The 55,909-nt window shown below is 61.1% G+C and carries 59 protein-coding genes (2 of these 59 cut by a window edge); 27 read left to right on the top strand and 32 right to left on the bottom strand.

Features of this window, described 5'->3' with window-relative positions:
- The 3 genes in view from flaF to PXK01_RS02275 are tightly spaced (at most 3 nt apart) and all read left to right on the top strand, a layout consistent with a single transcriptional unit that may run on beyond the window.
- Positions 1–45: the 3' portion of a flagellar biosynthesis regulator FlaF gene (flaF, locus tag PXK01_RS02285; RefSeq protein ID WP_274858704.1), read on the top strand. 327 nt of this gene lie to the left of the window's left edge; only the last 45 of its 372 coding nucleotides appear in the window; the start codon falls outside the window, past its left edge; it ends in the stop codon at positions 43–45.
- Between the two features lie 3 nt (positions 46–48).
- Positions 49–453, top strand: coding sequence for a flagellar biosynthesis repressor FlbT (gene flbT, locus PXK01_RS02280; protein ID WP_274858703.1), 405 nt, complete (start codon positions 49–51; stop codon positions 451–453).
- On the top strand, positions 450–1,265 hold the full coding sequence (locus PXK01_RS02275; RefSeq protein ID WP_342456172.1) for a DUF1217 domain-containing protein: 816 nt from the start codon (positions 450–452) through the stop codon (positions 1,263–1,265). The genes flbT and PXK01_RS02275 overlap by 4 nt, the downstream gene beginning before the upstream one ends.
- A gap of 109 nt (positions 1,266–1,374) precedes the next feature.
- On the opposite strand, the gene PXK01_RS02270 is transcribed toward PXK01_RS02275, so the two are convergent.
- Positions 1,375–2,706 (bottom strand): FliI/YscN family ATPase, encoded by a 1,332-nt coding sequence (locus PXK01_RS02270; RefSeq protein WP_274858702.1) that lies wholly within the window; start codon positions 2,704–2,706, stop codon positions 1,375–1,377.
- Positions 2,707–2,794: 88 nt separating this feature from the next.
- On the opposite strand from PXK01_RS02270, the gene PXK01_RS02265 reads away from it, so the two are divergent.
- Genes PXK01_RS02265 through PXK01_RS02225 form a run of 9 tightly spaced genes read left to right on the top strand, consistent with a single transcriptional unit; the run spans position 2,795 to position 7,348 of the window.
- Entirely contained in the window at positions 2,795–3,184 is a 390-nt protein-coding gene (locus tag PXK01_RS02265; protein WP_274858701.1) for a FlgB family protein, read from the top strand.
- 14 nt (positions 3,185–3,198) lie between these two features.
- Positions 3,199–3,591, top strand: a complete 393-nt coding sequence (gene flgC, locus PXK01_RS02260; RefSeq protein WP_274858700.1) for a flagellar basal body rod protein FlgC — start codon at positions 3,199–3,201, stop codon at positions 3,589–3,591.
- 25 nt (positions 3,592–3,616) lie between these two features.
- Positions 3,617–3,913 carry a flagellar hook-basal body complex protein FliE gene (gene fliE / locus PXK01_RS02255; protein ID WP_274858699.1) on the top strand — a complete coding sequence of 99 codons (297 nt, stop codon included), beginning with the start codon at positions 3,617–3,619 and terminating at the stop codon, positions 3,911–3,913.
- A gap of 3 nt (positions 3,914–3,916) precedes the next feature.
- Positions 3,917–4,189: a flagellar biosynthetic protein FliQ gene (locus PXK01_RS02250; protein WP_274858698.1), complete on the top strand. Its 273-nt coding sequence runs from the start codon at positions 3,917–3,919 to the stop codon at positions 4,187–4,189.
- On the top strand, positions 4,189–4,902 hold the full coding sequence (locus PXK01_RS02245) for a flagellar hook-basal body complex protein (RefSeq protein WP_274858697.1): 714 nt from the start codon (positions 4,189–4,191) through the stop codon (positions 4,900–4,902). Before PXK01_RS02250 ends, PXK01_RS02245 begins: the two co-directional genes overlap by 1 nt.
- Before the next feature lie 10 nt (positions 4,903–4,912).
- Entirely contained in the window at positions 4,913–5,698 is a 786-nt protein-coding gene (gene flgG, locus PXK01_RS02240) for a flagellar basal-body rod protein FlgG (protein ID WP_274858696.1), read from the top strand.
- Entirely contained in the window at positions 5,698–6,114 is a 417-nt protein-coding gene (flgA, locus tag PXK01_RS02235) for a flagellar basal body P-ring formation chaperone FlgA (RefSeq protein ID WP_274858695.1), read from the top strand. The genes flgG and flgA overlap by 1 nt, the downstream gene beginning before the upstream one ends.
- Positions 6,114–6,854, top strand: coding sequence for a flagellar basal body L-ring protein FlgH (flgH, locus tag PXK01_RS02230; protein ID WP_274858694.1), 741 nt, complete (start codon positions 6,114–6,116; stop codon positions 6,852–6,854). Before flgA ends, flgH begins: the two co-directional genes overlap by 1 nt.
- 8 nt (positions 6,855–6,862) lie before the next feature.
- Positions 6,863–7,348, top strand: coding sequence for a flagellar basal body-associated FliL family protein (locus PXK01_RS02225; protein ID WP_274858693.1), 486 nt, complete (start codon positions 6,863–6,865; stop codon positions 7,346–7,348).
- A gap of 208 nt (positions 7,349–7,556) precedes the next feature.
- Here the strand turns inward: PXK01_RS02225 and PXK01_RS02220 are convergent, their stop codons facing one another.
- The 9 genes from PXK01_RS02220 to PXK01_RS02180 all read right to left on the bottom strand — a co-directional run bounded on the left by PXK01_RS02220 (position 7,557) and on the right by PXK01_RS02180 (position 17,427).
- On the bottom strand, positions 7,557–7,952 hold the full coding sequence (locus PXK01_RS02220; protein WP_274858692.1) for a hypothetical protein: 396 nt from the start codon (positions 7,950–7,952) through the stop codon (positions 7,557–7,559).
- The gene (gene flhB / locus PXK01_RS02215; RefSeq protein WP_274858690.1) at positions 7,952–9,040 is read right to left on the bottom strand and encodes a flagellar type III secretion system protein FlhB; all 1,089 of its coding nucleotides are present in this window, start codon (positions 9,038–9,040) and stop codon (positions 7,952–7,954) included. Before flhB ends, PXK01_RS02220 begins: the two co-directional genes overlap by 1 nt.
- Positions 9,037–9,816, bottom strand: a complete 780-nt coding sequence (locus PXK01_RS02210; RefSeq protein ID WP_274858689.1) for a flagellar biosynthetic protein FliR — start codon at positions 9,814–9,816, stop codon at positions 9,037–9,039. Before PXK01_RS02210 ends, flhB begins: the two co-directional genes overlap by 4 nt.
- Positions 9,813–11,846 carry a flagellar biosynthesis protein FlhA gene (gene flhA / locus PXK01_RS02205; RefSeq protein ID WP_446728415.1) on the bottom strand — a complete coding sequence of 678 codons (2,034 nt, stop codon included), beginning with the start codon at positions 11,844–11,846 and terminating at the stop codon, positions 9,813–9,815. The genes PXK01_RS02210 and flhA overlap by 4 nt, the downstream gene beginning before the upstream one ends.
- 557 nt (positions 11,847–12,403) lie before the next feature.
- Entirely contained in the window at positions 12,404–14,875 is a 2,472-nt protein-coding gene (locus PXK01_RS02200) for a hypothetical protein (RefSeq protein WP_274858687.1), read from the bottom strand.
- Positions 14,872–15,741, bottom strand: a complete 870-nt coding sequence (gene motA / locus PXK01_RS02195) for a flagellar motor stator protein MotA (RefSeq protein WP_274858686.1) — start codon at positions 15,739–15,741, stop codon at positions 14,872–14,874. Before motA ends, PXK01_RS02200 begins: the two co-directional genes overlap by 4 nt.
- Before the next feature lie 88 nt (positions 15,742–15,829).
- On the bottom strand, positions 15,830–16,447 hold the full coding sequence (locus PXK01_RS02190) for a MotE family protein (RefSeq protein WP_274858685.1): 618 nt from the start codon (positions 16,445–16,447) through the stop codon (positions 15,830–15,832).
- Complete coding sequence (locus PXK01_RS02185) at positions 16,447–16,899, bottom strand: hypothetical protein (RefSeq protein WP_274858684.1); 453 nt, start codon at positions 16,897–16,899, stop codon at positions 16,447–16,449. Before PXK01_RS02185 ends, PXK01_RS02190 begins: the two co-directional genes overlap by 1 nt.
- A gap of 9 nt (positions 16,900–16,908) precedes the next feature.
- On the bottom strand, positions 16,909–17,427 hold the full coding sequence (locus PXK01_RS02180; protein WP_274858683.1) for a flagellar basal body-associated FliL family protein: 519 nt from the start codon (positions 17,425–17,427) through the stop codon (positions 16,909–16,911).
- 119 nt (positions 17,428–17,546) lie between these two features.
- On the opposite strand from PXK01_RS02180, the gene fliF reads away from it, so the two are divergent.
- Genes fliF through fliP form a run of 4 tightly spaced genes read left to right on the top strand, consistent with a single transcriptional unit; the run spans position 17,547 to position 20,854 of the window.
- On the top strand, positions 17,547–19,220 hold the full coding sequence (gene fliF, locus PXK01_RS02175; protein WP_274858682.1) for a flagellar basal-body MS-ring/collar protein FliF: 1,674 nt from the start codon (positions 17,547–17,549) through the stop codon (positions 19,218–19,220).
- Positions 19,220–19,819 carry an ABC transporter ATP-binding protein gene (locus PXK01_RS02170; RefSeq protein WP_274858681.1) on the top strand — a complete coding sequence of 200 codons (600 nt, stop codon included), beginning with the start codon at positions 19,220–19,222 and terminating at the stop codon, positions 19,817–19,819. The genes fliF and PXK01_RS02170 overlap by 1 nt, the downstream gene beginning before the upstream one ends.
- Complete coding sequence (locus PXK01_RS02165; protein WP_274858680.1) at positions 19,812–20,108, top strand: FliM/FliN family flagellar motor C-terminal domain-containing protein; 297 nt, start codon at positions 19,812–19,814, stop codon at positions 20,106–20,108. The genes PXK01_RS02170 and PXK01_RS02165 overlap by 8 nt, the downstream gene beginning before the upstream one ends.
- Positions 20,105–20,854, top strand: coding sequence for a flagellar type III secretion system pore protein FliP (fliP, locus tag PXK01_RS02160; RefSeq protein WP_274858679.1), 750 nt, complete (start codon positions 20,105–20,107; stop codon positions 20,852–20,854). Before PXK01_RS02165 ends, fliP begins: the two co-directional genes overlap by 4 nt.
- Before the next feature lie 133 nt (positions 20,855–20,987).
- On the opposite strand, the gene PXK01_RS02155 is transcribed toward fliP, so the two are convergent.
- The 14 genes from PXK01_RS02155 to PXK01_RS02090 all read right to left on the bottom strand — a co-directional run bounded on the left by PXK01_RS02155 (position 20,988) and on the right by PXK01_RS02090 (position 37,572).
- Positions 20,988–21,941 (bottom strand): calcium/sodium antiporter, encoded by a 954-nt coding sequence (locus tag PXK01_RS02155; RefSeq protein WP_274858678.1) that lies wholly within the window; start codon positions 21,939–21,941, stop codon positions 20,988–20,990.
- A 203-nt stretch (positions 21,942–22,144) separates the two neighbouring features.
- Positions 22,145–23,248: a flagellar basal body P-ring protein FlgI gene (locus PXK01_RS02150; protein WP_274858676.1), complete on the bottom strand. Its 1,104-nt coding sequence runs from the start codon at positions 23,246–23,248 to the stop codon at positions 22,145–22,147.
- Positions 23,248–24,252 carry a flagellin gene (locus PXK01_RS02145; protein WP_274858675.1) on the bottom strand — a complete coding sequence of 335 codons (1,005 nt, stop codon included), beginning with the start codon at positions 24,250–24,252 and terminating at the stop codon, positions 23,248–23,250. Before PXK01_RS02145 ends, PXK01_RS02150 begins: the two co-directional genes overlap by 1 nt.
- Positions 24,253–24,255: 3 nt before the next feature.
- Positions 24,256–25,701, bottom strand: coding sequence for a flagellar hook-associated protein FlgK (flgK, locus tag PXK01_RS02140; RefSeq protein ID WP_274858674.1), 1,446 nt, complete (start codon positions 25,699–25,701; stop codon positions 24,256–24,258).
- 45 nt (positions 25,702–25,746) lie between these two features.
- A complete protein-coding gene (locus tag PXK01_RS02135; RefSeq protein ID WP_274858673.1) occupies positions 25,747–27,048 on the bottom strand; it encodes a flagellar hook protein FlgE in 1,302 nt (433 codons plus the stop codon).
- A 121-nt stretch (positions 27,049–27,169) separates the two neighbouring features.
- On the bottom strand, positions 27,170–27,997 hold the full coding sequence (locus tag PXK01_RS02130) for a flagellar motor protein MotB (protein ID WP_274858672.1): 828 nt from the start codon (positions 27,995–27,997) through the stop codon (positions 27,170–27,172).
- 219 nt (positions 27,998–28,216) lie between these two features.
- Positions 28,217–29,836, bottom strand: a complete 1,620-nt coding sequence (locus PXK01_RS02125) for a long-chain-fatty-acid--CoA ligase (protein ID WP_274858671.1) — start codon at positions 29,834–29,836, stop codon at positions 28,217–28,219.
- Positions 29,837–29,857: 21 nt separating this feature from the next.
- Complete coding sequence (locus PXK01_RS02120; protein ID WP_274858670.1) at positions 29,858–31,480, bottom strand: GMC family oxidoreductase; 1,623 nt, start codon at positions 31,478–31,480, stop codon at positions 29,858–29,860.
- A gap of 110 nt (positions 31,481–31,590) precedes the next feature.
- A complete protein-coding gene (locus PXK01_RS02115; protein WP_274858669.1) occupies positions 31,591–32,484 on the bottom strand; it encodes an isocitrate lyase/PEP mutase family protein in 894 nt (297 codons plus the stop codon).
- A gap of 5 nt (positions 32,485–32,489) precedes the next feature.
- On the bottom strand, positions 32,490–33,761 hold the full coding sequence (locus PXK01_RS02110) for a TRAP transporter large permease (RefSeq protein WP_274848734.1): 1,272 nt from the start codon (positions 33,759–33,761) through the stop codon (positions 32,490–32,492).
- Positions 33,761–34,255: a TRAP transporter small permease gene (locus PXK01_RS02105; RefSeq protein WP_274848735.1), complete on the bottom strand. Its 495-nt coding sequence runs from the start codon at positions 34,253–34,255 to the stop codon at positions 33,761–33,763. The genes PXK01_RS02110 and PXK01_RS02105 overlap by 1 nt, the downstream gene beginning before the upstream one ends.
- A gap of 66 nt (positions 34,256–34,321) precedes the next feature.
- Complete coding sequence (locus tag PXK01_RS02100) at positions 34,322–35,311, bottom strand: TRAP transporter substrate-binding protein (protein WP_274848736.1); 990 nt, start codon at positions 35,309–35,311, stop codon at positions 34,322–34,324.
- 305 nt (positions 35,312–35,616) lie between these two features.
- On the bottom strand, positions 35,617–36,990 hold the full coding sequence (locus tag PXK01_RS02095) for an aspartate aminotransferase family protein (RefSeq protein WP_274858668.1): 1,374 nt from the start codon (positions 36,988–36,990) through the stop codon (positions 35,617–35,619).
- A gap of 105 nt (positions 36,991–37,095) precedes the next feature.
- The gene (locus PXK01_RS02090) at positions 37,096–37,572 is read right to left on the bottom strand and encodes an Lrp/AsnC family transcriptional regulator (RefSeq protein ID WP_274848834.1); all 477 of its coding nucleotides are present in this window, start codon (positions 37,570–37,572) and stop codon (positions 37,096–37,098) included.
- A gap of 275 nt (positions 37,573–37,847) precedes the next feature.
- On the opposite strand from PXK01_RS02090, the gene PXK01_RS02085 reads away from it, so the two are divergent.
- The 10 genes from PXK01_RS02085 to PXK01_RS02040 all read left to right on the top strand — a co-directional run bounded on the left by PXK01_RS02085 (position 37,848) and on the right by PXK01_RS02040 (position 45,912).
- Positions 37,848–39,038 (top strand): M24 family metallopeptidase, encoded by a 1,191-nt coding sequence (locus PXK01_RS02085; RefSeq protein WP_274848738.1) that lies wholly within the window; start codon positions 37,848–37,850, stop codon positions 39,036–39,038.
- Positions 39,039–40,196 carry an acetylornithine deacetylase gene (gene argE / locus PXK01_RS02080; protein ID WP_274848739.1) on the top strand — a complete coding sequence of 386 codons (1,158 nt, stop codon included), beginning with the start codon at positions 39,039–39,041 and terminating at the stop codon, positions 40,194–40,196.
- A gap of 65 nt (positions 40,197–40,261) precedes the next feature.
- Entirely contained in the window at positions 40,262–40,927 is a 666-nt protein-coding gene (locus PXK01_RS02075) for a GntR family transcriptional regulator (RefSeq protein WP_274858667.1), read from the top strand.
- 152 nt (positions 40,928–41,079) lie between these two features.
- Positions 41,080–41,694 carry a ribonuclease D gene (locus tag PXK01_RS02070; RefSeq protein WP_274858666.1) on the top strand — a complete coding sequence of 205 codons (615 nt, stop codon included), beginning with the start codon at positions 41,080–41,082 and terminating at the stop codon, positions 41,692–41,694.
- On the top strand, positions 41,691–42,659 hold the full coding sequence (locus PXK01_RS02065; protein ID WP_274858665.1) for a KpsF/GutQ family sugar-phosphate isomerase: 969 nt from the start codon (positions 41,691–41,693) through the stop codon (positions 42,657–42,659). The genes PXK01_RS02070 and PXK01_RS02065 overlap by 4 nt, the downstream gene beginning before the upstream one ends.
- Before the next feature lie 19 nt (positions 42,660–42,678).
- Entirely contained in the window at positions 42,679–43,281 is a 603-nt protein-coding gene (gene lptC / locus PXK01_RS02060) for an LPS export ABC transporter periplasmic protein LptC (RefSeq protein WP_274848743.1), read from the top strand.
- A gap of 24 nt (positions 43,282–43,305) precedes the next feature.
- Positions 43,306–43,794, top strand: a complete 489-nt coding sequence (locus PXK01_RS02055) for an LptA/OstA family protein (protein WP_274848835.1) — start codon at positions 43,306–43,308, stop codon at positions 43,792–43,794.
- On the top strand, positions 43,794–44,555 hold the full coding sequence (gene lptB / locus PXK01_RS02050; protein WP_274848744.1) for an LPS export ABC transporter ATP-binding protein: 762 nt from the start codon (positions 43,794–43,796) through the stop codon (positions 44,553–44,555). Before PXK01_RS02055 ends, lptB begins: the two co-directional genes overlap by 1 nt.
- A 273-nt stretch (positions 44,556–44,828) precedes the next feature.
- On the top strand, positions 44,829–45,392 hold the full coding sequence (gene hpf / locus PXK01_RS02045; RefSeq protein ID WP_274848745.1) for a ribosome hibernation-promoting factor, HPF/YfiA family: 564 nt from the start codon (positions 44,829–44,831) through the stop codon (positions 45,390–45,392).
- Positions 45,393–45,447: 55 nt separating this feature from the next.
- On the top strand, positions 45,448–45,912 hold the full coding sequence (locus PXK01_RS02040; protein WP_274848836.1) for a PTS sugar transporter subunit IIA: 465 nt from the start codon (positions 45,448–45,450) through the stop codon (positions 45,910–45,912).
- A 9-nt stretch (positions 45,913–45,921) separates the two neighbouring features.
- On the opposite strand, the gene PXK01_RS02035 is transcribed toward PXK01_RS02040, so the two are convergent.
- From PXK01_RS02035 to cysQ, 8 genes are all read right to left on the bottom strand, one after another.
- A complete protein-coding gene (locus PXK01_RS02035) occupies positions 45,922–47,361 on the bottom strand; it encodes a sulfotransferase family 2 domain-containing protein (protein WP_274858664.1) in 1,440 nt (479 codons plus the stop codon).
- Between the two features lie 6 nt (positions 47,362–47,367).
- Positions 47,368–49,107, bottom strand: a complete 1,740-nt coding sequence (locus tag PXK01_RS02030) for a DUF5927 domain-containing protein (protein ID WP_274858663.1) — start codon at positions 49,105–49,107, stop codon at positions 47,368–47,370.
- Complete coding sequence (locus tag PXK01_RS02025; RefSeq protein WP_274858661.1) at positions 49,104–50,090, bottom strand: glycosyltransferase family 2 protein; 987 nt, start codon at positions 50,088–50,090, stop codon at positions 49,104–49,106. Before PXK01_RS02025 ends, PXK01_RS02030 begins: the two co-directional genes overlap by 4 nt.
- 173 nt (positions 50,091–50,263) lie before the next feature.
- The gene (locus PXK01_RS02020) at positions 50,264–51,307 is read right to left on the bottom strand and encodes a glycosyltransferase family 2 protein (RefSeq protein WP_274858660.1); all 1,044 of its coding nucleotides are present in this window, start codon (positions 51,305–51,307) and stop codon (positions 50,264–50,266) included.
- Position 51,308: 1 nt separating this feature from the next.
- Positions 51,309–52,292, bottom strand: coding sequence for a UDP-glucose 4-epimerase GalE (gene galE, locus PXK01_RS02015; protein WP_274848837.1), 984 nt, complete (start codon positions 52,290–52,292; stop codon positions 51,309–51,311).
- Positions 52,293–52,356: 64 nt separating this feature from the next.
- Positions 52,357–53,250, bottom strand: a complete 894-nt coding sequence (gene galU, locus PXK01_RS02010; protein ID WP_274848750.1) for a UTP--glucose-1-phosphate uridylyltransferase GalU — start codon at positions 53,248–53,250, stop codon at positions 52,357–52,359.
- Positions 53,251–53,403: 153 nt separating this feature from the next.
- On the bottom strand, positions 53,404–54,204 hold the full coding sequence (locus PXK01_RS02005) for a 3-deoxy-manno-octulosonate cytidylyltransferase (RefSeq protein WP_274848751.1): 801 nt from the start codon (positions 54,202–54,204) through the stop codon (positions 53,404–53,406).
- Positions 54,204–55,001 carry a 3'(2'),5'-bisphosphate nucleotidase CysQ gene (cysQ, locus tag PXK01_RS02000; RefSeq protein WP_274848752.1) on the bottom strand — a complete coding sequence of 266 codons (798 nt, stop codon included), beginning with the start codon at positions 54,999–55,001 and terminating at the stop codon, positions 54,204–54,206. Before cysQ ends, PXK01_RS02005 begins: the two co-directional genes overlap by 1 nt.
- Positions 55,002–55,142: 141 nt before the next feature.
- On the opposite strand from cysQ, the gene PXK01_RS01995 reads away from it, so the two are divergent.
- Positions 55,143–55,909 carry the 5' portion of an ABC transporter permease gene (locus PXK01_RS01995; protein ID WP_274848753.1) on the top strand. The gene runs 55 nt beyond the window's last position, so 767 of the gene's 822 nt are visible here — the first part of the coding sequence; the start codon lies at positions 55,143–55,145; its stop codon lies beyond the right edge, outside the window.

Genomic DNA, 55,909 nt, shown 5'->3' with positions numbered 1-55,909 from the left:
ATCAATACGGCCATCATGCGTGGCCTCCGCAGTGGAGCATCCTGAAGAATGAGTGGTCTGGTCCTTAAACTCGCCCCAAAAGAACGCGTCCTCGTGAATGGCGCTGTCATTGAAAACGGAGATCGGCGCAGCCGTCTCTCCATTGTAACGCCTGACGCGAACATCCTGCGTCTGCGCGATGCCATCAACCCCGAAGAAGCCAACACGCCGGTTCGTCGTGTCTGCTACGCGGCTCAGCTTGTGCTCTCGGGCGATATCGATCCCGAAGCAGATCGCCTGCCGATGCTGCGCCGTATCGAAGAACTGAGCCAGGTCTTCACCGACCCCGACAGCCGCGCCGCACTGGCCGAGGCAACGGACGCACTGCTCAGTGACAACCATTATCGCTGCCTGAAGGCGCTGCGGGCCCTGCTGCCGCGCGAAGAACGCCTGATGGCCATCCGCCCGTCATGATACTCTATCAGCCGATCATCCCTGCTGAAGGCATTGCAGGCTGGAAATTCCTGCAATCGACCTACGACAAGCAATTCGAGACCTTCTCCAAGGATCCCGTTCTCGAGCGTGAGAGCGATTACTTCCTTGAGAATATCGGAAACGTCAAAACAGCAGGCGATCTGGTCAAGGATAGCCGCTTGTTGGGGGTTGCTCTCGGAGCCTTCGGCCTGGACGATCAGCTCCCGATGAAGGCCCTTGTGCAGAAGGTTCTGGAAGAAGGGTCCTCGGCGGATGACGCTTTGGCCAACAAGCTGGGCGATGATCGCTGGGTTGCCTTCACAGAAGCCTTTGGTTTCGGCCCCGGGGACAGTCCCAAAACCGGCTCATTGGAAGACATGAACAACATCGTGTTTTCCAACCAGACCCAGTCTTTCGAAGCTGCGGTCGGCGAGCAGGACGAAGCCATGCGTATTGCTCTCTTCGCTGAACGTGAATTGGTAAACATCGCGACAGACCTCAAAGAGGATGGCGAACCGACCTCGATCAATACCAAATGGTACAACGTGATCGGCCAGCCCGCCCTTCAAGAGATGTTCCAGACGATGTTCAACCTGCCAAGTAGCACCTTGCAGCTTGATATCGACCAACAACTCGGCATCTTCAAGGATCGGGCCGAAACCTACCTTGGAACCGACGACCTCAGTGTCTTCGCCGACCCGGAACGGATGGAAGAGCTGACGACCCGATATCTTGCTCAGGCTCAGCTTGCCGACTTTCAGGAATCCCAATCCAGCGCTTCGACCGCGCTGATGCTGCTGCAACAGTACTGAAATTAGCCCCAGCTGACACTCATACAAAAAAGGTGGACCCGATCAGGTCCACCTTTTTTGTTAACCCATGGCAATGCGCGCCCGCCGGATGGTGAGGCGCGCGTTCTGTTCAGCGCCGCCCCCCGGCCGCCCGGCGCAACAGAAGCTTCAAGCGGTCAAAGCTGCCCTGCACATCGCCCGCCTCATCCCGGCCAAAGAACCCGTCCAGATCCGGCCAGAGTTTGACTGCCGTATCCAGGGTGGGATCACTGCCTTCGGAATAGAGACCCGCGCGGATCATCACCTCGGATTGTTCGTAAGACCCAAGGTACTTGCGCACCTCGAGGATCAGTTCATTCTCTTCCTTGGATGCCGCGGATGGCAGGCTGCGCGATACGGAGCGCGACACATCGATTGCCGGGAAACGGCCCCGTTCGGCGATTTCACGGTTGAGCACGATGTGACCGTCCAGAACACCGCGCAGAATATCTGCAATCGGCTCATCCATGTCGGAACCCGCCACCAGAACGCTGAACACTGCGGTGATATCGCCCTGATCGCCACTGCCCGGTCCGGCGCGTTCGCACATGCCGGTGATCAGCGGCGTGACCGAGGGCGGGAAACCGCGCAACGCCGGCGCCTCACCAGAGGCGGCAGCGATTTCCCGATGCGCCTCTGCGAAACGTGTGACCGAGTCGGCCAGAAGCAGCACATTCTTTCCTTGATCGCGGAAATGTTCCGCAATCGTCATCGCCGACCAGGCACAGCGGCGACGCACCAGCGGCGACTGATCCGAGGTTGCCGCCACGACAACCGAGCGCTTCATGCCTTCCGGCCCCAGGACCTGCTCAACGAAATGATTGACCTCACGTCCACGCTCACCAATCAGCGCCATGACGACCACATCGGCCTCCATGTTTTGCGCAAGTTTTGCCAGAAGCGTCGATTTACCAACACCGGATCCGGCAAACAGACCGATCCGCTGACCGCGCACGATGGGGAGAATCGTATTGAGAACCGACAGGCCGGTGCTCAGCCGCTCTCCCATATGGCGGCGTCCGGCGGCTTTGGGCGGCGGAGACATAATGTCCCGTGCCTCGGGGCCGCGCAGCAAGGGCCGCTCATCCAGCGGCTCTCCGAAGGGGTCGATGACCCGGCCGATCCAGTTGTCACTGGGGCAAAACTCGGGCGCGGAATAAAGAAGGACAGGATCCCCAATCGCAACGCGATCCGGTGTCTTGTCAGACAACATACTGATTTGATTAGATTCAATCTTGAGCACTTCGCCGTGCAACTCATCTTTGGGCCCACGGCGCAGAACCAGCCGATCCCCGATGCGTGCAATGGTCTGCAGGCCGGAGATCTGGATCTCGCCACCTGCAATTCCAATCACCCGCCCCATGGGAGTTGCCAGCCGCGTGCTCGCGATTTCTTCGGTCATTGCTTTCAGCTCAGCAATCATGATCCAGGCCTCCAATTGTTTCCCGCAAACTGTTTTTAAAGGAATCGGGGTTAAGCCTTGATTGAAATCGATCGAGGGAGAAGCCCCGGTGTTTACGGAACTGAATGTTTTCAAGATTGCATATGCCATGGCGACCCATGCCGGGAAACGCCAGGCATTGGTGTCACAGAACGTCGCAAATGCGGATACTCCTGGCTATCACGCCAAGGACATCAAACCCTTCAAGGAAGTCTACGCCGCCAATGCGCGGCCCGGCGACATGGTCGCCAGCCGTGCGTCGCATCTGAACGGCACGGCGGGCATTGGCATGGACTGGGCCGTCACCGAATCGGCGGCCGGTGCTGATCCGAACGACAACTCCGTGGCGATCGAAACGGAAATCCTGAAAAGCGTTGAAACCAAGCGTCAGCATGATCGGGCAATGGCGATCTACAAGTCGTCGATGAACATCCTGCGCGCAAGCATTCAACGCAGCTAGATGAGGGTTGAGCAATGAGCGAATTTGGAAATGCACTCAGCGTGACCGCAAGCGGCATGAAGGCCCAGGCCACCCGCCTGCGCCACGTATCGGAAAACATCTCAAACGCTGACACCCCCGGGTACCGCCGCAAGACCGTTCCCTTTCAGGCGATGCGCGACCTCAACACCGATGTCGAAGCGGTCAAGGTCGGTCGCGTCACGCTGGACCGCAGCGATCTTAAAAAGGTCTACGACCCGTCGCACCCCTTGGCGGATGACAGCGGTCACTACCAGGGCTCCAACGTCGATCTGATGATCGAGATCGCGGACGCCCGCGAAGCCCAGCGCAGCTATGAAGCCAATTTGAAGATGTTCGATCAGACCCGGCAGATGTCCGCGTCCCTGATGGACCTTTTGAGAAAATAACACCCCCTGAACCAGGAGATCCAGAATGGATATTCGCTCTCTTTCCGCCACAAGCGGCTATGCCGCCGCCCGCCCTGCAACGCAGGCCGACCCGGATTTTGTCGCCAACAGCGCCACCGAACGGGCCAAGGCAAGTTTTGAAAACTTCACCAACACCCTGAAAACCAGCGAGCAGGTTTCGGTGCAGGCGATGACCGGCAACGGCGATCCGCATGCCCTGGTGCAGGCTTTGGCGCAGACCGAACTGGCGGTTGAGACCGCCGTGACCGTGCGCAACAAGGTCGTCGAGGCCTACCAGGAAATCCTGAGGATGCCGGTCTAAGCCATGATGAACGAGGGCCTGTTCTACGACACACTGCGCCAAGCCCTGTGGGCGGCCGTGATGATGTCCACACCGATTCTCGTGGTGGCGCTGGTCGTGGGCCTGGCCGTCGGCTTGTTCCAGGCCTTGACCTCGATTCAGGAGATGACCCTGACCTTCGTGCCGAAACTGGCCGCGATCGTCGTCGTCTTCTGGGTCTCGATGGGTTTCATGACACAAACACTTGTGGCCTTTTTCAATGGTCACGTCATTCCCCTGATTTCTGGAGGTTCCTGATGGAAACCGCGGGCTATGCAACCCTTTCCCGTCAAAGCGGGCTGATGCGCGAAATGCAGGTGGTGGCGAATAATATCGCCAACGCGGCCACCACCGGATACCGCTCCGAAGGGCTGATCTTTTCCGAATACGTGAAAACCGCGCCGGGCCAGCAGTCCATGTCCATGGCACGCGCCAATATTCACAACACCTCGCTTGAACAGGGCCAGTTGACCAAGACGAACGGGTCTTTCGATTTTGCCATCGAAGGCGATGCCTTCTTCATGGTGGAAACCCCGCAAGGCGAACGTCTGACGCGCGCCGGCGCCTTTTCCGCCAGTGCCGAGGGTGATCTCGTCACCATGGATGGCCACCGGGTGCTGGATGCCGGCGGCGCGCCCGTCTTTGTGCCCACGGATGCCGAATCGGTTCAGGTCGGCACCGATGGCACCATCAGCGCCGATGGCCAGCCCCTGGGCCAGATCGGCCTGTTCAAGCCGGTCGAAAAACACACCATGTCCCGTGAAGACGGCGTGATGTTCCGCGTCGATGGCGATGTGGAACCGGCGCTGGATGGGCGCATCCTTCAGGGATTTCTCGAAGGATCCAACGTGAATGCCATTCATCAGGTGTCACGGATGATCGAAATCCAGCGGGCCTATGAAATGGGCCAAAGCTTCCTGTCCACCGAGGACGAGCGCATTCGCGCCGCCATCAAGAACCTGATCAAGTAGGAGAGACACCATGCGTGCCCTTAAAATCGCAGCCACCGGCATGAGCGCGCAGCAACTGCGTGTTGAAACCATTTCGAACAACCTCGCGAATATGAACACCACCGCCTACAATGCGCGGCGGGCAGAGTTTGCCGATCTCCACTATCAGCAGGTGTCGCGCGCAGGCACCGTGAACGCCTCGGATGGCACTGTGCTGCCAACCGGCGTGCAGGTTGGCCTGGGTGTGCGCCCGGCAGCCATCTCGCTGCACCTGGCCCAAGGCCCCCTGCAGGAAACCCAGAACGACCTTGACCTGGCAATTGACGGCAAGGGCTATCTGGAGGTCACCCTGCCCTCGGGTCAGGCGGCCTATACCCGCGATGGTGCCCTGAAACGCTCTGCCGAAGGGCTGATCGTCACCTCCGACGGCTACCCGGTGGCGCCCGATATCACCATTCCCGATGATGCGCGCAGCATTTCGATCAACGCCGAAGGCGAAGTCTACGCCTATTTCGACGAAGCCGCCGAAGGCCAGCTGCTGGGTCAGCTCTCCCTGTCTGGCTTTTCCAACCCCAAGGGGCTGGAAGCGATCGGCAGCAACCTGTTCACCGTGACCGAAGCTTCGGGACCGGCAGTGGTTTCGACCGCGGGCGAGGATGGTCTGGGCACCCTGCGTCAGGGCTACCTGGAGGCCAGCTCGGTCGATGCGGTGCGCGAAGTCACCGAACTGATCGAAGCCCAGCGCGGCTATGAAATGAACGCCAAGGTCATCTCGGCCGTTGATCAGATGATGGGCGCAACCACACAGGTCCGCTGATGAAACTCAAGCTCGCCCTCCTTGCCGCGCTGATCGCGCAGAGTGCTGCCGCCGATGTTCTGGTGCCGGTCCGCACGATTCGGCCCAAGGAAATCCTGACGGCACACGATCTTGCGCTCAAACCCGGAGAGGTCCTGGGTGCCCTGTCGGATCCCAGCGAGGTCGTCGGGCTGGAGGCCCGGGTCGCGCTATATCCCGGTCGCCCGCTGCGGCCGGGCGATATCGGCCCTCCGGCAATCATAGAGCGCAACGACCTGGTCATCCTGACCTTCCGCCAGGGTGGGCTCACCATTTCCGCCGAAGGGCGCGCGCTGGGGCGCGGCTCGGAAGGCGAATTGATCCGCGTGATGAACCTGGCATCACGCTCCACCGTAACCGGACGCATCGCGGCCGATGGCTCCGTCGAGGTAAAATAATGAAAAACCGTGCACTCTCTTCAAAAGCTGCCCTGGCAGGGCTGATCATCCTCGGCGCCTGCGGACGGGCAGACCATATCGGCAAGCCGCCATCCTTTTCGCCGGCCAACGAATCGTCCGAACATGTTGCCATGCTGTGGCAAGGGCTGCCCGTGGACAGCCAGCCGCAACGCGCGGTCGACAACGCCTCCCTGTGGAGCGGATCGCAGAACTCGCTTCTGGGAGATCGCCGCGCGATCAAGAAGGGCGATATCATGACGGTGGTCATCGAGATCGACGAAACCGCAGAGATCAAGAACGACACCGCCCGCTCGCGCTCCGGCTCCGAGAGCCTGGAATTGCCGCAGCTGTTGGGCCTGCCGCAGCGCCTGGACCGACAACTGCCTGATGGCGCCTCCGCCGCCAACGCCGTCGAACTCGGCAGTTCCAGCGCCGCCTCGGGCAAGGGCTCGGTGAAACGCAGCGAGAAACTGGAACTGCGCGTGGCAGCCACCGTTGTGGATGTTCTGCCCAATGGCGTTCTGGCGATCAGCGGTTCGCAGGAGTTGCGCGTCAATTTCGAGATGCGCGAACTGCTGGTAACTGGCTATGTCCGCCCGCAGGACATCAGCCGCCAGAACGAAATCACCTATGATAAGATCGCATCGGCCCGTGTGTCCTACGGCGGACGTGGCCAGATCACTGACATGCAGCAACCGCGTTACGGCCAGCAGGTCCTGGACGCCATCCTGCCATTCTGAGGTAAGTCATGCTTTCAAAGTTACTGCCTGTCATCCTGTTGATCGTCGGTGTCGGCGCCGGAATCGGTGCGGGCATCGTGCTTGCTCCGGCGCCAGAACCCGAGATGGCCGCAGCGCACGATGGTCCCAAGGCCGAGCCAGAAGAATCGGATCCGGAAAACCAGCCGGCCGAGCACGAGTTCATCAAACTGCCCAATCAGTTCATCGTTCCGGTCGTGGAGCGTGATGCGCTGACATCGATGGTGGTGGTGACGCTCAGCCTGGAAACCAAGGCTGGCATGGCCGAGAAGATTCGCATGTATGAACCGAAACTGCGCGATGTCTTCCTGCAGGTGCTGTTCGATCACGCCAACATGGGCGGTTTCCGCGGCGCCTTCACCCGTTCGGATGTGATGAACCCTCTGCGCACCGCCCTGCGCGAGGCCGCGCAGCAGCAACTTGGCAAGGATGTCTATGATGTCCTGATCATGGACATCACACGCCAGGACGTCTGAACCGAGCCAGGCAAATCAAAGAATGGAAAACGGCCGGAACATAATGTTCCGGCCGTTCTTCGTTTCTGATCCCAGGCTGCGCAGGCATGGCTGGGTATTCCTATCTGACGCCGAGGCTCAGTACGCTTCGATTATCTGAAATGCGGGTATGGTCCCACGCCTTGAACCCCATGGATTTCAAGGCGCGGTGACTGGATGAGCTTGCCCTCTAGTACAAGAGCCGTTCCTGCAGGGCCTTGATCCGGGCGGCTTTGGTCCGGTCGCGCTCGGCCTTGGCCATATCCTGGATCGCGGTTTTGCGACCGAAGCTCTTGCGCAGCTTGTCCATGGCGACCAGTTTCTTGGCGGTGGCCTGAGCCAGTTCAGTATTGAGTTGCCGCCGTGTCCGCGTGTGCCAGCCTTCCCACAGGAGATCGGCCCCCAGGGCCTTCATGGCGTGGCTGTCCTCGGCCTGGGCCCGCGTCTCCTGCACCTGTGCCTTCAGCTTGTTCAGCTGGCCACGCAGCCGGGCCTCTTCGTCAAGAACCGGTTTGATCCGGGCATGTTCCCGCAGGTATTGCGCCGCGGTGACGGCTGCCATCTGATCCAGCATTTTTTGTTTCATCAGATCCTTCCTTTGGCCCGCTCGCGCATTGCCTCGGCAAAGCGGATCGCTGCCGCGACCGGAGCATAGTGTTCTTCCATGATTTCCTCGCCAATCTCGATGGTGGCATGCAGGGCCCGCGCGGTGGGCGGATCGCTGTGGATCGGCACCGCGTTCTCATTGGCGACACGACGGATGGCCGCCGCGACTTCATCCACACCCTTGGCGACACATTTGGGCGCCGACCCCTGTTCGCGGCTCCACTGCAGGGCAACCGCATAATGGGTCGGGTTGACGATCACCACATCGGCCTTGGGCACATCGGCCAGCATCTGCCCCATGGCGATCTGCTGTGCCTTCTGGCGCCGTTGGCCCTTCATGTGCGGATCGCCTTCGGAATCCTTCATCTCGTCCTGGATTTCCTTGCGCGACATCATGTTCTTGCGCCGATGTTCGGCATGCTGGAACGTGGCATCGATCACCCCGATCGGCAGAGCAATCAGCAGCGACAGAATCAGAAACTCCATCCCCAGTTTTGACAGCATCATCACGACCGAGAAGGCACCGGTGCCCGAAGAGGCGATCATCTCCGGCATGCGGTAGCCCAGGTACAGGCCAAGGCAGATCGAGTAGAGGACAAGCTTCAGGAAACTCTTGAAGAACTCGAACAGCCCGGCCCGGCCGAACTTGTTCTTCGCGTTCGAAATGATCGAGATCTTCGAGACCTTGGGTTCCAGCTTGCTGGGCGCGAATACCATGGCGCGCTGAGCAAGGATCGACAGCAGCACCGCGGCGAAGGGCACGACGAACATCGGCAAAAGCGGTGTGGCCAGGGCCATCATCAAACCGCCCACAGGTGCGGTTCCCGAGCCGGAAAAAACAAGTTCGGCCAGACGATCCGGTTGATCCAGCAAGGACATGAGGGCGGTTCCGAAGCCTTCCATCATGCCGCTGCCCGCTGCATAAAGAGCAACCAGAAGCCCCGCATAGGCCGCTGCGACGGACAGGTCGGTGGACTTGGCAACCTCACCCTTTTCCCGCGCCTTCCGGAGCTTTTCCTCCGTCGGCTCAAATGACTTCTCTGAATCGTCGTCCTGGCCGCCGCTCATGGCATGTTGCCTCCCGGATCCGCAAGAAAGCCCATCAGGGCCCGATACCAGACATCAAGAATCATCGGACTGGCGATCATCAGGATGAACAATCCGCCAAAGGTGATCACCGGCGCACCGACAAAGGCCACCATCAGCTGCGGCATTGCCCGGTTGATGACGCCAAGCGTCAAATTGTAGATCACCGCGGTGATCAGGAATGGCGCCGCCAAGGTGAAGGCCATGTAGAAGCTTTGCGAGATCCGGTAGACGCCCCATTCCGACAGCCCGGCCGCGCCGGGAAACAGTCCCACCGGAAAGGCGTCGTAGGAGTAGATCATGAACTGCGCGACCCGCACGTGCAGCCCCAACATCACCGACAGCGCCAGAGCAGACACCAACAGCACCGCGCCCAGGGCCGGCATCGCCTCGGCGCCGATACCGCCCAGAACCTGCGACAGCGAGGTACTTTGGGCAGCAATGGTTCCTGCGGTCTGGATGGCATGCACGAACAGCCTGATCCCGACCCCCAGCGCCAGACCGATGACCGCCTCACTGACGGCATAGCCTGCATATTGCAGCGGTCCTGTCGGGATCGGCATCTGCGGCAGCGCGGGCGCCACAATCGCGGTGAAGGCCAGCGCAATGGCCAACTTGATCTGCGTCGGAACATATTGCTCGCCAAAGGCGGGCAGGACCGCGGTCATCGCCCCGATCCGAAGAAACACCATGGCCCCATGCCAGAAGGTGGCGCCGAATAGCGCCACCAGCTCTGGTGGGAGATCCAGAGGATTCATGCCTGCACCATGCCCACCAAGGCGGGGCGCGCCTCCAGGCCGATTTCCTCGAAGGAGAGGACCGGATTGGTGATGCCGCGCGACTTCAGGATGGTGCGCAGATAGCGACGGCGGCGGGTCGAGGTGACAACCGCGGCAAAGACCCCCTGTTCGGTGATCGTCGTCAGCCGCTCGCTCAGCCCTTCGGCCAGGCGGTTGAACATATCGGGCGGCAGCGCGATATCGAGACCGCCGTTCTGGGTATCCACCTGATAGGTCGAGAAGGTATCCTCCCACTCGGGTGCAAGCTGCACCAGCGGGATCGTGCCATCCTCTCGCTTCATCTCGGACACCAGCTGGAAGCCCATGCGCTGACGCACATGTTCGCAGATCAACTCGGGCTGGGTGACATGCACGCGCGCCTCGGCAATCGCTTCCAGGATCAAGGGCATGTTGCGGATCGAGACGCGTTCGTCCAGCAACAGGCGCAACACCGAATGCAGCACATCCATCGGCACCTTGTCGGGCACCAGGTCGTCCAGCAGCTTGCGGTTGGCCTCGGCCCGGAACGCATCCGACAGCTCGGTCATCTCGTTCAGCAGGCGGCGCAGCGACTTCAGCGTCAACAGGCGCGAGAAGTTCTGCTTGATCACTTCCAGCAGGTGGGTCGCCAGGATTTCCGGAGCCGTCACCACCGTGGCACCGGCCACGGCAGCCTCGTCCTGGCTCTTGCTGGAGATCCAGCGTGCAGGTGCGCCGTAAACGGGTTCGGTCACATCGGTGCCCGGCGGCAGAGCCGAATGGTTGTCGGGCATCAATGCCAGAACCATATCGGGATGCAGGGTCCCACGGGCCTGCTCGACGCCCTGAACCTTGATCACATAGGTTCCCATTTCCAGATCCGCCTGATCCGTCAGCCGGATCTCCGGCAGGATCAGGCCGAAACTGGTGGCGATATGGGTTCGCATATTGGCAATCCGCGCATCCAGACCGGTGCCTGAATCCAGAACCATGCTGACCAGATCGGGCGAAAACTCCAAATGCAGGTCATCGAGATCCAGAATGTCACCCAGTGCCTTGGAGGGCTCGGGGTTGGCAGCCTCTTCCAGCTGCTCTTCCACCTCGGCCTCTTCGGCTTCCTGTCGTTTCATCTGGATGCGATAGGCCAGGAAGCCAAGAACTGCGCCGCCAGTGATGAAGGGCAGGAACGGCAGGCCCGGCACCAGGGCAAACATCACCATCAGGACCGCAACCGTGGTCAGGGCGGCAGGGTGCTTGCCGAACTGTTCGAACAGCGCGATATCGGTGGCGCCGGTGGCACCGCCACGCGCCAAGAGCAGCGCTGCCGCGATCGAGATGATCACCGAGGGGATCTGCGAAACCAGGCCGTCGCCCACGGTCAGGATGGCATAGGTTTCAAAGGCGCTGCCAACCGGCATGCCATGCACCAGCACCCCCATGACCAGGCCCATGACCAGGTTCAACAGGGTGATCAGAAGACCGGCAACCGCATCGCCCTTGACGAATTTCGATGCACCGTCCAGCGAGCCGAAGAAGGTCGTCTCGCGCTGGTCGTTCTCCCGGCGAGCCCGGGCGGTGGCATGGTCGATGGCCCCGGCGGACATGTCGCTGTCGATCGCCAGCTGTTTACCGGGCATCCCGTCCAATGCGAAACGCGCGCCGACCTCGGCCATACGGGCGGCGCCCTTGGTGATGACCATGAAGTTCACGATCAACAGCACGCCAAAGACCACAAGGCCCAGGAAGACGCTGCCGCCCATCACGAACTGGGCAAAGCCCTGGATCACATCCCCGGCGGCATCGGTGCCGGTATGGCCCTGACCGATGATCAGCTTGGTCGAAGAAACGTTCAGCGAAAGCCGCAACATCAAGGACGCCAGCAGGATCGTCGGGAAGGATGAGAAATCCAGTGGTTTCTCGATAAACAAAGTGATGGTGAAAATCAGGATCGCCAGCCCGAAAGAGGCGGCAAGACCCACATCCAACACCCAGGAGGGCATCGGCAGGATCATCATCACGATAATGGCCATCAGAGCCAGCGCCAGAAGCACGGTGGGGCTGAACAACTGTTGCGTGGTTAGCTTGGGCACCTGTCTTGTCCTCTATTTCAAGATGTCAGGGCATGCGGAAAACAGGCCGCAGCGCGCTGAGATTTTGCAGAAGATCGTTCTTCATGCGGCACGCAAATCGCAGCCGCACGCCTGTCCGAGAGTGTTTTCCAGCCAAGAGAGGCGCCTCGCTCCGACTGTCTGGCAAGGCTCCCGGCCTCAATACCGGGGCATTCGTCCTCAATGGGCGCTTGGTATGCGGCAACAGGCCAGTCAGCCCGCACAGCACGGTGCGATCCATGATCACCCAATAAAATAGGAAGCATGTCAGGCATTTGTGGCCGCCATTGGCTCCACCGCCGCCCGACCAGGCGCGTTTTTTGTTGTTTGTCCGGCATTCTGCCCGTTCCAATTGCGGATTCATCCGCAGATCAAGCTAGGGCCAGACGGTTTATAAACCGTTATCATTCAATGCAAAGACCGCGCCCGGAGGGGCGCGGTCATGGACATGACGGATGGCCAGGAACGGCGTGTCAGACCTAGTTCTGGGGAGTTCTGGCCGCACTCAGCTGATTGAGCAGATCCTCGATCCCGCCACGGGTGCCCTGGCTGCTTTCGACAAGGGCGCGCGCATGCGCCAGCGGGGTCAGACCTTCGGGATCCTTCGCGGTTTCGCCGATTTCCGTGGTCACATCCGCAACCCTGCGAAATGGCGCTTCTTCCCCCGCATCGATTGACTGGATCGCGTCCATGTCTTCAGAGTGCCAGAAGCCGCGTGCCGCTGCATTCGGGTCCTGCGCAACCTGCATATACTCGCCCGAGCGACCATATTCACCATTGCGCCACAGGGCCTCGGCCCGCAGCCGGTTGGCCTCGGTGCCCTCAAGCCCCATCAGCTCGACCAGGGCACGCTGGGGTTTGTTCAGCGCCAGCGCCGCTTCGGCCAGCATCAGACGGCGGTCTTCATTCTCAGGTTCAAGTGCCAGCTTCTTCAGGATCGACATCGCCTGTTCGGCAAAGCCGAGATCCAACAGCCGCTGGGCAACGATATCCGCAACCGGAGCCGCCTCGCTGGCGGTGGACTGCTTGGCAAAGACCAGCGCATATTGCAGGAAGGTCACGTCATCGGCGCGTTCCGCCAGCAGCGTCATCAAGGGTTCAAGCGCATCCGCCCGCGCCGCAGGACCATCGCGACTGGTGACGATCTTCAGCTCCTGAAACGCGTCGTGAAAGCGGCCGGTCAGCGCCAGGGCAGTAATCTCGGCCTGGCGCAGCTCGGCGCCCAATTCGCTGTCCTTGTTCTCATGCTCATAGGATCCGGCCAGATCCGGCACATCCGGCGACAGCGCCGTACGTTCCCGATAGCTGAGCGCGATCAGATCGATCAGCGCCACAGGCGTGTTTTCGGTCCGTTCGGTCACCTCGTCGGTCAGCTTTTCCGCGGCCGTTTCGGTATCACCGGCCAGATCCGCAATGGCCGCCTCCGCCATGTTCATTTCCGGAATGTCCTCGACCCCGGTCCGGTTCACCGCCCGCAGGATCGCTTCGGCCACATGGTGCTGCTCTGCATCGGCAAAAATGGAGCTGAGCTTGGGTCCGAGGTGCACACGCAAATGCACCGGCAAGCGGCCAAAGGCCTGCTGGATCGCATCGGTATTGGCACCTTTCTTGATGCTGCCATCGGCCAGGACCGACCACAGGGCCGTGTCGCCATCGCAGATCTGCTGACCGGAAAACACATGGTTGACCGGCAGCGGGTTACCATCAAGCAGATCGGCCATCTCATTCAAAATTTTGCGCTTTTCTTCCTTCAGCCGATCCTCGGGAACGCTTGAGAGCATCGCCTTTGCCTCGGAACCGAAGCCAAAGAACAGATAGAGCTTTGCCAGGGCCAGAACACTCGCCGGATTGACGTCGTCAAACTCCCGCACCAATGCCCCCCGCAAGGGGCCAAGCTGGTCGGCAAAGGGACTGTCATTGCCCCACAGGTGGATGGCGACATGGCTGTTCGGCAAACACAGTCCGGGGTCCGAATCGTTTTGCTCGGCACGGTTGATCAGGCCGGATTCGCGGTCGATGGCCGATGTGATCGAGATATTGGCCAGCGGGTCCAGCGGACGGCCATCGCGCCCCAGGGGATTGAGCTGCCGCGCACCGGCATCGATCTGCGTTTCACCGGCAGCAATATCCAGCAGCCCCTGGTTTGCCGCCCGGCCGATCTGCTGCAACAGGCGTTGCTCAGAGACATTCACGGTCGCGGCCCGGGCCGATTCTTCCATATCCAGGAGCAGGTTCACTTCCGGTAGTGCCTCACCATCGGACGCTTCACCCATATTGGCATCAACCGCATCCGGTGCGGGCAGACCTCGCGCCTCGGCCAGACGTTCCAGCGGCAAAACAGCCGGTTCGCGCGGCGCGGCAGGTTCCGGCTTTGCACTGGGTTTGGCCGTGGCCGCGGCAGGCACGGGCGGCGCATTGCTGGCAATGTTCGCGGCGGTGTCCAGCGCCAGACGCGCATCGGCGATTGCACTTTGGCCAAGGTTGAAACGGTATCCGGTATTTGGCTGTTCCGACGTTGCAAAGGGCGCGATGGGGAAAACCGGGGCGGTGCTGCCGGTGGAGGCATAGACAGGATCGTCGCTGCCATCCCGGATGTCGACCACCAGGTAGCCGTCGCTTTGTACGTAGGAGCGGATTTCACAGTTGCAGCCCAGGTCCATCCGCAGAGGCTGTCCGGGCGCGGCCTGTCGAATCGCCTGCAGGCGATCGCGCGGAATAAGGTTGAACACGCGCGACGTGTCGAAGACGACATCCGGTGCACCGATGTTCAATGTGGCGCTGCGCCCACTTTGCGTCAGCGACCAGTCTGCCCCGCTGGGCAAGCGCATGACGAGCCGGGAAAACCCGTCATGTTCACCCGAGCGGGCCACAATTGTCTGGGCCCGGGATTCTCCCGCCACCAGACTGCCGACCGCAAGGCCCGCAAGTATCGCGAATGCGCGCAAGATCATGCTGCGTCCTGTTTCACCGATCTAAGAGCTTCTTCCAGTTCCGAAAAACCGGGACGGATATGAGACGGCGTATTCTGACGGCCGACTTCGATGCAGATTGCTGCCGCGTGGTTGTGCAGGTTGGCCACCAGCACTTCGCGGATCAGCTGATAAAAATGAGCGTCTTCCTCGGTGACCGATTTCACCCGGCTGGCGAAGGGGCCGACCAGGCCATAGGCCAGGAACACGCCCAGGAAGGTACCCACCAGGGCGCCACCGATCATCTTACCCAGAACTTCTGGCGGCTGATCGATCGAGCCCATGGTCTTGATCACGCCAAGAACCGCCGCAACGATGCCCAGAGCGGGCAGGCCATCGGCCATGGTCTGCAAAGCGTGGCTGCCATGCATCGCGTGATGCAGGTTGGCTTCCATGCGCTTTTCCAGAACTTCCTCGACCTGGTGCGGATCGTCGTAGTTCATCGAGGCTGACCGCATGGTATCGCAGATCAGGTTCACGACTTCCTTGTCGGACAGGATCTTGGGGTACTTGTTGAAGACGGAGGAGTTCTCCGGATCCTCGATGTGCTGTTCCACCTCGACCGGATTCGCCCGGGCGATCCGGATCAGGGCAAAGAGCAGGCACAGAAGATCCCGGTAGTCATCCGGCTTCCACTTGGGGCCCTTGAAGACCTTTCCGACGTCCTTGAGCGTATGTTTGATGCCGCCCATGTCGTTGCCGATAAAGAAGGCACCGACTGCCGCGCCACCGATCATCATCATCTCGAAAGGAAGCGACTTCACGATGATTGCCATCTTGCCGCCAGCCAACAGGTAGCCACCAAAGACCATGGCAAAGATGATGACGATACCTACAATCCCGATCATAGGTTCACTCCGAATTTTGTTGCTTTTTAGAAGCTTAGTTGAGTCTGATTAAAAAAGACTGATCAAGCGGCCGCAAACGGCCACCAGATTATTCCTTGGGCACCGCGCCATTGCGTCCGGCCAGGACCACACTGATGGTATAGGCTGCTTCCGGGCTCAGACCGGCCATGATTCCAGCTGCCGCCTCGGGGCGCATGCGGGCCAGGAAGCCTGCCGCAAAGGCCGGATCCATCTCTTCGAACAGGGCCGCCGATTCCTTGGGCTTCATCTGTTCGTAAACCGTGGTCAGCCGGGCAACATCCGCCTCGGTGGCCCCATCTGCCAGCGCCAGCGTCGACTTCAGCTTTTCCTCGGCGTCCTGCAGGGCCGCCAGCTTCTTTTCGATGGCCTGATCGGCGATCTCCAAAGCCTTCATCCGATCTTCGATCTCGGCTTCGCGGGCCGTAAGCGCAGCTTCCCGTTCCTTGAAAGCGGCCAGCATCTCCTGCAGCTCCGCAGAAGAGGGCATCGATTCGCCGCGCATCTCGCCCTTGTCGGCATGCCCTGCGTCATCGTCTTGTTGCAGGCTTGCCACCTCGCGCGCAATGGCCGGTCCTGCCTCGATGCCCAGCCGCACAACGGCCGAACCCATCAGCAGGATCGCAATCATCATCAGGGTGCCGCTCTTGGCGCGACCGCCCTTCTTGGCCTTTTTCTTCTCGCTCATCACGCCACCCGATTCTGACCGCGGCTGTGGCGAACAAACATCAGACCAGAAGAGCTGGCCGCCTCTTCAGCGGGTTTTTCCGGCTCGCCCTGCGTTTCATAAGCGGCCGCCAGGGCGTCGCTTTCTTCTGCGGGCTTGGCTGCTGCGGGTGCGGGCGGAACAACGGCTTCGGGCATGTCATGCATCGATGCCATCATCAGTTCCAGCCGCTGGGCAACCGTTTCGGCGCGCCCGGTCAGCTGCTCCAGCGCCTTGCTGGAACCGTCCGACACCTGGCGTGCCGAAACCAGTGATTTGTTCAGATCGTCCACCTGCGCCGAAAGAACCGCGACGGCACCGCCGACGCCCTTTTCCAGATCGTTGAACCGTTTCAGCCGGCGCGCCAGCACCAGACAATAGAAACCGGCTCCAAGAGCTCCAGCTGCAAGCAGGATATCAGCAATAAGGTCCATCCTGTCCTCCTAGTTTAGTACGAAATCCATGATCAGCAGATCACGCACACGCCCCTGACCGGTGGCTATGTTGATCCGCCGCAGCATCTGTGCGCGCAGTTTTGGCAGGGCCATCGGATCTGACAGATCCTCGACCTCCAAAGCTCGCAGATAGCTGTTCAGTACATCGACAACTCGTGGGAGGACTTTTTCGACTTCGGCCTGGTGAACCACGTCGACCTCTAACTGAGCACGGAATCGAAGATGCATCATGCCGCTGGGAGCGCGCATAGATATCACGATCGGTTCCATTTCGATGAAAGCAAGATTGGCAATATCCTCTGCCGTCTCGCCACTATCCACGCCTTCTGGCGCCTCTTCGGCCACATGCGCCGATTCGGGCGCGTCTTTCTGACCGAAAGGAAGAAGGCCTGACTGAACAGCGAAAAATCCGCCGCCCGCACCAGCAACGGCAAGCACAACCCCGATAATCAGGGGCATTTTGCTCTTTTTTGCTGGTTCTTCTGTATCCACTACAGCGTCTGTCATGGCTATTCCTATAACGTCGTGCACCCTTTTCATAACCTGCGAGGAACTAACCGAATGTTAAGGCCGTTCGGTCAAAAAGGTTGCACGCCGGACAGAATGCCGGTGCGACGGAGGTTAATGTGCAGCAGATCAAGAATGTCTGGGCAGGTTTGGACACCAGGAAGCGCCTGATCGTGATTGGCGCGACTTTGGCAGTGATTGTCAGCGTCCTTGCGATGTCCAATTTGGCGAGCAAGCCAACCATGAAATTGCTCTACGCCGGGCTGGAAAGCGGCTCGGCCGGAGATGTTGTGAGCTCGCTTGAGCAGCGCAACATTCAATATGAAGTCCGCGGCGGCTCTATCTATGTACCGGCTGACAGGCGCGATGAGTTGCGCATGACGCTGGCCAGCGAAGGCCTGCCTGCAAACGGCGGTCGCGGCTATGAGCTGCTCGATTCGCTCAGCGGCTTCGGAACAACATCACAAATGTTCGATGCAGCTTATTGGCGTGCAAAAGAAGGCGAACTGGCGCGCACGATCGTCGGCAGCCCCCATGTCAGCCAGGCACGGGTCCATATCGCCAATACAGGAACGAATCCCTTCCAGCGTACAGCTGAAGCGACCGCATCGGTTTCCGTGGTACCGATGGGTTCGCCGATCACCCCGGCGCAGGCAAACGCGATTCGCTTCCTGGTGGCCTCGGCCGTAACCGGGCTGGCGGTGGACAATGTCGCCGTGATCGATGCCAATGGCGCATTGATCGGATCGACCGAAGCGGCAGCTGCCGCTGGTGCCGGATCCGATGACCGGTCCCAAGCCATCCGTGAACGGGTGATGCGCCTGGTCGAAGCGCGTGTGGGGCAAGGCAATGCCGTGGTCGAAGTCAGTGTCGAGACCGTAACCGACACCGAATCGATCCGGGAAAAGCGGGTTGATCCCGAAAGCCGCGTCGCCATCAGCACCGATGTGGAAGAACGCGCCGATTCCTCGCAGAATCAGGCCGGTGAAGTCACCGTGGCCTCGAACATCCCGGACGGAGACGCTGCTTCCGGACAGGGATCCAAGGCCAACACAAGTGCAACGCGCGAGCGGGTGAACTATGAAATCTCCGAAACCGAAAAAGAAATCGTCCGCGGCCCGGGTGCCATCAAGCGTCTGACCGTTGCCGTCTTGGTGAATGGCTCCGTCCTCACCAATGATGCGGGCGAAACGACCTTTGCACCGCGCCCCGAAGAGGAGCTGCAGGCCCTGCGCGAGCTGATCTCGGCCGCTGTCGGCTTTGATGAACAGCGCGGCGACGTGATTACGCTGAAATCGATGGATCTGCCTGCGGTCGAACCGCAAGGGACCATGGCCACCAGCTCCTTCATGGACAACTTCTATCTGGATGCCATGTCGCTGATCCAGATGGCGGCCCTGGCGATTGTCACGCTGATTCTCGGCCTCTTCGTGGTCCGCCCGATTCTGTCCAGCCAGGGCAGCGGCGCCTCTGTCGGAGCGCTGGAGGGTCCAGGTGGGGCCTTGCCGGATCTGCCGCAGCTGGGAGGTGGTGGTGACTTCATGTCCAATCCGGACCTGGGCGCCAATCTCGCGCTGGATGGTGAAATCCAGGACGATATCGGCGGCGGCTTCGCACCCCTGGGCGACATGCCCGCGATGGGTGGCAACATGGAAGAACTGGCCGGTCTGCCCGCACTGGGTGGCGGAAGTGAAAACCCCGTGGATCGCCTGCGTGCAATGATCGGCGAACGCCAGGAAGAGACCGTCCAGATCCTGCGCGGTTGGCTGGAAGAAAATGAGGAACGTGCCTGATGAGCATCACTCACCTTCTAGAGGACTTCGGCGGTGCAACCGCCGTTGAACCCGAGGAACCGGGACTGACGGAAGAGGCGGTCGAGGAACAACGACTTGTCTCTTTCGAAAAAGGCTACAGCGCCGGTTGGGAAGACGCGGTCAGTGCAAAGGACCGCGAATCCACCCACGTATCCGCCACCCTGGCCAGCTCGCTCGAGGATCTGAACTTCACCTATCACGAAGCGCAGACGCAGCTGATCGAATCGCTGGATCCGATGTTCAAGGTGCTGACCAGCGCGGTTTTGCCCGACGCCATGGCGGCCACCTTCGGCCACCATATCGTCGATCAGCTGACAGACATGGCGCGCAACCAGACGGACCAGGCGATGCGCATTGTCGTCTCGCCCGGCGAAAGCAACGCGGTGCGTGCGCTGGTGTCCGAAAACGTGTCGGTGCCGGTGAAGGTCCAGGAAGACGAAAGCCTGTCCCCTGGCCAGGCCTACCTGCGGGTCGGAGCGTCCGAACGCGAAATCAACAGCTCTGCGCTGCTCGAGTCGATCCACGATTCGATCGACGCCTTTACCTATCATGTCAGAGAGGACAGCCAGTATGGATAACGCAGCCGATCTCAATATGAAAGCAACCGACGCCAGCAACCCCTTCGTGTCGGTCCCCGTCGAGGTGGTCGTCTCGGTCGGCAAGGCGCGGCCGCTGATCCGCGACCTGGTCAACCTGGGCGAAAACGCGATCCTGACCCTGGACAAGCGGGTCGAGGATCCGGTGGATCTCTATGTCGGGGATCGCCTGGTCGCCCGCGGCCAGTTGGAAGAAATGGAAGGCGATCAGGCAGGCCAGCTGGCCGTGCGCCTAACGGAAATCGCCGATCTGCAAAACGGTCTGGGATGACACAGAAATCTATCGCCGCCTACGCGGTGCTGGCAGCCCTTGTGCTGCTGGCGCTGCCACAGGCCGCTGTTGCTCAAGAATTGAGCCTGTCTTTGGCGGATGGACAGTCGATTTCGGCGCGCTCCATCCAGCTCATTCTGCTGATCACGGTCCTGAGCCTGGCTCCGGGCCTGTTGATCATGATCACCTGCTTTCCGTTCCTGGTCACGGTTCTGTCGATCCTGCGCCAGGGCATCGGCTTGCAGCAGGCTCCGCCCAACATGATGATCATCAGCCTGGCGCTGTTCCTGACTTATTTCGTGATGGAACCGGTTTTCACCGAGGCCTGGGTGACCGGCATCAACCCCCTGATCGAAGAGCAGGTGGATGTGGAGACGGGCATCACCCGCGGCCTGGAACCGTTCCGTGCCTTCATGGCCAACCGGCTGGATCCCGATACCTTCTACGCCATTGCCGACCTGCGCCCTGCGACCGAGGGCATCGACCCGACGCCCGACGCGCCCCTGTCGGTGCTGGTCTCCAGCTTCCTGCTGTCGGAAATCGCCCGCGCCTTCCAGATCGGCTTTTTGGTGTTCCTTCCCTTCCTGGTCATTGACCTGGTGGTCGCCGCGATCCTGATGTCCATGGGTATGATGATGGTGCCCCCGGCGGTGGTCTCCCTGCCGTTCAAGCTGGCGTTCTTCGTGGTCGCCGATGGCTGGAGCCTGATCGCCACCGCATTGGTGCGCAGCTACTATCCATCCTAGCCGGACCAGCGGATCTTCAAGACAGATCTCAGCCCTCCGAACAGCGGTTCGGGGGGCTTTTTGATTCTATCCCGTGAAGGTGCATTCTGCAGAAAATCAATGTCCGATACATGCCTGCAGTGCCTCCCTGTCTTCAGGTCAGAAGCACGCCAAGGTAAACCGCGTAGGCCAGAACGAAGAGCCCACCCTCACGCCGGGAGATGGCCCAGCCGGTTCGCGCAAAGCCGATGAGAACGAGCGTCGTGGCACAGAGAACCCAGATATCCAAGCTCGCAATCTGGCTTGGAATGTCCATCGGTTGGACAAGAGCGGTGATCCCGAGAATGCCCAGAATGTTGAAGATGTTGCTGCCCAGGACGTTTCCCAGGGCGACAGCTCCTTCGCCTTTTCGGACGGCAATGATCGAGGTGACGAGTTCCGGCATCGACGTTCCGATCGCGACAATGGTCAAGCCGATCACCGTTTCCGAAAGCCCCGCCGCCTGCGCAATCGACACGGAACCGGACACCAGGGACTTCGCACCAACAATGGTCATTGCCAAACCGGCCGCTGCGATCAGCAGCGAAACGCCGAGCGAGGTTTTCGGCCCGGGCACGGCCTCGGCTTCACTTTCATAGATGACTGCCGCCGGCGTTCCCCCTGCCCGTTTCTCGGACCAGAGCGTACCCACAAGATAGGCTGCCAAAGCCAACACAAGCCCCGCACCGAACAGTCGGCCAATTTCGCCAATGAGAACGGCCCCCAGACAAAGTAGCGTCGCCAGCACCACCACCGTTCCGTCGCGCCGGAACGCTTTCGGGTCAACCGCGATCGTCGCCATCCAGGCCGCAATGCCAAGGATGAGGAGAACATTGCCGATATTGCTGCCAACAACATTTCCGACTGCGATGCCGGAAGACCCGGAAAGCGCAGCTTGCAGGCTTGTGACCAATTCCGGTGTCGAGGTTCCAAAACCAACCAGTGTCAGCCCGATCACCATCGGCGAGATGCCGAATGATTTTGCAGCGGAAACGGCACCGCGGACCAGGAATTCACCGCCGACAACCAGACCAAGAAGGCCAAGAACAACGAGGAGTGATGCGCTCATTTCAGGCGGGGCTTTCTACAAAGTATCGGTGCAGATTTGGGCGTTTGCTCCTGTGTTGCAAGAGCCCGAGCCAACTTTCGTCAGCTGCGCAGCGTTGCGCCGGCTTGGGCTCCAAAGCCGACCTGTACTTGTTTTCGCAATGACCAAAGAAAAGCCCGGACCGCAGAGGCAGCCCGGGCTTTTGTATTCAGCTGTGTTTGCGATCAGCGCACGACAAATTCCGCGTGCAGGGCTCCGGCGGCCTTCAGGCTTTTCAGGATATCGATCATGTCCCGCGGTGAGACGCCCAGAGCGTTCAGACCCGCCACCACCTCGGACAGGGAGGTGCTTTCGGGCACTTCGGCAAGCTGGATGCCATCCTCTTCCTCGATGGCGGCACCGGTGCGGGGCACCACGACCGTCTGACCCTCGCCAAAGGGATTGGGCTGCACCACCAGCGGCGCCTCTTCCACCCGCAGGGTCAGGTTGCCCTGGGCCACGGCCACCCTCGAAATCCGCACGTCGCTGCCCATGACGATGGTGCCAGAGGCCTGATCGACAACCACTCGCGCCTTGCGCTCGGGTTGAACCAGGATGTTCTCGATACGACCGACCGCATGTGCGGTGGAGCGGGCATTGGTGCGCTGGATGTCCACTTCGACGGTGCCGGAATCACGCATCAAGGCAACGCTGCGCCCAAATTCCCGGTTGATCGCCTGTTCGATACGGCCTGCGGTGGTGAAATCCGGCTCCCGCAGGGCAAGGCGCATGGACGAGAGGGAAGCCAGATCGAAATCGATCTCCCGCTCCACCCGGCCACCCGAAGGGATCACCCCCGATGTCGGGACGCCCTGTGTCACGGTCGCGGCCTCTCCTTCGGCCACGGCACCGCCTGCCAGGATGGTGCCTTGTGCAACCGCGTAGATCTGACCGTCCGCCGCATTCAGCGGGGTCATGATCAGGGTTCCGCCCAAGAGGCTTTTGGAATCGCCGATGGCCGAGACCGTCACATCAACGGTGCCACCAACACGGGCAAAGGGCGGCAGTGTCGCCGTCACGAAAACCGCCGCCACGTTCTTGGGCCGGAACTGTTCGCCGGTCACGTTGACACCGAGACGTTCCAGAATGTTGGACATGATTTCTTCGGTGAAGGGCGAGTTGCGCAACCCGTCGCCGGTGCCGTCCAGACCCACGACCAGACCGTAGCCGACAAGGTCGTTGCCCCGCACACCATCAAATTCAACCAGATCCTTCAAGCGGATCGCGCTGGCCTGCGCCATGGCGGGAAGCAGCAGGCAAAAGATCAAAAGACGCAGCATATTCATCATCACATATAATTCAGCAGCGACAGCTGGGAGCTGCGCGCGGTCACGGTGTAAAGGCTTTCCAGCTGCAGCTGGGCCTCTTCCAGGCGGGTATAGGTTTCATAGGGGTCCGCCGCGACAAGCTCGTTCCTGGCGATGCTCAGGCTGGTGCGGCTGGCCGTATTCTTGGTCACAACCCGCTCCAACTGGCCTTCGATGAAACCAATGCCGGACTGCTTGTTGATCAGTTGTTCATTGCTGTTGGCCAATTCAAAACCCATTTCCTTGGCCAGTTCGACCTTAGTAGCATCGCTCAGGCCCAGGGCGCCTTCATTGATCAGCGCTCCAATCGCCAGGCTTTGCAGCGGATGCTTCAAAGCAGGGTCATCTGCGCGCAGGGAAAGAGTCACGCTTTCGCCGTCTCCCACCTCTACCGGGGACAGATCGCTGGTAGAGCCAACATACATCGCATCGTCAAACCCGAGTGGATCGGCAAACCAGTCCTTCACAGCCTGGATGATATCCGCGCTGTCCGTCAGCCCCGATACCTCTGTCACCAATTCGGTCATCAGGGTTTCGGCACTGTTCAGCGGTGATGTGGATGTGGCTGTCCCTGCAAACAGGCTGCGCCCACCTACCCATGAATTGAGCTTGCTGATCGCGGTTTCCAGCTCCACACGCCCCCGCTGACCAAAACGTTCCGCATCTTCGCCTTTCATGGACGGTGCCAGCCCCAGAACATCGTCGCGCAGATTCTGCACATTGGACTGGATCTGTTCGAGACTGCCCTGCATGCCGGTGGCAAACAGCTTGGCCTCGCTTGCCGCAATGTCGTAGCTGTCGAGATGTACGAGGTTGGTCTCAATATCGGCAAGATAAGTGAAATCTCCACCGAGCCTGGAGGTAATATCCGCCACCGTTCCCGAAGCAAGTTCCGCAGAGAGCGTCTCAATGTTCTCTTTGAGTTCGGCATTGCGGCTGCGCAGGAACATGTGCTGTGCCAGATCGCCATAGGACTTAATAATCATTCATCAGATCCTCAGAAGAGTTTCCATCATGCCATCCACAACGGACAACACCTTGGCGTTGGCACCGTAGGCTTTTTCATACAGCATGAGGTTTTGCAGCTCGGCATCGGTATCGACACCGAAACCGGCTTCGGTCTGAGCCATTTCGGTATAGCTGGCCGCCGCAAAGGAAAGCGTGGTCGCCGCAGTATTATCGTCGCGCGCGAAGCGGGACAGCAGCACCGCGCTCAGTGTTGAAGCGGTTCCACTGACGCTGCCCAGGCCCGTCGAAGAGACCGAACGGGTGTCCTGCAAGGCATTGGAATACCCTTCAATCAGGCTGCCATCGCCGGGATCGCCTTGAGTAGCCGCATAAAGGCCGTCACGGAACCGCCAGGTCTCGGCCTGACCGTCCATGGCAACGAGGGTGTTCAATTCAAGACGGCCGGCAATGCCCAGGGTATCGGCACTGTCAAAGAAACCTCCCTCATCGGTGAAAATGCCTGCATCCGTTGCCCCGATGGTGCTGTCCAGCGCAGGATCCTGGAACCGTTCAATCAGGTCGCGCGCGTAGGCATCCAGATCTTCCTGTGCTTCAACGGCAAGAACATCGCGGACATTGAATTGCGCAGCCAATGTGCCGCCACGCAGCGCCCCATTCAAGGACACGTCAACAGGACGTCCGTTGACCTCAAGACCCGAAAGCAGCCCATTGTCGATCGTCATATGGGGCAGCATATCACTCTTCGGAGAGAATGTGATTTCTGATGCTTTGCCATCCAGAAGGGCCGTGCCTCCGGCGGAGTAGAGGGCGATCCTGCCACCATCCCGCTGCATCACGGTCACCGGGACCATATCGTTGATCTCATCGATCAACATGTCCCGTTGATCCAGCATCGTGGTCACATCTGCCTTGGCCGCACCGGCAACAACGATCCGCGCGTTCAGTTTTTCGATCTCTTTCAACGCACTGTTCAGGCGATCCACCTGAACGCCAATCGACGCATCCGCCTGAATTCGCATCTCGCGCAGCCCATCGGCCGCTTCGGTGATCGAATCGACAAGTAGGTCTGCCTTGACAGCCAGGTCGTTCAAACGCGGCGAGGAGTCGGGACGAGAGAGCGCTTCAACCAGCGCTCCCTCGAAATTCGCCATCTGGGAAGAAATGGAGGTCTCGTCGTCGACGGTGCCGACCAGGCCGCTCATCCGAGCGTAGAAGTCGGCATTGACCTGCGCCACGGCCTGTTCGGACTGAGCATCGCGCCGCGCTGTGACGATCGCCGGATCGATCATGCGGTTCACCGAACCAACGCTGACGCCAGGCGCATAGGCATTCGAGTTCAGCTCCAACGACCGCCGGGAATACCCGGGCGTCAGCGCGTTGGCGAGGTTTTCCGAAACGATCTGGGAGGACCGTGACGCCGCAGTCAATCCGCTCATGGCGGAGCTAATTGCACTTGAGATAGACATGATCAGCCTGCTCTTTCTAAGCCGCGTTCAGTGGACATCAGCGCCTTAGCGCTTGATGTTTGTGGTTTCCTGAAGCATCTCGTCCACGGTCTGGATCACCTTGGCGTTCGAGGAATAGGCCCGCTGGGTCTGGATCATGTTGGTCAACTCACCCGCAACGTCTGTCGCAGACTCCTCGCGGGTATAGGATGCGATCTCACCGGTGGGGCCGTCACCGGCGTTCCACAGGAAGAAGGACCCGCTTTCCGAAGTCGGAATGTAGGTCTGGAAGTCCATCGACACCATGCCGTTCGGGTTTGCCATATCTACCAGCGGGATCTTGTAAAGCACGCGGCTGGCGCCGGTGTCATAGTTTGCCGTCACATAGCCGGAGGCATCGACTTCAACTCCGATCATGCTGCCGGCAGTCGATCCATCCTTGGTGATGGTGGCAGGCGAGAAGATGTCCGACACTTGGGTGAAGCCGTCGTTTTCACCGACAAGACCGATGTTGATCTCGATCGGCCCGCCATCGACGGTGACGATGATCGTGCCGGTTGCCGCATCATAAGCGCCCCCGGTCGTTGCAGTCACCGAAGCCAGGTTGCCGCCATCGGTGCGGCTGTCATCAAACACCATGGTGTATTCGCCGACCACCGCACCACCGCTGGCGGAATCGGTGATGATCATCGTCCACTCGTTGGAAGAGCCCGTTGCCGGGACCGTGGGAACGAACTCGATGCTCAAGGTCTCAGACGAGCCCAGGTTGTCGAAGTACTCAAGAGGCAGATCGATACTGTCGCCACTGGCGCCGGCGGCGGTCTCAGTCGACGGCAGGTTGGCACCGATCTGCATCTCGGTCGTCGGCTCGCCAACCAGCTGGTTGCGGTTGAAATAGACCGGCTCCAGACCATCGGTCGAGTCAATCGCCCCGCCGATCACATTGCCATTCGCATCCGTCGGCCAGCCCAGCAGCACCAGACCGGATTCAGTGGCAAGATAGCCATCCTCATTGGTGCTGAACTCACCTGCTGTCGTCAGGCGCATCGAGGGGTTGCCGTTGTTCGAGGCAACATCCGCCACGGTCGCAACCGGCAGGAAGCCGCTGCCGCGCACGGCAAGGTCGGTCGGATTGTCGGTGGTGACCAGGGGGCCGCGTTCGTCGATCAGACGCACATTGGTGGTGCGCACGCCGCCTGCACTGTAGCTACCTTGGGAGGAGGACATCACCACCGAGTGAAAATCGGTCTGGACGCGCTTGTATCCCGCGGTCGAGGAGTTCGCGATGTTGTCGGAGATGGACGCCAGTCGGCTGGCATTCGCACCCAGCCCGGATACACCCGCGTAGAGCGACGAAGAAATGGTCATAGCACGCCTTTCTGCTGCTTCAAAATCTTGATGCAACAGCTAACGCAGGACCACTTAACGGGCGGCTAACAGATAAAATCCTATCTATCTGCTGCCGCACCGTGGAGGAAATTGTCTTATTTTACTTGCGCAGAAGGATGATCTCGACGCGGTTGTTGCGCAACTGCATGGGGTTTTCCACGGCCAGGTTTCGGTCCGCATGCCCCGTAACGCGACGGATTCGGCTTGATTTGACGCTACCCGATTCTAGCAGCTTGCGGGCCGCATCCGCCCGAGCGTGGGACAGCTCCCAGACCGGGTTCTTTGCCACCACAAGCGGCTGGGACCGGGTATGGCCGCCAATGGCGATGTCATTTGCAACCGCGCCGCTGACGCGGGCCACCATGCGCACCAGATCCCGGAACAAGGGCGTGGGATCTGCACTGCCATCCTCGAACAGCGCTGCGTCCTCGGTCTCGAACAATTCGATGATCAGCCCTTCATCGGTGACACGGGTCACGATGTGACGCGCCAGATCCGTCGCGATCATGCTTTCACCGCCACGTCCGCGCAGTTCTTCTTCGATGACGCGGAAGATCTCTTCCTGGGCGGCCTGCTCGCTTTCATCGACGAGCCCGGTTTCGCCCTGTGCCTGGCGTGCGTTCATCGGGTTCTGATCCGTCGCCCCGGTTCCGTTCTGCGGCTTGATCTCTTCGGTGAACATGCTGTCACCGCTAAAGGCGCCATTGCCACCGCCGGAGACCCGGCTCAGCGGAATGGAGGGGGAGAAGTAATCCGCCAGACCCTTGCGCTGTTTTTCCGTGGTTGCATTCAACAGCCACATCAACAGGAAGAAGGCCATCATCGCGGTCACGAAGTCGGCATAGGCCACCTTCCACGCGCCACCGTGGTGACCGTCGCCACCGCCAGCCTTCTTCTTCTTGATAATAATCGGAGCTTGAGCGCTCATATCCACCACCACATTTTCACCCATTACCGGGGTAGCAGGCGGTGTCTTAAGTGAGCCTTAACAGATAAAATTGGCGATTATTAAGACCTTTGAACAACTGCTTTACGGGACAGCGTCGGCCCTCAAACGGTCAACAATGACTTCGCCGTGGTGTATTGATGCCAAAAAATAAACAATGGATGATCCCGCCCAATGCATGAGCGGGATCAGGATTCGGTCTTATACGTCCAGCAGAATGTCGCCGTAGGATTCGCGCAGCTTGTTCTTCAGAACCTTTCCGGTGCCGCCCAGAGGCAGGTCATTGGTGAAGACCACCTTGTCCGGAATCTGCCAGCTGGCCACCTTGCCCTCATAATGGGCCAGCAGCTCTTCCTCGCTGAGACTGTCGTCACCGCGCACCGCGATCACCACCGGGCGTTCATCCCATTTGGGATGCCGCGCCGCGATGGCTGCGGCCTGTGCGACCTTGGGGTGCGACATGGCGATGTCTTCCAGCTCCACCGTCGAGATCCATTCGCCACCGGACTTGATGATGTCCTTGGAGCGGTCGCGGATGATCATGTAGCCATCGGCATCGATGGTGGCGACATCGCCGGTATCGAACCAGCCATCCATGGTCAGCGCGCTGCTGTCATGGCCAAAGTAGGTATCGATGATCCAGTGACCGCGAATCTGCAATTCGCCCTGGGTCTCGCCGTCCTCGGGAAGGCGCTTGCCTGTTTCGTCGACGATGCGCAGCTCAACACCGTAGGGCGGGCGCCCCTGTCCTTCGCGGATCTTGCCCTTCTCCTCGATGGTCAGGTCATCATGCTTCTGCAGAAGGTTGTTGAGCGTACCCAGCGGGCTGGTCTCGGTCATGCCCCAGGCATGGATCAGCTCGACGCCATACTTGTCGCGGAAGGTGGGGATCATCACCGTCGGCAGGGCCGAGCCGCCGACCACCGTGCGTTTCAGGCTTTCCGCCTTGCTGCCGGTCTTGGCCAAAGCCTGCAACAGGCCCATCCAGATGGTCGGCACGCCCAGCGCCAGGCTGACGCGCTCGCCGTCGATCAGCTTGACCAGGCTCTCGCCATCCAGGTTCGGCCCCGGCAGCACCAGCTTGGCCCCAACAGCGGCCGCGATATAGGGCACGCCCCAGGCATTGACGTGGAACATCGGCACCACTGCCATCACCGTATCACGGGCCGAGATCGCCAGCCCGTCCGGCTGATTGCCACCCAATGAGTGCAGCACCGTGGTGCGGTGGGTATATTGCACGCCCTTGGGGTTACCGGTGGTGCCGGAGGTGTAGCACAGGCTGGAAGGCGTGTTCTCGTCCAGCTCGGGCCAGCTGTTGTCATCGCCTTCGGCGGCCAACAATTCGTCGTAGAACAGGATACCCGGCACCGCCTCGGCGGCGGCCTCATCCCGCGGCCCCATCAGCACGATGTGCTTCAGCGTGGTCAGATGCTCTTTCAGCTTGCCCACCGCAGGCACAAAGGTGGCGTCGATGAACAGCACCTGATCGTCGGCGTGATTGATGATGTAGATCAGCTGTTCCGGCTTCAGGCGCGGGTTGATCGTGTGGCAGATCATGCCCCCGCCAGAGACGCCAAAGTAGATCTCAAGGTGGCGGCGGTTGTTCCAGGCGATGGTGCCGCAACGCTCCCCTTCCTTGATGCCAAGGCGTTTCAGGGCAGCCGACAGTGTGCGGGCATTTGCCTCGATCTCTCCCCAGTTGGAATGCACCACCTCGCCGGAGGTTTCCACCGAGGTCACGGTGGTGTTGCCGTGGTAGCGGCCCGCATGTTCGATCAGTGAGCTGATCGTCAGCGGTTTGTGCATCATCTTGCCAAGCATTTCGCTTTGCTCCTCCAAATATCACTCAGCGGCCAGGGCCGCGCGGTTGCGGATCATGTCCGCGGCTTTCTCTGCGATCATGATGGTCGGGGCGTTGGTATTGCCACCGATCAGCCGGGGCATGATCGAGGCATCGACAACGCGCAGAGCTTCCATGCCACGCACTTTCAATTCCGGATCGACGACCGCCATTTCGTCCTGCCCCATCCTGCAGGTTCCCACCGGATGATAGATCGTATCCGACCGGGCGCGGATGTGCTGCTCCAACGCTGCGTCATCCGGCTCTTCTTTGATGAACAGCTCCTTGTGGATGTAGCCCTGCAGGGGCGGTGTTTGCATGATCTGCCGGGTCTTGCGGATGCCCTTGATCATCACCGCCAGATCCTCGGGGTCGGACAGGAACTGCGGATCGATCCGGGGCGGCGCCAGGGGATCCCCCGAGGTCAGCCCCACAGAGCCGCGCGATTTCGGACGCAGCACGCAGATGTGACAGCTGAAGCCATGGCCCATGTGCAGCCTGCGCGCGTGATCGTCGACAATGGAAATGACGAAATGCAGCTGCACATCGGCACGGTCCAGCGCAGGGTCGGTTTTTAGAAACGCCGCCCCTTCGGCAAAGGGGGTCGCCAGCATGCCCTTGCCGGTCTTGCGCCAGTCATTGATGTGTTTCAAGAGGTTGACACTGCCGGGCAGCGAGATCCCGAAATTGTCCCGGTCCTTGCTTTTGTAGGCGAGGGTGAAATCAAGGTGGTCCTGCAGGTTCTGCCCGACGCCCGGCAGCTCATGCACCATTCCGATTCCATGCGGGGTGATGTCCTCGGGGCGCCCCACGCCCGACAGTTGCAGCAGTTGCGGCGAGTTGAAGGCGCCACCGCACAAGATCACCTCGCGCCGGGCATTCACTGTCTCGTCCTGCCCCCCCTTGCGGTAGGCCACACCGGTAGCGCGCTTGCCCTGGAACAGAACCTTGGTGGCATGGGCGCCGGTGATCACCGTGAGGTTACTGCGCTCCATCACCGGATGCAGATATGCGGCGGCAGCCGAGCAACGTTCGCCGTTCTTCGTCGCCTCGTGGAACTGGGTCACCTGGTACAGGCCGATCCCCTCGTTGTCGCCGGAATTGAAATCCTCGACCTCGCGGATCTGCAGCGCCTTCCCGGCCTCGACAAAGGCGCGGCTGATGGGACGCGGCGATTTCTGGTCGCTGACCTGCAGGGGGCCGCTGCCCCCATGGGCATCATCCGCGCCACGTTCGTTGTTCTCGGCGCGCTGGAAATAGGGCAGCACGTTCTGCCAGGCCCAGCCGGGACAGCCAAGCGACGCCCATTCGTCGTAATCCCCTGCATGACCCCGAATATAGAGCATGGCATTGATCGCGCTGGAGCCGCCCAGGGCCTTGCCGCGCGGCTGGTAGCCCTTGCGCCCGTTCAATCCCGGCTGCGGTACGGTCTCATACGCCCAGTTGTTGATCTTGGGTCGCCCCGGCAGCATCGCCACCACCGCCGCAGGCGCGCGCACCAGGATGCTGTCGCCGCGCCCGCCCGCCTCCAGCAGGCAAACACTGATATTCGGATCTTCGCTCAGCCGTGAGGCCAGCGTCGATCCCGCCGATCCCCCTCCAACAATGACGTAATCAAATTGCATCGCTTCCCCTCCCAAGGCTGCGTCTGTTCCAAGCTGAGCGCAGGAGGGGGGCCCTGTCCATCATTTCTTCGCGTAAGACAGTCCGGACAGGGCGTTGAGGGCTGGCTTCCCTATCCTTCTTCGCGCGCGCCGGTCACCGGGCGAGCCGATGTGGCATAGCGCTCTGAGGCCTCATAGTAGTCGTCAAATCCGATCCGGCGGCGCAGCTCCATGAAATCCATCAGGTTGCTGCGCGGCTGGCCCGCCTTCATCTCTGCCAGCGTCTGCACCATCGCCTGCATGGCCGAGGCCATCAGCGACAGCGGATAGGCGGCAATGCGATAGCCGATCTCCTGCAAGGCTTCGGGCGGCAGGTCAGGGGTTTCGCCGCCCTCGACAATATTGGCCATGTTGGGCGCATCCGTGGCGGCGCAGACCTCGCGCATCTCCGCTTCCGATCGGGGGGCCTCGACAAAGATGATGTCGGCACCCAGCTCGCGGAACTTCTGTGCGCGGGTCAGCGCCTCACCCAGCCCGTGGTCATGGCGGGCATCGGTGCGCGCCAGGATCAGGATGTCCTGGCCTTCATTGCGCGCATCCACCGCGGCGCGGATGCGGTCAAAGGCTTCCTCCCGGCCCACCACGGCCTTGCCCGGCGTATGGCCGCAGCGTTTGGGCGCCAGCTGGTCCTCGATCATCACCGCAGCGCAGCCCGCATTCGCCATGCCCTGCACGGTGCGGCGCACGTTCATCGCATTGCCATAGCCGGTGTCACCATCGGCAATCAGCGGCATGGTGATGGCTCCGGCGATATTGCGGGCCTGATCCAGCACCTCACCATAGCTCATCAGACCCAGATCGGGCGCGCCGATACGCGCGGCGGAGGCTCCAAAGCCGGTCATGAAGGTCAGGTCGAACCCGGCCTGCTCGATCAGCTTGGCCGAAAGCGCATCATAGGCGCAGGGCATGGTGTGCAGGCGGGGTTGCGCCAGAAGGGCGCGCAGTTTGTCGGCAGGGGTCGTCATGTCGCTCACAGTTTGAAGGGAATATAGAGGGCAAGATCCGGCATCAGATAGAGCAGGATCACGCATAGGAACATCAGCAGAAGGAAGGGAATGGCGCCGCGCGCCACATCTCCAAGCGTGGCCCGCGCCACCGCCTGGATCACGTAGAGGTTCAGACCCACGGGCGGAGTGATCAGGGCCGCTTCGACCATGACCACCATGAAGACGCCGAACCAGATCGGATCAAAGCCCAGCGCCATGGCCGCGGGCAGTAGCACCGGCGTCATGATCAGCACCATCGACAGTGCCTCCAGCACCAGCCCCATGACCACCAGGATCGCAGCGACAAGCAGCACGAACATCACCGGGCTGGAGACCGCATCCGAGATGAAACCACTGATCTCCTGCGGGATGCGATAAAGGGTGATCGCCTTGCCGAAGACCTTGGCCCCCGCGATGATCAGCAGGATGGCAACGGTGGTGGCCATGCTGTCCATCGCCGCCTCCCAGAAGGCCTTCCAGGTCAGGGTGCGCAGGATGACGGCGGTGATCACAACGGCAAAGGCAAATCCAATGGCGGCGGCTTCGGTCGGAGTGAAGGCGCCGGAATAGATCCCCGCCACAACAACGGCCGCAAGCGCCATCGAGGGCAGCGCACGCAGGCTGGCGGCGCGGCGCTCGGCTCCGCTGGCTTTTTCACTGCGACCCATGCCCTTCATCGAGGCGTAAATCATCGAATAGCCGGAAAAGAGCACCAGGAGCGCAAGACCGGGGCCAACACCCGCAAGGAACAGCGCGATCACCGATTCCTCGGTGACAAAGCCGTAGACGATCATCGGGATCGAGGGCGGGATCAGGATGCCCAGCGTGCCCCCCGCAGCCAGCAGCCCGTAGACAAAGCGCTTCTCGTAGCCGCGGTTGATCATCTCGGGGATGGCCACGGTACCGATGGTGGCGGCCGTCGCCACAGAGGAGCCGGAAATCGCCGCGAACAGCCCGCAGGAAATTACCGTCGCCACCGCAAGCCCGCCGGGCCAATGCCCGACCCAGGCCTGCACGGCGGCATAGAGGTCACGGCCCACGCCGCCTTTCAGCAGCACGTTGGACATCAACAGGAACAGCGGCACCGCCAGAAGGATGAACCCGTCCAGCGTGGATAGCACCGCCTGCGGCGCCATCAGCGGAGAAAAACCGCCAAAGATCAGCAGCGACAGGCCAAGCCCGCCCAGGGCAAAGGCCACCGGGACACCGATCAGCAGCAGACCGAACAGTGCGATAAGAATCAGGAAAACGGTCATCAGTCGTGCTCCCCCTCAGCCACGATCTGCCCCTGCAGGGCGCGAAGAGTCTCGATCACGGCCTGGATCAGCAGGATGGCAAATCCGAAGGGCAGCGACAGTTCCACAAACCACATGGGCATATCCAGCATGGTGCCGGTGGTGCGGCCACGGACAAAGCTGTCATGGAAGATCTCGTAGCCGTAAAACAGCAAGATGGCCGAGAAGACAGCGACCGCGGCCATGGCAAAGACATCCGCCGCCAGCCGAGGCCCGCGCGGCAGGTTGGCGATCACGGCGGTGATGCGGATATGGCGCCGCTCCCGCAGACACCAGGGCGCTGCGATCAGCGATCCCCAGATCAGGCAGAACTGGCTCAGCTCCGCTGCCCAGATGGTGGGCCGCACGAAGAAGTAGCGGGCCAGCACCTCATAGGTGAGCATGATCCCGGAAAGAACGAAAAGCGCCGCAGCCACAAGGGCCAGCGCGGTCACGAACCTGGCAAAAACGTCCATGGAATGTCCCGAAGAATAGAAGCGGACCAGCCCCCGCATTCAAGGGCTGGTCCGGGATGGTCAGGTTCAGAAGTTTTCGGCAGCAGACAGGATCTGCGCGCCCAGCTCTCCGGCCTTGGCGCGGAAACCGTCATAGACGGGGGCTGCAGCGGCCTTCCAGGCGGCGATTTCTTCATCCGTGGGCGTGTAGATGGTCATGCCCGCCTTTTCCGCTTCGGCATAGGCGGCAGCTTCGATCGCGGACATCTCGTCCCGCACGGAAATCTCGGCCTTGCGCGCGGCATCCGCCATGATCTTCTGATGCTCTGCCGACAGGCCATTCCACCAGTCGGTATTGGCCACGACGAGGAATTCGATATCGGCGTGGTTGGTGACGGTGATGGTGTCCATGACCTCCCACAGTTTGCGCGATTTCACACCCGATACGCCGGTCATGCCGATGTCGACGGTGCCACGCTGGTAGGCGAGATACTGCTCGGACCCCGAGATCAGGGTCGGCGCACCACCGGTTGCAGTCACGAAGTCACCCAGCGTCTTACCAAAGACACGGGCCTTCTTGCCTTCCATGTCGGTCGGTGTCTTCACCGGGCCACCCTGCGACAGCATGATCGCACCGCCATAGGCCTGCCACCACAGAACCGTCGCACCTGTGTCGGCGATGGCGGCATCGATCGGCGCGCGCACCGGGCTGCCGGGCTCAACCGCCTTGCGGACCTTGTCTTCGGAGTTGAACAGGAACGGCATGTAGAAGACATCCACCGCCGGGATATCGCCCACATAACGCGTCAGCGAGGCGACGCCCATCTCGATGGCGCCCGATCCCACGGCGGCGGGCACTTCCTTGTCCTTGTAAAGCTGTGCGGAATCGTAGATCTCAACCGCGATATCCCCGCCCGAGGCTTTCTCCACCTCTTCCTTGAACATCAGAAGGTTCTGGCCAAGGTGGCTTTTGAGCGGCAGCTGCAAAGAGATACGGGCCGTCACATCAGCCGCAAAGGCGGGCAGTGCAGTGCACAGCGCCAGCGCGGCGCCTGTCAGCGTCGAAGTCAGTTTCATTAGTTTTCCTCCCTTAATAAAATCATGTTCCATCAAGGGCTTACCCCTGGTCAAGGGAAATGGCGGCGACAATATGAGTGCGCTATTCGAACCCGGTAATCTGTATGTAATTCAAATGTTTATGGATTTATGAGCCGCGAAAAAAATCGCTGTCGGCCCTTGGGCCTTCCCGGCTTTGGCAAAGATCCAGCAGCAGAATCGACTGAATGCAACCTGCGCCGCGCCTCAGGCGCGGCGTAGGGCCCAACGGGAGAGGATCATCCAGCGGATGTTCCGATCCGGGCGGGAGAGCCCCGGCCCGGGCTCTATCCCAACACGGCCTTCACGGCCCGGGCGGTGGCAGCGACCACTGTGTCGGCCTCCGCGCGGCTCAGGCAGAAGGGTGGCGCGAAGCCCAGGATATCGCCCTGCGGCATGGCGCGGGCAATGACCTTGTCCTGCTCCAACAGCTTGGCCGCGATCTGCGGACCGATCTTGTCGGCGGCGTCAAAGAAGCTGCGGCTGCCGCGATCCTTCACGAACTCCACCGCGCACAGCATGCCCTCACCGCGAATGTCGCCCACCTGGGCATGATCGCCCAGCGCATCCTTCATCGACTGATTGAGATAAGCGCCCACGCTGCCTGCATTCTCCACCAGGTTCAGCTCATCGATCAGCTTGAGGTTGGCCACCCCCGCCGCAGCGCCGATGGGGTGGGCGGAATAGGTCCAGCCATGGCCGATGGGGCCGTTTTCATCCGTGCCCTGCTCCAGCACCTTCCAGACCTTGTCAGACACGATCGAGCCTGACAGCGGCGCATAGGCCGAGGTCAACCCCTTGGCGATGGTGATGATATCCGCCTCGATCCCGTAGTGATCGCTGCCGAACATGGTGCCGAGACGGCCAAACCCGGTGACCACCTCGTCGGCAACCAAGAGGATATCGTGCTTTTTCAGCACGCCCTGGATAGCCTGCCAGTATCCGGCCGGGGGCGGCACGATGCCCCCCGTTCCCAGCACCGGCTCGCCGATGAAGGCCGCGATGGTGTCGGCGCCTTCGCGCTCGATCAGCGCCTCCAGCTCGGCGACGCAATGGACGACGAACTGTTCCTCGGACTGGCTCTGATCGGCGCGGCGGAAATAGTAGGGCGCCTCGGTGTGTACCACCTGCGCCAGCGGCAGATCGAATTTCTTGTGAAACAGCTCCAGCCCCGTCAGCGATCCCGTCACCAGCCCCGAACCATGATAGCCCCGCCAGCGCGAGATGATCTTCTTCTTCTCGGGCCGACCCAGGATGTTGTTGTAATACCAGATCAGCTTGACGTTGGTTTCATTGGCGTCCGAACCACCAAGGCCGAAATAGACCCTGGACATATTGGCGGGCGCACGGTCCAGGATCATCTTCGACAGGGTGATCGACGCCTCGGTGCCATGGCCGACGTAGGAATGGTAATAGGCCAGCTCCCGCGCCTGTTCACCGATGGCCTCGGCGATCTCCTGGCGGCCATAGCCGACGTTCACACAGTAGAGCCCGGCAAAGGCATCCAGCAGCTTGGTGCCATCGCGATCCTCGATATGGACGCCGCTGGCGGTCTTGATCACGCGGGTCGGGCTTTCGCCACGCGCGTGCTGCGCCAGATGGGTGGAGGGGTGAAAGAAATTGTCGCGGTCCCACTGGTCCAGTTGGTCGTTCTTCAGCATGTCATGTCCTTGATCGGCAGCCCAATACGTCAGGCTGCACTTTCTAGGCTCTTGCCAGAAACGGGAACTGATCTTCAGCAGGATGGCAGAAAAATCTCTGCCGGATCACCCCCCCAGCAGAAGATCCAGCGGTGGCGCGGTGGGGCCCTTGACGGGCTTGGTCACCACATAGGTGAAATAGCGCGACAGGCCGATACGCGCCTCCAGCATGGCATCGATCAGCGCCTGATAGGCCTCGATATCGCGGGTCACCACCTGCAACAGATAGTCAAAGCCCCCGCCCAGCGCCCAGCAGCCGGTGATCTCGTCATATCGCTGTATCGCCGTTTCGAATGTCTGAAAACTGGCCGCCGTGTGATCGGCGATTTCCGCCGCCACGAAAACGGTGACATGCGGAGCCAGTTTGCGCAGGTTGATGCGGGCGCCATAGCCTTCGATCAGACCCGCCTGTTCCAGCTTGCGCAGCCGGTCCCAGCAGGGGGTTGCGGACAGGCCGATGCGTTCGGCCAGGGCCGCTTTGGTAATGCGCCCTTCCTGCGACAGAACCCGCAGGATGGCGATATCCCGATCATCAAGACGTATCATGCAACAGGGCGTATCACGGGCAGAGGGACTGGAAAAGCACTAGAGCCGCACCCGCTCCGCGGCCTTCCCGCCGCTGCCTACAAGGTGCAGGTTTTCAGCCACAACCCAAGATGTGCACAACATTACGGCACCCACCCGCCAAATACCCCTGAACTGCCAAAAATTGGGGGTCGTTTTGGGAAAACCCCGTGTCGCGAATAGATCCGAAGCGGAAGATGTATTCATCTACGCTTCACTTACCGCTTTTCGCCATTGATTGATCAGAGATCGCCATGCCACTGGAACACGCTCCCTTCTCGCAGGCCGAATACGCCCGCCGCATCGACAAGACCCGCAAGGCCATGGAGGCGGCCGGGATCGAGGTTCTCTTTGTCACCGACCCCTCGAACCAGGCCTGGCTGACCGGCTATGACGGCTGGTCCTTCTATGTACACCAGGGGGTGATCCTGGGCCTGGATGGCGATCCGATCTGGTGGGGGCGCACCATGGATGCCTTTGGCGCCCTGCGCACCGTCTGGATGGAAGAGAAAAGCGTCATCGGCTATGATGATCGCTATATCCAGTCCACCACCTGCCACCCGATGGAGGATCTGGCCGCCCATCTGACCCGCCTCGGCCATGGCATGGCCCGCATCGGGGTCGAGATGGAGAACTACTACTACTCGGCCAAGGCCCATGCGGTGCTAGAGCAGAGCCTGCCCGATGCGCAACTGCAGGACGCCACTGCTCTGGTGAACTGGCAGCGCGGGGTGAAATCGGATGAGGAGCTCACCTTCATCCGCCGCGCCGCCCGCATTACCGAAAGCATCGTCAACCTCGCTATCACCCGCGCCCGCCCGGGCCTGCGCAAGAACGAGCTGGTGGGCGATATCCTGCAGGCCGGCACCTACGGTGTGGGTGACGACTGGGGCGATTATCCCGCCATCGTGCCGCTGACGCCCTCCGGCCTGGATGCCACTGCGGCGCATCTCACCTGGGATGGGCGCCCGATGCAAAGCGGCGAAGCGACCTTCTTTGAGCTCTCAGGCTGCTACCGCCGCTATCACGCGCCGCTCTGCCGCACGGTCCATCTGGGCCAGCCGCCACAGGCGATGCTGGATGCCTCTGCAGCGCTGAACGAAGGGATCGAGGCAGGTCTTGCCGCAGCCAAGGCCGGAAACCGTGCCTGCGACATTGCAAATGCCCTCAATGGCGCGCTGAAGAAAGCCGGGATCGATCGCAACGGCCGCTGTGGCTACCCCATCGGCCTCAGCTACCCGCCGGACTGGGGCGAGCGGACGATCTCGATCCGCGACACCGATGAAACCATGCTGGAACCCGGCATGACCTTCCACTTCATGCCCGGCCTGTGGATGGACGACTGGGGGCTGGAGACCACCGAAACCATCCTGATCCGCGACAGCGGCCCGGCCGAGGCGCTCTGTAATGTGGAGCGCAAGCTCTTCATCAAGGACGAGGGCTGAATGACCTTCCTGCCCCGAACGACAGACCTCCTGGGAGAGCTCATCGCACTGCCGACGGTCTCGGCTGACAGCAACCTGGCGATGATCTCCCTGCTGGCGGACCGCCTCGATAGCGCAGGCGCAACGGTACACATCTGGACGGATGAGAGCGGCACCAAGGCCAACCTCTTTGCCACCATCGGGCCGGAGCGGGACGGCGGCATCGTGCTGTCGGGCCATTCGGATGTGGTGCCGGTGACCGATCAGGACTGGACCAGCGATCCCTTCCAGATGGTGGAACGGGACGGTCGGCTATACGGACGCGGCACCTGCGACATGAAGGGGTTCATTGCCGCCGCCACGGCGATGGCGCCGCACTATGCCGACCTGAACCCTTCCCGCCCGATCCATTTCGCCTTCACCTATGACGAGGAGGTCGGCTGTTTCGGGGCGCAGGCCCTGGCCCAGTCGCTGAAGGAACGCGGCCTGCGCCCCGGCGTCTGTATCGTCGGGGAGCCGACGATGATGCGCATCATCGAAGGGCACAAAGGCTGCTATGAATACTCCACCCATTTCACCGGGCTGGAGGGGCACGGGTCCGGCCCGGATCTTGGCGTCAACGCGGTGGAATACGCGGCCCGCTATGTTGCGCGCCTGTTGGAGCTGAAGGACGCCCTGCGCGCCCGCGCGCCCGAAGGCAGCCGATTCGAGCCGCCCTGGACCACCATCAACACCGGTGCGCTGGTGGGCGGGCACGCCCATAACGTGATCCCCGGCAAGGCGCGGGTGGATTGGGAAATGCGCCCGGTACAGAAATCCGATGCCGATTTCGTCAAGGAGGATCTGGAGCGCCTGTGCACCCACGCCCTGCTGCCGCAGATGCGCGCCATCTGTCCCGGGGCCGATATCGTGACCGAGGTGATCGGCGAAGTGGACGGGCTGGAACCGGCATCTGAGAACGAGGCCCGCGAGATCCTTCAGGAGCTGACCGGCGCCAACGGGGCCGATCTGGTGGCCTTTGGCACCGAGGCGGGGATCTTCCAAGGGTTGGGCATGAATGTCGCTGTCTGCGGGCCGGGATCGATCGAACAGGCGCACAAACCGGATGAATATGTCTCGCTCGACCAGCTGTCCCAATGTCTTGGGCTGCTGGAAGGCCTGTCCACCAAACTGATCTGATCCGCACCTCCAAGGGCGCGATGCCCCCATAGGCCCACAGCCGCCAGCCAAAGGAGGGCTGACGCATGACAACAGCCCAGGGAAGCGCCCGCGACCGGTTCGAACTGATGCACCGGGAGATCCGGGATCGCATCTGCCTCTTGGACTATGCGCCCGGCACCCGCCTTTCAGAGATCGAACTGGCCGAGGAATTCGGCGTCAGCCGCACGCCCCTGCGCCGGGTTCTGGCCCGGCTTGAGGACGAAGGGTTGGTGCAATCCGTTCATGGCGTCGGCACCTTCGTGACGGATGTGAACCTGGATGCCCTGGCGCAGACCTACCAGCTGAGAATGGAGCTGGCCGGCATGATGGGCCATGTGATGCCCCTGCCCCCTGATGATACGCTATTGACTGAATTTCGCGCGCTCTCTGCCCGCTCGAAATCCCTGCTCCAGACGCCCGCAGCCCGCGACTTTGCCCAGCTGATCACCGATTTCTTCCGCGCCACGCTGAAACTCACCGGCAATATGCAACTGCGGCTCATCTCGGAACGGCTTTACTATCAGACCGCCCGGATCTGGCTGACCTCGGTGTCGGAATCGGTGATCGATCTGGAGGAGGAGATGCGCATCTTCGATGGGGAGCTTGATACATTGATCGGCGCCCTGGAGACCCGAGACCTGCGGGCCGCCGCCCTGTTGCAGCAGGCCCATATCTCGATGAGCTATGCGCGCATGTCCGCAGCGGGCTGACAGGCATAAACCGCATATTAGGCTCCATGCGCTCCAGTGCCGGACAACAGGAGCAATCGCCCCTTGGCTTGTCACAGTTGAGTTCGCCGCCTTTAGCGCTTATCTCGGCAGCAGGCGGGCCGCGCGGGCCGACCAGACAAAGGATATCTCCATTGGCCAATCATCTTTACAAGAACGATCTGCCGGACGGGCTGGATCTGGGGCCCGTCGTGGCCATCGATTGTGAAACCATGGGGCTGAACCCTCATCGGGACCGGCTTTGCGTCATTCAGATGTCGGGCGGCGACGGCAATGCCCATATCGTGCAGATCGAAAAGGGCCAGAGCGAGGCCCCGAACCTCTGCCGGATGCTGGAAGACCCCGACGTGCTGAAACTGTTCCATTTCGGACGCTTCGACATAGCTGCAATGTACCATGCCTTTGGCGCCCTGGCCGCACCGGTCTATTGCACCAAGATCGCCAGCCGCCTGGTACGCACCTACACGGATCGCCACGGGTTGCGGAATATCTGCCAGGAGCTGATCGGTGTCGATATCTCCAAGCAGCAGCAGATGAGCGACTGGGGCGCCGAAACCCTGACCGAGGCGCAGCTGGACTACGCCGCATCGGATGTGCTGCACCTGCACCGCCTGAGGGACGAGCTGAACAAGCGCCTGTCCCGCGAGGGACGCACCGAGATGGCCCAGGCCTGTTTCGACTTCCTGCCGATGCGCGCGCGCCTCGATCTGGAAGGCTGGCCCGAAACCGATATCTTTGCGCACTCATGACCGAGACAGAACAACTCCTCGCTACCGCACGGCAGGTGGTCACCGACGAGGCCCGCGCACTGGATGCCCTGGCCGAAGGGTTTGATGATCGCTTTGCCGATGCGGTGCGCCTGATCCTTGAGGCCAAGGGGCGGGTGATCGTCAGCGGCATCGGCAAATCCGGCCATATCGGCCGCAAGATCGCCGCAACGCTTGCCAGTACAGGCACCCCCGCTCATTTCGTGCACCCGGCCGAAGCCAGCCATGGTGATCTGGGCATGCTCTCCAAGGGGGATGTGGTGCTGGCGATCTCCAACTCCGGCGAGGCGCCGGAACTGGCCGATCTTCTGCTGTTCACCCGCCGGTTCGAGATCCCGCTGATCGGCCTGTCCAGCAGGCCCGGCAGCACCTTGATGACACAGGCCGATGTGCACCTGCAGATCCCCGCCCTGGGCGAGGCCTGCGGATACGGTATCGTGCCGTCGATCTCGACCACGCTGACCCTGGCCATGGGCGATGCGCTGGCGATCGCCATCATGAAACATCGCGACTTCCGGCCCGAGAATTTCCGCGACTTCCACCCCGGCGGCAAACTGGGCGCGCGCCTCTCGAAGGTGCGTGACCTGATGCATGAAGGCAGTGCCCTGCCGCTGGTTCAGGACGCAACGCCCATGTCCGATGCGCTGATCGAAATCAGCCAGAAGGGCTTTGGTGTCGTGGGCGTCACCGGCGCGGATGGCGCCCTTGCGGGTATCATCACCGATGGCGACCTGCGCCGCCACATGGAGGGGCTGCTGGATCACAAGGCCGCCGACGTCATGACCAAGGCGCCCACCACCATCGGCCCGGACGCCCTGGCCGAAGAGGCGGTTGCGATCATGAACGCGCGCAAGATCACCTGTCTCTTCGTGGTGGATACTAGCCAGGGACCACAGGCGCAGGGTCTTTTGCACATTCACGACTGCCTGCGTGCAGGCCTCGGCTAAGGCGGAGGGGGACGACGGAATGGACCGCTATTCGCGCATGGTCGCTTACCTGAAGGTGCTTTTGCCCCTGACGGCGCTGGCGCTGCTGTCCACCCTGTTCCTGATCTCGCGCGGGATCGATACCGATGCGGTCATCCCCTTTGCCCAGAAGGAAATCGAAGAGCGCATGCGCGGCCAGCAGATTACCGGCCCGTTCTTTTCCGGCACCACCGCGGACGGCGATGAGATCATGGTGACGGCAAGCGTCGCGCGGCCTGGCAGCTCTTCTGGGAACGGGGCAATGGCCAGCGATCTGGAGGCTGTGATCCGGATGGCGCAGGGCGGGCGGATGACACTGGTCGCGGAGACCGGCACCATCCACCCCGGTCAGGACATGGCCCGGTTCACCGGCAATGTGCGACTGACCTCGGTAGACGAGCTGGTGGTGGAAACCGAAGAGCTGGAAACCTCGCTCAGCAGCCTGCGGGTGCAAAGCCCCGGTGCGGTGCGGGCGACAGGCCCCATGGGGACCCTGACCGCCGGGCAGATGCTGATCACTGCTCAATCCGAAGGCGCACCTGTTCAAATGCTATTCAAAAATAGAGTCAAGCTGGTATACGATCCTAGTAGCGAAGAAAGATAGCCCGTGTTCAAATTACCCGCCTTGATGATTTTGGTGGTCTGCGCCCTTGCTGCGCAGGCTCCTGTCGCCAGTGCCCAAAGCGGCACCATCGCATTTGGCGCGGTCAAGACCGACCCCAAGGAGCAGGTCGAGGTCACGGCGGACGCTCTGGCGGTCAACCAGGCGGATGGATCGGCTGAATTCAGCGGCAATGTCCTGATCATCCAGGGTGTCATGCGCCTGTCGGCGGACCGGGTTCTGGTCATCTACAAGACCGACGCGGCCGGCAAGCGCGGCATCGACCAGCTGGAAGCAACCGGTAACGTGCTTCTGGTCAGCGGCCCCGACGCCGCCGAGGCAGAACGGGCGAAATACACCATCGACAGCGGCACGATCGTGATGAGCGGCAATGTGCTTCTCAGCCAGGGGGACAGCACGCTGACCTCCAACCGGATGGAAGTGAACCTGACCACGGGCACCGCCAGCATGGCCGGACGCGTCAAGACCATCCTCAACCCGGATGGCAACGACTGATGGCGGCCAAACCCGATCTGAAAGTGACGGAAGGCTCCTCGGGCCTCAGAATCGAACATCTGCGCAAGAGCTATCGCAAGAAGGTGGTGATCCGCGATGTCTCCATGCGGCTGGACCGCGGAGAGGTCGTCGCCCTTCTGGGGCCGAACGGATCCGGCAAGACCACCAGTTTCTACGCCATCGCGGGCCTTGTGTTTCCCGAGGCGGGCACCGTCACAATCGACGGACAGAACGTCACCACCCTGCCCATGTACCGCCGGGCGCGCCTTGGCATCGGCTACCTGCCGCAGGAAATGTCCATCTTCCGGGGCCTCTCGGTCGAAGACAATATTTCAGCGGTTCTGGATATCTCCGAACAGCATGACCACAAGCGGCGCGAGCGGCTGGAGGAACTGCTGTCGGACTTCTCCATCGAACATCTGCGCCGCGCCCCGGCCCTGGCGCTGTCGGGCGGCGAACGGCGCCGGGTGGAAATCGCCCGCTGCCTGGCCGCCAATCCGAAATATCTGCTTCTGGATGAACCCTTTGCCGGGGTCGATCCCATTTCCGTGGGCGATATCCGGCACCTGGTTGCGGATCTGAAGAAACGTGGCATCGGGGTTCTGATCACCGACCACAACGTGCGCGAAACCCTGGAGATCGTGGACCGGGCCTATATCCTGCATGACGGGCAGGTGCTGATGTCGGGCACCCCGGCCGAGGTGGTGGAAAACGAAAACGTGCGCCGCGTCTACCTGGGCGAAAACTTCCGCATTTCCTGATCACGGCATCGGGGCGGGCATCGGCCTTTTCCCGCCTGTTTGCTTTTCCTTCACCTTGTATTTCGCTTCTTCATTGACTCTCCCGGCCAGTTGGCATGGAATCGAGATATGGCAAATGTGCAGTTCGATGCAGTCCGTAAGTTGGCCTTGGCGACAAGGTCCGGTCGGCTGCTTCTGACTGATTTGCCTAATCCCCTCATTCGCAGCTGACGATCCTCCATCGGGCCTGCGCCCGGTGGCGTTGCGAATGGGCATTATTGTGAAGGAGATCACATGCGTTACAAAATCAGCGGACAACAGATCGATATCGGCGAAGCCCTGCAGTCTCATGTCAAGGATGAGTTGGGAGCAGCCGTCGCGAAATACGCAGAGCGCCCCACGGACGCCAATGTGGTCTTTTCCCGCTCTGCGCATGAATATGTCTGCGAAGCCACAGTTCACCTGTCCACCGGCCTCACGGCACAGGCCAAGGCCCATGCCACTGAAATCTATGCGGCTTTTGATGGCTGCTGCGCCAAGATGGAAAAACAGCTGCGGCGCTACAAGCGGCGGCTGAAGGACCACCACCGCGAACGCAGCGAACCGGTTGAACTCCTGGGCGCCAGCTCTTATATCCTCGCCTCTGACGAAGCGGAGACCGGGACCGAACCCGACTCACTGCAGCCAATCATCGTGGCCGAGATGGAAACCAAGATCCCATCGCTGTCGGTCGGGGAGGCGGTGATGCAGATGGAACTGGCCGGGGCGCCTGTTCTGGTGTTCCGCAATGAAGGCAAAGACGGGTTGAACGTGGTCTACCGCAGGGACGATGGCAACATCGGTTGGATCGATCCCTAAATCGTAGGCCCAGCGGCACGCCAAATCCGGCGGCCGAGCGGAGCAGATGACAGAGATGCAGATTTCCAACATCCTCAAACCGGAGGCGGTCCGCGTGATCGGCGCCGCCTCCAGCAAGAAGCGTCTGTTCCAGGAAATCGCAGAAGTCGGGCAGCTTGCCTATCGTCTGAATGCGCAGCCGACGGTTGATGCGCTGCTGGATCGCGAAAGCCTTGGCCCAACGGGGGTAGGACACGGCGTTGCCCTGCCCCACGCACGGCTGGATGGCCTGACCGAGGTCTGCGGCGTCTTCGTCACCTTGGAAAAGCCGCTCGATTTCGGCTCTGTTGACCGGCAACCGGTCGATATTGCATTTGCCCTTTTCGCGCCCGAGGATGCAGGCGTTGAACATCTGAAGGCGCTGGCGCTGGTCTCGCGCACCCTGCGTGAACAGTCCTTCTGCACAAAGCTGCGCGCCAATAGCGATCCCGCCACGCTCTACACCATTCTGACCGAGAACCAGCCGGTACAGGCGGCCTGATCAGAGCGGCTATTTGCCCTTCTGTATCCAGGGACAAAAGCCGAAGGTCAGGTAGTCCCGCTGATAGAGCTTGGAAATACGGTCTTCCAGGTCGGCATCATAGATGGCCTCCACCCCGTAGGGCTCTGGCCCTGATCCAGAGGGCACCGTCGGTATCGTCTCACAGCCCAATCGCCGCGCCAAAGCAGGAAGCTCTGACGTCAGTTCCTCTTCCCGCAGGATCAGATCCGGTGCGCCCAGCTCGGCAAATCCTGAAATCGCCTGCGACTGGCTGGCCCATTCGGCATCGACCCGGATCGAGGTCTGCCCGGCCAGATTGGCTTTCACAAAGCTGACGAAGGCCTCAAACGCGGCCCGGTGATCGTCGCGCGTATAGCTCTCATCGGGGCCATCCTGCGGCAGCGGCACCTTGAAGCGGCGGCGCAGGGTCTCGCGGATCGCGCCGTAGCTCTCGGCATGCCTGTTCAGGATCCGGTGGCAGAAGACCCGATGCAGACGCTCCACCGGATGACGCAGCACGGTGAAGCTGCGGAAGCCCTTGTTGCGGTTCTTCCACTGGCGCAGCTGTTTCTGGTTCATGCCCGAAATCAGCTCGTCCTGCGCGACACTGTCCAGCGCCGCCATCCACTCCGTCACCTCTGCCTCTGGCCCGCCCCGCACCGGCAGGTACAGTAGCGGCGATTTGGCAGCCGCGATGTAGCCCGGCACCACTGGCCCCCGGCGTGGTTCGAAATTCGGGGTGCGGGACAGGTTGAACAGGTCCATCTCTGCCGTGGCGAGCGTCACATCCTCGGGGTTTGAAACCTTGGACAGGGTCGGCGCCGGATTCTGGCGTTTGAGACTGTCATCCAGGGCCTCGAGCCGGGCCGGAACCCCCAGCCATTTGGCCAGGCCGTTCATCACCTCCAGGCTTTGCAGATCCTCGTAGTCCACATAAAAGGCGGTCTGGCCGCTGTGTTGCAACCGGTTGAGCAACATTACCTGAAAGGCCTGCAACGTCCCCACATGGCGTGCAAACTCAATGGCATCGAATTCCGCCAGCGCCTCGCGGCGGCGGGTGATATTTGTGAGCTTCCATTGCCCGGTTTCACGGGCGATCTTGTGCGATACGTAGCTGTCCAGCGGGTTGCGGGTCAGGATGATCTTGGCGCAGCGCGGATCCTCCAGCGCAAGATCCAGAATGCGCGGGTCGTGATTGTGGAAATAGCGAAAGCCCGCCAGCGTATCGGGCTGCGCGCGAATCCGGTCAATCAGCCCGGCAGGGTCCGCCTCGCGCATCTCCTGGGTCATGCCCAGCACCTCGGTCCGGTTCGGGTAGCCGATGAAATGCGGATTGAAGGCCTCTCCGTGGCAGACCACACCCTCAAGCGCATTGAGGTTTGCCTCCAGAAAATTGGAGCCGGTCCGCATTTCGGCAAAGACGATGAAGTAATCAAAGGGATCTTGCATGGTCAGCTATCGCACCAAATAGGGTCTGCGGGGCGGTTTTGGCATGGTCACCGGTTCCTGTTCCACCGGGAAATCTCCCATCAGGTAGGGATGCATGCCCTGGTTCTTCAGATTTTGCAGGAACTGTCCAAACCCTTCCAGGTCCACCATGCTTGGCACCTCGCTCAAGTGACCCGGCGTCTTGGCCCCCATTTCTTCGAGAATGGTCTGCAGGGGCTCCATCGGTGCCTCGACGAATTCCGCCATGGTCCAGATCCGCACGCGGGCCTTGGTGCTGCGCTCCCTCAGCATCTTGAGCTGCCCGGCCTCGATCCGTTGAAATCGCGCCGCGATGCGTCGCAGTTCGGAAAAACTGCGTTTCGAGCGCGACAGCGGTACCGCCCAGGCGCCGCTGATCACCGAGACCTGTGCATTGGGATCGGTAGCGATGAGCCGCGCGATCTTCTGATGATCTGCGGGACCGAACTGAAACCCCTGGCGCTCCCCACGGGTGTTCCAGATCAGGTTGGTCAGAAAACTCTGCGGATTGTAGTTTCGCAGCCGCGCGGAATCGCTGAGCGCGCCATTGAGCATGGTCTCACCGCCCGCAAATTCGGCCCGCTCGGGCGCAAACAGGTGCCCATGCACCCGCGCCCCCGTCATACGGGCCAGCCAGCCGTCAAAATCCTCAAACAGTTCGGCAAAGCCCTGGAACACCGAATAGGGGCTGGCGGTTACCGCATTTATCGCGGTTTGGCCCGGATAGCGGCTTTGCATATAGAGCCCTTCGCGCCCCCGCGTGCGCCGTTCCACCGCCTTTGCAAAAACCCGGTCGATCTTGACCGGGTTCGGCTCCACTCCGGTCATCGCATCGCCCGTTTCGCTCAGAAAGGTCTGATAGAGCCGCTCTGCGCTTGGCCAGATCTTGCGGGCCACAAAGCAATCCGAACGGCGCAGAAGTTGCAGATGGTCATCGTAGAAGATGTGCGGCTTGCCCTCGAAATCGAACTTGGACAGCGTCAGAGAACGGCTTTCGATCTTCGCCGAATGCTGTCGCGCCAGGGTTTGGTAGTAGCTTTCGTCAGGAATCCAGACCTTCTGGAAATAGCGATCATGGGTGGGCCGCTCCGGGTCTTCGAGGATGGCCGACAGCGTCTTGCGGGTCAGACACCACCACTGGCTGCCCATATGGGGCACCAGGCCCGGCGGGATGCGCCGCTTGATCCCAAGCTTGCGCTGCAGGGTCACATAGCGATCAAACAAATACCGGTGACGCTTCCAGGAAAAGGGAAACCGGAGGGTGAACCGCTCCACGTCCAACCCGCCCACGATCCAGGGCACATCGGCGGTGGTGGCGCTCTCGATGAAATCGGTCTCGGGCCGGGCCGCCAGGTAGTCGACCAGATCCTGCACCGGGCGCAGCGGCAGGCACGATCCGGACGCAAGGTAGACATGGCGCACACCGGGGTGCTGGCGCAACATCTGTTCAGAGGCCGATTGCGAGGCCGCAACGATGCCCCATGTCCCCCATTCGCATCGGTGACGCATGGAAAAGCTGATCAGCTGGTCCTGTGCCAGCCCATCGCGAAATCCCCTGTAGGCCGCCTGTGGCACCTTGCGGTCCACATGGATCACCACCGGACATCCCCCCGCGGCCCAATGCCGGGCGACCTGCGCGGCCCGATCCAGCGCGGTATGCACCAGCATGACAATACCGACGGTGCCGCTGTTCAGATCCTGCTGACCCGGAGCCGGTGACGCGCTCATGCCCAATTCCCCTTGGACATGAGGCCCAGAATCTCAAGCTGGCGCCAGTTGATGTATCGCTCGCTCCACTTGCACCACAATTCCGGGTGGTTGTCCAAAGCCTCGGCATAGGCCTTGTATTCGGCCGATTGCGCATAGTGCTGGTTGCGGGACATCTCCTCTCGGGCCTTGGCGCCGAAGGTATCGAGAAACTTGGTATGCAAGAGGGCCCCGCAGGCCTTCTCTCCGCCGCCCGTTTCATAGACCCGGTTCAGCCCGCGCGGCAGCAGGGCATGGGTGGAGCTGACATAGGCATAGCGGCGATCCCATTTGACCAGCGGGATCTTGTTGAGAGCCGGTGCCTTCTTCGGCGCATCGGCAAAGAACAGCCGCGCCCGAGGCCCGCCCTGGATCCACAGGTTTCCGTAGGTCGGGTTCTTGCTGATGGTATAGTTGCCGCTGTCGAACCAGTTCGCGATCTCCAAGGGATCCTGGCCCTCCTGATAGACCGCATCGGACACCCGCCCCTTGGGATAGACATCCACCAGCATCGCCGAAAAGCTGCGGATGGCGGAATTGTCCAGCCAGTCGGTCAGCGCCCGAATGGGGCGCGTGTCGCAGAACGGGTAGATGAACAGCTCATCCGGATCGACCACCAGCACCCAGTGACCATGGGCATAGCGGCGCTTGAGATAGTTCATCCAGTCGATCCCGAAACCGGCGTGCCGATAGCTCGCCTCGGTCCGCCAGAGCGACACATCCGACATGCCGCGCAGATACTCCGCCGTGCCATCCTGCGAACCGTTGTCCACGAACAGGAAGTGATCGACACCCAGGTTGCGATAGTACTCCAGGAAGTAAGGCAGGCGGATCTGTTCGTTGCGCATGGTCGAGACCAGGAGGATATCCTGCGGGCGGATCGCCTTGGTATTGTCCTGAACCGCAGTCAGCTCACGGGATTTCCTGAGCGCCCGGATCAATCTGCGTTTTCGCCGCAGACGCATTCGGTAAGACTGCCAAAGACCCACGTTTACTCCTTGCACGCCTTCAAACCTGATCCGGCTGCCGCCGATCTCATTAGCTGCACGCAATATGTCACGCGGCCAAGCTATTAACAACGCATTTAGAAACAGTTACGCGCCAATGCCAATAGCGGCACAGCGGCAGACAGCGCCGCTCACCAATCGGGCGCCTGCATCAGCCCAAGGTCACTCAGCTGCTCTGGCCCTTTGTATTTCAAGGACTTCTCAACCCAAAGATCTGGCGCAGCGGTCAGGTGATCATAGTAGTGATCAAAATCGGCGGGGGTATGGAAATGCTGCTGCCTCTGCTTTTCCGTTGCCGATTTGGGAACAATCTCCGGCAGGAATTTGGTGTGCAAGAGAACGCCCGAAGGCTGCGCCCCGCCGGGGCCATCATAAAGACCGTTCAACGCGGGCGGCAATGCCCCATGGGTAGAGTTCACATAGGCATAGCGGCGGTTCCAGCGGATCAGCGGGATCTTGTTCAAGGTGGGCGAGCGGCGCGGATCGGACGCAAAGAACACCCGCTCCCGCGCGCCGCCCTGCAGCCAGAGATTGCCCATGGGAAGCTGGCGCACCGCGCGATAGGGGGCAGGGTCGAACCACTGCAACACCTCCAAAGGATCCTGCCCGGCTGTGTAGCTTGCCTCATCCAGCGGCCCGCGCGGGTAAAGATCCAGCATCATCGCGCCAAAGCCTGTGTGCCCCTGCCGATCCAGAAGATCTGTCAGTGCCTTCAGATCATGCGAGGCAATGCCGCTGTAGGTCAGCAGCTCATCCGCATCCACGGTCAGGCACCAATGATCGTGACCATAGGTCATCAAGAGATATGTCAGCCAATCAAGTCCGAACCGCGACGCCTTGTATCTCGCCACCGTCTGCCACAGAGAGACATCCTCCTGCCGCAGCAGCATCTCTGTGCTGCCGTCATCGCTGCCGTTGTCGATGATCAGGAAGTGATTGACGCCAAGGCGACGGTAGTAGTCCAGAAAATAGGGCAGCCGAGTCGCTTCGTTGCGCAGCACCACAAATACCAGGATGTCACCGGAGGATATCCGGCCACTCCTGTCCGCAAGAGGCTTCAACTGGTGACGCGACCGCCAGGACCGCCACAACAACCGTCGCCTCTTCCAGCGCAGACGATAGCCCGCGCGCCAGCCGATCCTTGGCATCTCGGCAACGGCGCGGGAGGCCTCCATATCAGGCCTCGTAATGGCCGGTCTGGTGCCACTTCCAGGCATCGGCGATCATCACCTCCAGGCTGGAGCGCTCCGGCGTCCAGCCCAGATCGGTGATCGCGCGGGTGGAGCCCGAGACCAGCTTGGTGCAATCCCCTGCCCGGCGCGGCCCCTCGGTGCAGGGCACCTTGCGACCCGTCACCTCTTCGGCCTTGTCCATCACTTCGCGCACGGAAAATCCGCTGCCGGTGCCCAGGTTGAAGATCTGGCTGCCCTTGCCGTCCTTGAGCCACTTCAGACCCAGAACATGGGCATCCACCAGATCGCAGACATGCACGTAGTCGCGGATGCAGGTGCCATCGGGGGTGTCGTAATCGGTGCCGAAGATGGTCAGCGCATCGCGTTTGCCGTCGATCGCATCCAGCACCAGCGGCACCAGGTGGGTTTCGGGTCGATGGAACTCGCCCACCTCAGCCTCGGGGTCGGCACCCGCCACGTTGAAATAGCGGAAGATCACCGAGCGCAGCCCGTGGGCGGCGCCGAAGTCCTTCAGGATATCCTCCACCGCACGCTTGCTGGCGCCATAGGCATTGAGCGGCAGCTGCGGCGTGTTCTCGTCCAGCACCACATTGTCATGCTCGCCATAGGTGGCGCAGGTCGAGGAGAACACAAAATCAAGGCATCCGGCGGCCACAGCCGCCTCGATCAGATTGAGCGATCCGCCGGTGTTGTTGGCCCAGTAGCGGCCCGGCTGGCTCATCGCCTCCCCCACTTGGCTGAGGGCCGCAAAATGCATCACCGCAACCGGCTGGTATTTGGCAAAGACCTCGTCCAGACGGGCACGATCCGCCAGATCGCCCTTCTCGAAGGGGCCGAATTTGACGGCATCCTGCCAACCCGTGATCAGATTGTCGTAGGTGACAGGGGTGAACCCTGCCGCCTTCAGTGCCTTGCAGGCATGCGAGCCGATATAGCCGGCACCGCCGGTCACCAATACATTTGCCACGTTCACTGCACCCTCGTGTTGATGTTTCACGCTTTCGCCAGCACTGCCGCTGGGCGCAGAGATGTTACTCGGCAGCCCGCCCGACCTGAGCGATCTCGCTGATATACTGCATCAGCTCGTCGCGCAAATCATCGCGTGCGAGCGCGAAAGAGACCGTGGCCTGCAGGAAACCGGCCTTGGAACCGCAGTCAAAGCGCTGGCCCTGGAAGCGGTAGCCGTAGACCGGCACGTCCTGCTCGATGTCCTGGGCAATCGCATCCGTCAGCTGGATCTCGCCGCCCGCGCCCTGCTTCATCTTGTTGAGATTGCGCAGCACCGACGGCTCCAGGATATAGCGGCCGATCACCGCCAGGTTCGAGGGCGCCTCGCCCAGGGCCGGTTTCTCCACCATGCCGCGGGCCTCGACCACGGCGCCCATGTCCTCTTTCACGTCCAGAACACCATAGGCGCTTGCCTTTTCCGGCGCGACTTCCATCGCCGCCACCATATTGCCGCCGGTCTCCTCATAGGCTTCGACCATCTGCTTCAGACAGGGCCGCTCGGCCGCGATCACATCGTCCGGCAGGATCACCGCAAAGGGTTCATTGGCAATCAGGCGCCGCGCGCACCAGACCGCATGACCGAGGCCAAGCGCCTGATGCTGGCGGATATAGGCGATGGCGCCGCTGTCCATATTGGTGTGCTTCAGCGCCTCGAGCAGCTCGGTCTTGCCCTTCTTGCGCAGCTCCTGCTCCAGCACCGGAGAGTGGTCGAAATAGTCTTCCAGGGCGCCCTTGCCGCGCGAGGTGACGAAGATGAATTCCTTGATCCCCGCCGCCCGGGCCTCGTCGATGGCGTATTGCACCAGAGGCCGGTCCACCAGGGTCATGATCTCCTTGGGCACCGACTTGGTCGCCGGCAGAAACCGCGTCCCAAGCCCCGCTACAGGGAAAATCGCCTTCGTAACTTTCTTGCGCATGGTCGTCTCTCAATATCCTATTCTTTGGGCCACAAGTCCAAACTCGTCAAAATCTCGGCTCAGTTCCGCTCGACCTCGGCTCAGAAACCTATTTCACTTTCGCGACAGAAAACCATCAAAAAAAGGGTTTTTCATGGCATTCCGACTCATTTCTCAGGCGACACCCATTCTGGCCATCATCTCTTCTATCCGTGGTACATCCTCAGGATTGTTCAGTTCCCAGAATTCACGGCCCCGTGCCGCCACTTCAACGCACAGCACCTTGCGACCGTTTTCCAGGAACCGCAGCTGTTCCAGCCCTTCGAGTGTTTCCAGCGGCCCCGTCTGCCAATCAGGATAGGCAGCCAGAGCATCGGGACGATAGGCATAGACCCCGACATGGTGGAAAACGGGCGTGTTTTCGCCGTCAGAATAGGCATTTGCACAAAAAGGCAGCACTTCCTTCGAGAAATACAGCGCACTCCGATCCGCCGCAAAGACCGCAGTGGTTCCGCCAACCCGCCCCGCCCGTCGGTCCGCCAGCAGGCTGTTCAGCGTCGCACCGTCGCAGCGCAGCACCGGTGTGGCCAATCCCATCTGCGGGGCGGCGCGCAAGCCCTCGACCAGATCCTCGACGAACCAATGGGGCGTCAGGGGCGCGTCGCCCTGCAGGTTGACGACGACGTCATAGCCGCCGCCAAGCGCCGCATGGGCCTCGGCGCAGCGCTCGGTGCCGTTGGCACAGCTTTCCGAGGTCATCACCACCTCGGCACCAAAGCCTTCTGCTGCGATGCGGATCCTGTCGTCATCGGTTGCCACCACCACACGGTCAACTCCGGACACCGCACAAGCGGCGCGCCAGGATCGTTCGATCAGGGTGCGGCGCTCACCGGTGGCGCCGGTCAGTTCCACAAGCGGCTTGCCCGGATATCGGGTCGATGCATATCGGGCAGGGATGACGATCAGGACGGACATCAGGCCTCTTTCAGTTCAACGCCAGGTGCATAGGCAATAAAGAACGGGTTTGCGTAGCCGTCTTTGCCATAGATCAACGGAGTATGATCGTCGAACCGCACCACCTTGCCGCCTGCACCGCTCAGAACCGCATGGCCCGCAGCCGTATCCCACTCCATGGTGCGACCCACGCGCGGGTAAAGGTCCGCTTCTCCGGTGGCCACCAGGCAGAACTTGAGCGAGGAGCCTGCGCTCTTCATGTCCTTGACGCTGTACTTGTTGATATAGTCGTCGGTTGCCTGATCGCGATGCGATTTCGAAGCCACGACCATCAGCGCGGCATTGTCGCTGTCGGCCACCCGGATCGGAGCGGTCTCACCGATGGTTTCGGGAGCGAATGCGCCGGTCTCTTCGACGCTGGAGCCATCGGCCAGGGTGAAGAACATGCGGGCCTTGGCAGGCGCATAGACGACGCCGCGTGTCGGCACGCCCTTTTCCACCAGGGCGATGTTCACCGTGAAATCACCACGCCGGTGAATGAACTCCTTGGTGCCATCCAGAGGGTCCACGATCAGGAAGGTGTCGCCCTGCTCCTTGTGAGAGGCGCTTTGCTCTTCGGTGACCAGCATCACATCGGGAAAGGCCGCGCGCAAACCAGCCGAGATCAGGGCATCCGCAGCCTCATCCGCTTCGGTTACAGGGCTGTCATCAGATTTCACCTTCACGTCGAAATCATCGGAATTGTAGATTTCCATGATCTTGTTGCCGGCCTCGATGGCCAGGCGGCGGATCACGGGAACAAGCTCTTCATAGGTCAAATGGCGTCTCCCGAGCCAAGGGTTAATTGAAAATTTGCCTGTGGCCCCTTATGATGTTTTCCGCATGGAACGGCAAGAAGTCCATACCAATATCCCAGAGCTACATCCCGATACCCCCAGGCGCAGCACACCATCAGTAACATGTTCCAGCTTCGAACGCAGAGATCGCCCTTTTCCGGCATCATCGCCTTGAGCGAAGTGGTGTTTCACAGCACCGTGCGCAGCGTGCGGTCGAAACACAACAACGCCTTTATCGCGCTGGGTCTCAACATCCTGCAGGCGGTCCTGTTCGTTGCCGCCTTCTATTTCATGTTTGCGGTGATGGGATTGCGCGGCTCCGCGATCCGCGGCGACTTTCTGCTTTATGTGATGTCGGGGATCTTCCTCTTCATGACCCATGCCAAGACGGTTGGTGCCGTTGCCGGCGCCGAAGGGCCAAGCAGCCCGATGATGCAACATGCGCCGATGAATACGATGGTGGCCATCCTATCGGCCGCGCTTGGCTCGCTCTATGTCCAGACGCTGTCGCTGCTGATCATCCTCTTCGTCTATCACGTCGCCTTTACCCCCGTGCATATCGAGGATCCGATCGGCGCCTATGGCATGGTCTTGCTCGCCTGGTTTACCGGCGCGTCCGTGGGCCTGTTGTTTCTCGTTATGAAGCCCTGGGCGCCCAGCGTGGTTGGGATCATCAGCACCGTCTATCAGCGGGCCAATATGATTGCCTCGGGCAAGATGTTCCTGGCCAACACCCTGCCCAGCTTCATGCTGGCGATGTTCGACTGGAACCCGCTGTTTCACTGCATCGATCAATCGCGCGGCTTTGTCTTCATCAACTACAACCCCCATTACAGCAATTGGGAGTATGCCGCCTGGGTGGGGCTGGTCCTGGTGATGCTGGGCCTGAT

Origin of the sequence: Phaeobacter sp. PT47_59, from assembly GCF_028890025.1 — a bacterium.
In the GTDB taxonomy this organism is placed as follows: domain Bacteria; phylum Pseudomonadota; class Alphaproteobacteria; order Rhodobacterales; family Rhodobacteraceae; genus Phycobacter.
Note: the sequence above shows the minus strand (reverse complement) of the source record. Positions and strands in the feature narration are given on the sequence as shown.

What these genes read in the sequence shown, in the direction of transcription:
- flhA (WP_446728415.1), bottom strand. Translation starts at nt 11,846, where the DNA reads ATGGCCATTATCGTGATGATGATCCTGCCGATGCCCTCCTGGGTGTTG.
- fliE (WP_274858699.1), top strand. Translation starts at nt 3,617, where the DNA reads ATGGATATTCGCTCTCTTTCCGCCACAAGCGGCTATGCCGCCGCCCGC.
- PXK01_RS02220 (WP_274858692.1), bottom strand. Translation starts at nt 7,952, where the DNA reads ATGAAACAAAAAATGCTGGATCAGATGGCAGCCGTCACCGCGGCGCAA.
- PXK01_RS02035 (WP_274858664.1), bottom strand. Translation starts at nt 47,361, where the DNA reads ATGCAAGATCCCTTTGATTACTTCATCGTCTTTGCCGAAATGCGGACC.
- fliP (WP_274858679.1), top strand. Translation starts at nt 20,105, where the DNA reads ATGACACAGAAATCTATCGCCGCCTACGCGGTGCTGGCAGCCCTTGTG.
- PXK01_RS02100 (WP_274848736.1), bottom strand. Translation starts at nt 35,311, where the DNA reads ATGAAACTGACTTCGACGCTGACAGGCGCCGCGCTGGCGCTGTGCACT.
- PXK01_RS02085 (WP_274848738.1), top strand. Translation starts at nt 37,848, where the DNA reads ATGCCACTGGAACACGCTCCCTTCTCGCAGGCCGAATACGCCCGCCGC.
- PXK01_RS02250 (WP_274858698.1), top strand. Translation starts at nt 3,917, where the DNA reads ATGATGAACGAGGGCCTGTTCTACGACACACTGCGCCAAGCCCTGTGG.
- PXK01_RS02120 (WP_274858670.1), bottom strand. Translation starts at nt 31,480, where the DNA reads ATGCAATTTGATTACGTCATTGTTGGAGGGGGATCGGCGGGATCGACG.
- flgH (WP_274858694.1), top strand. Translation starts at nt 6,114, where the DNA reads ATGAAAAACCGTGCACTCTCTTCAAAAGCTGCCCTGGCAGGGCTGATC.
- galU (WP_274848750.1), bottom strand. Translation starts at nt 53,250, where the DNA reads ATGCGCAAGAAAGTTACGAAGGCGATTTTCCCTGTAGCGGGGCTTGGG.
- PXK01_RS02020 (WP_274858660.1), bottom strand. Translation starts at nt 51,307, where the DNA reads ATGGAGGCCTCCCGCGCCGTTGCCGAGATGCCAAGGATCGGCTGGCGC.
- motA (WP_274858686.1), bottom strand. Translation starts at nt 15,741, where the DNA reads ATGATCGGGATTGTAGGTATCGTCATCATCTTTGCCATGGTCTTTGGT.
- PXK01_RS02075 (WP_274858667.1), top strand. Translation starts at nt 40,262, where the DNA reads ATGACAACAGCCCAGGGAAGCGCCCGCGACCGGTTCGAACTGATGCAC.
- PXK01_RS02155 (WP_274858678.1), bottom strand. Translation starts at nt 21,941, where the DNA reads ATGAGCGCATCACTCCTCGTTGTTCTTGGCCTTCTTGGTCTGGTTGTC.
- flbT (WP_274858703.1), top strand. Translation starts at nt 49, where the DNA reads ATGAGTGGTCTGGTCCTTAAACTCGCCCCAAAAGAACGCGTCCTCGTG.
- lptC (WP_274848743.1), top strand. Translation starts at nt 42,679, where the DNA reads ATGGACCGCTATTCGCGCATGGTCGCTTACCTGAAGGTGCTTTTGCCC.
- PXK01_RS02180 (WP_274858683.1), bottom strand. Translation starts at nt 17,427, where the DNA reads ATGACAGACGCTGTAGTGGATACAGAAGAACCAGCAAAAAAGAGCAAA.
- flgG (WP_274858696.1), top strand. Translation starts at nt 4,913, where the DNA reads ATGCGTGCCCTTAAAATCGCAGCCACCGGCATGAGCGCGCAGCAACTG.
- PXK01_RS02135 (WP_274858673.1), bottom strand. Translation starts at nt 27,048, where the DNA reads ATGACCATTTCTTCGTCGCTCTACGCGGGTGTATCCGGGCTGGGTGCG.
- PXK01_RS02005 (WP_274848751.1), bottom strand. Translation starts at nt 54,204, where the DNA reads ATGTCCGTCCTGATCGTCATCCCTGCCCGATATGCATCGACCCGATAT.
- flgC (WP_274858700.1), top strand. Translation starts at nt 3,199, where the DNA reads ATGAGCGAATTTGGAAATGCACTCAGCGTGACCGCAAGCGGCATGAAG.
- flgK (WP_274858674.1), bottom strand. Translation starts at nt 25,701, where the DNA reads ATGTCTATCTCAAGTGCAATTAGCTCCGCCATGAGCGGATTGACTGCG.
- PXK01_RS02130 (WP_274858672.1), bottom strand. Translation starts at nt 27,997, where the DNA reads ATGAGCGCTCAAGCTCCGATTATTATCAAGAAGAAGAAGGCTGGCGGT.
- PXK01_RS02200 (WP_274858687.1), bottom strand. Translation starts at nt 14,875, where the DNA reads ATGATCTTGCGCGCATTCGCGATACTTGCGGGCCTTGCGGTCGGCAGT.
- PXK01_RS02170 (WP_274858681.1), top strand. Translation starts at nt 19,220, where the DNA reads ATGAGCATCACTCACCTTCTAGAGGACTTCGGCGGTGCAACCGCCGTT.
- PXK01_RS02190 (WP_274858685.1), bottom strand. Translation starts at nt 16,447, where the DNA reads ATGAGCGAGAAGAAAAAGGCCAAGAAGGGCGGTCGCGCCAAGAGCGGC.
- hpf (WP_274848745.1), top strand. Translation starts at nt 44,829, where the DNA reads ATGCGTTACAAAATCAGCGGACAACAGATCGATATCGGCGAAGCCCTG.
- argE (WP_274848739.1), top strand. Translation starts at nt 39,039, where the DNA reads ATGACCTTCCTGCCCCGAACGACAGACCTCCTGGGAGAGCTCATCGCA.
- PXK01_RS02165 (WP_274858680.1), top strand. Translation starts at nt 19,812, where the DNA reads ATGGATAACGCAGCCGATCTCAATATGAAAGCAACCGACGCCAGCAAC.
- flhB (WP_274858690.1), bottom strand. Translation starts at nt 9,040, where the DNA reads ATGAGCGGCGGCCAGGACGACGATTCAGAGAAGTCATTTGAGCCGACG.
- PXK01_RS02030 (WP_274858663.1), bottom strand. Translation starts at nt 49,107, where the DNA reads ATGAGCGCGTCACCGGCTCCGGGTCAGCAGGATCTGAACAGCGGCACC.
- PXK01_RS02225 (WP_274858693.1), top strand. Translation starts at nt 6,863, where the DNA reads ATGCTTTCAAAGTTACTGCCTGTCATCCTGTTGATCGTCGGTGTCGGC.
- PXK01_RS02040 (WP_274848836.1), top strand. Translation starts at nt 45,448, where the DNA reads ATGCAGATTTCCAACATCCTCAAACCGGAGGCGGTCCGCGTGATCGGC.
- PXK01_RS02185 (WP_274858684.1), bottom strand. Translation starts at nt 16,899, where the DNA reads ATGGACCTTATTGCTGATATCCTGCTTGCAGCTGGAGCTCTTGGAGCC.
- PXK01_RS02025 (WP_274858661.1), bottom strand. Translation starts at nt 50,090, where the DNA reads ATGCGTCTGCGGCGAAAACGCAGATTGATCCGGGCGCTCAGGAAATCC.
- PXK01_RS02055 (WP_274848835.1), top strand. Translation starts at nt 43,306, where the DNA reads ATGATTTTGGTGGTCTGCGCCCTTGCTGCGCAGGCTCCTGTCGCCAGT.
- PXK01_RS02095 (WP_274858668.1), bottom strand. Translation starts at nt 36,990, where the DNA reads ATGCTGAAGAACGACCAACTGGACCAGTGGGACCGCGACAATTTCTTT.
- flgA (WP_274858695.1), top strand. Translation starts at nt 5,698, where the DNA reads ATGAAACTCAAGCTCGCCCTCCTTGCCGCGCTGATCGCGCAGAGTGCT.
- PXK01_RS02245 (WP_274858697.1), top strand. Translation starts at nt 4,189, where the DNA reads ATGGAAACCGCGGGCTATGCAACCCTTTCCCGTCAAAGCGGGCTGATG.
- PXK01_RS02145 (WP_274858675.1), bottom strand. Translation starts at nt 24,252, where the DNA reads ATGATTATTAAGTCCTATGGCGATCTGGCACAGCACATGTTCCTGCGC.
- lptB (WP_274848744.1), top strand. Translation starts at nt 43,794, where the DNA reads ATGGCGGCCAAACCCGATCTGAAAGTGACGGAAGGCTCCTCGGGCCTC.
- PXK01_RS02150 (WP_274858676.1), bottom strand. Translation starts at nt 23,248, where the DNA reads ATGATGAATATGCTGCGTCTTTTGATCTTTTGCCTGCTGCTTCCCGCC.
- PXK01_RS02125 (WP_274858671.1), bottom strand. Translation starts at nt 29,836, where the DNA reads ATGCTTGGCAAGATGATGCACAAACCGCTGACGATCAGCTCACTGATC.
- PXK01_RS02210 (WP_274858689.1), bottom strand. Translation starts at nt 9,816, where the DNA reads ATGAATCCTCTGGATCTCCCACCAGAGCTGGTGGCGCTATTCGGCGCC.
- PXK01_RS02105 (WP_274848735.1), bottom strand. Translation starts at nt 34,255, where the DNA reads ATGGACGTTTTTGCCAGGTTCGTGACCGCGCTGGCCCTTGTGGCTGCG.
- PXK01_RS02270 (WP_274858702.1), bottom strand. Translation starts at nt 2,706, where the DNA reads ATGATTGCTGAGCTGAAAGCAATGACCGAAGAAATCGCGAGCACGCGG.
- PXK01_RS02275 (WP_342456172.1), top strand. Translation starts at nt 450, where the DNA reads ATGATACTCTATCAGCCGATCATCCCTGCTGAAGGCATTGCAGGCTGG.
- PXK01_RS02110 (WP_274848734.1), bottom strand. Translation starts at nt 33,761, where the DNA reads ATGACCGTTTTCCTGATTCTTATCGCACTGTTCGGTCTGCTGCTGATC.
- PXK01_RS02065 (WP_274858665.1), top strand. Translation starts at nt 41,691, where the DNA reads ATGACCGAGACAGAACAACTCCTCGCTACCGCACGGCAGGTGGTCACC.
- PXK01_RS02115 (WP_274858669.1), bottom strand. Translation starts at nt 32,484, where the DNA reads ATGACGACCCCTGCCGACAAACTGCGCGCCCTTCTGGCGCAACCCCGC.